This is a genomic window from Rummeliibacillus sp. POC4 (genome assembly GCF_003576525.1).
In the GTDB taxonomy this organism is placed as follows: domain Bacteria; phylum Bacillota; class Bacilli; order Bacillales_A; family Planococcaceae; genus Rummeliibacillus.
The window spans coordinates 1-57671 of sequence record NZ_QWUA01000021.1 but is presented as its reverse complement, the minus strand read 5'-3'; the positions used below and the strand labels follow the sequence as shown (position 1 = coordinate 57671).

Below are 57671 nucleotides of genomic sequence, written 5' to 3'. Positions count from 1 at the left end.
TATGCCACTTGTGATGAAATTATGTGACAGAATTACCGTATTAAACTTCGGGGAAAAATTAGCAGAAGGTACACCACTTGAAATTCAAAACAATGAAGCAGTTATTGAAGCCTATCTTGGGAAAGAGGAGGAAGATGACATTGCTTAAAGTATCCAATATTGAAACATTTTATGGGCAAATCCAAGCGTTAAAAGGGATAAGTTTAAATGTTGAAGAAGGTAAAATTGTCACTCTTCTCGGTGCAAATGGTGCAGGAAAATCAACAACGATGAAAACCATTGTAGGACTTCTTAAACCTAAAAAAGGCTCGGTTGATTTTTTAGGAGAGAACGTAACCGGATTACGTCCTGATCAATTACTTCGAAAAGGTGTGGCTTTAGTTCCTGAAGGTCGTGCTATTTTATCTAGTATGTCTGTAATTGAAAATCTAGATATGGGTGCCTATCATCGAAAGGACAAAAATATTGAGAGAGATATAGAAGAAGTAATGGAACGTTTTCCTATACTGAAAGAGCGACAATCACAGTTAGCAGGTACATTATCGGGTGGACAACAGCAAATGTTAGCCATTGCTCGTGCTTTGTTATCTAAGCCTAAGCTTTTATTGTTAGATGAACCATCAATGGGGCTTGCACCACTGATTGTAGCGGACATCTTTAAAATCATTCGAGAAATAAAGGATGCTGGAACAACTGTCCTTCTTGTAGAACAAAATGCGAAACAAGCATTGAAAATTGCTGATTATGGTTATGTTATGGAAACCGGTAAGATTATTATAGAAGGAAAAGCATCAAATTTATTGGAAGACCCAAGGATTGTAGAAGCATACCTAGGAAGAAAATCGACTTCTACATCTGCTTAACTTGAAAAAAGGAAAAAATTGCTCTTCATATTAAAATGTGAAGAGCAATTTTTTATAGTGTAATAGAAAAATTCCTTCCTTACTTGAAGTTTGTTGGATTAGTTTTTAATATCTATTAATTTACCAGGATTCATAATATTCTTTGGATCTAGGGCTAGCTTAATAGTTTTCATCACATCCAGGGATGTACCGTGTTCTTTTTCTTGATATTGCATTTTGCCTATACCAACACCATGCTCTCCAGTACACGTTCCGTTCCGTTGTAAACCGAATTCAACTAATGCGGCATTAAATTGCTTTGCTCTTTCGACTTCTTCAGCATTGTTCATATCAATCATTACTAAAGCATGGAAGTTTCCATCTCCGACATGACCTACCACGCCACCTGGCAAACCTGCTTTTTCTAATTCAGTACGTGCGAAAAGAACAGCATCTGCTAAGTCAGTAATTGAAACGCATACATCTGTACTCATTAACTTTTTCCCTTTGTAGCCATGGATAAATGCATAGGCTAAGTTATGGCGAGCATCCCATAACTTGTTGCGAGCGGCGGTATCAGTTTCAAATTCAATTTCTAAACAGCCATGATCATTCATAATTTCCTTTGTAAACTCAACGTCTTGTGCAAGTCCTGCCTCATTCCCATGAAACTCTAAAAAGAGTGTTGGTTTAAGTGGGTAATTTGTTTCACTATAGTGATTTACTTGCTCAATAGATTGTTCATCAACAAGTTCTACACGTGCAATTGGAATTCCAGCTTGTAAAATAGAGGTAACAGCATCAACAGCAGATTTAACAGTTGGAAATACAGCACGAGCAGCTGTTTCAAATTCAGGAATTCCGTAAACTTGTAATGTTAGCTCTGTAAAACAGCCAAGCGTTCCTTCAGAACCTACAAAAAGTCCATTTAAATGGTAGCCTGAAGATGATTTAGCAGCAAGGTTGCCAGTATGAATAATACGACCATCAGCAAGAACAACTTCTAAATCACGTACTTGGTCACGCATAACTCCGTAACGAACGGCAGTAGTACCACTTGCATTTGTCGCTGCCATGCCGCCTAATGATGCATCGGCACCAGGATCTACCGAGAAGAAAAGACCATATTTTTTTAGTTCTTTGTTTAACTGAGTTCTTGTTACACCAGGTTGAACACGTACTAGTAAGTCCTCCGGGCGAACTTCGATTATTTGATCCATTAAAGAAAAATCGATTGTAATACTTTTCTTTACGGGAACAATATGTCCTTCTAAGCTTGAACCTCTTCCAAATGGAATGACAGCGATTTCAAAATCATTTGCAACTTTTAGAATGTCACTGACTTCCTTTGTAGAAGAAGGGTAAACAACTACATCTGGTAACTGACCTTCGTGATAAGATTCATCTTTACTATGTAATTCTCGAATGGTTTCATTTATCGAAACTTGTTCATCTTTTAAAAAGCTTTTTAATGTAGACACGACTGTTTCTGTAGTAATCATATTTGAATCGCCTCTTTCTTTGAAAAATCTGTATTTTCTAATAATTATATAGTAGATAGATCGAAACTTCCATATTGGTTTTTCAAAGCTTGAATAAATAGCGAAACATAAAAAATACATGTAGTCTCAAAGGGACTACATGTATTTTCTAAGCCAAAGCTTTTGATAGCTCGTTCATAAAACTGTCTTGTTCTTTCTTGTCAGCTTGTTGCCACCAAGTTTCAAAGAATACACCTAGTCCAGGAAGTAAATGTTCTTCACCGCGACTAATCGCGTCTTCCACAATATCTTTTAACTGATCTGGACTATTTCCTGTAACATTTTGTTTGATGGCATCGCGAATTTTGAAATTCATTTAGCATCCCTCCTAAAGATATTTTTACCCACAGCTCGATTGTTATACATACATTTGGTACACTTAAAAAGAATAATTTTGTGATAAACAATTACATACAAGGGGGAAATGTTTTTATGAAAGCAGTTGTTTTTGAAAAAGGTCAATTGTTAGTGAAAGATGTTCCAACACCAAAGCTAAAATCTGGTGAAGTATTAGTAGCGATTAAAGCAGCAGGTTTAAATCGACGGGATCTATACACACCTGGCCGTTTAGGAAATAACAGTGAAGCATTAATCCTTGGTTCAGATGCAGCAGGTGTAGTCGAGGCAATTGGTGAAGGTGTAACAGATTGGAAAATAGGTGATGAGGTAATTATTAACCCATCATTACGTTGGTATGAGCAATCTGATTTTCCGCCTGAAGGCTTTGAGATTTTAAGTTTACCAGATAACGGAACATTTGCAGAGAAGATTGCAATTTCTGCAGAACAACTAGAAAAAAAGCCATCTCATCTAACGCTTGAAGAAGCTGCAGTAATTGGTATTTCACCATTAACAGGCTATCGGGCATTATTTACAAAAGGACAAATTCAAGCAGGGCAAACTGTCTTTATCCCTGGAGCAGGTAGCGGCGTTGCAACATTCCTTATTCAAATGGCCAAAAACGTAGGTGCACGAGTAATCGTTTCATCACGCTCAGAAGAAAAGCGACAAGCTGCATTGAAAATCGGTGCAGATCTTGCAGTTGATACAAATGGTGATTGGTTAAAAGAGCTTGAAAATGAAACAATCGATTTAGTCATTGAAAGTGTTGGCCGTGCAACGTTCAACCGTTCTTTGTCGGTTTTGAAAAAGGGTGGTAAAATAGTGGTATTTGGTGCAACAACTGAGGATGTAGTAGACTTTGACTTACGTCAATTTTTCTATGGTCAATATACATTGCTAGGTACGACAATGGGAAGTCGTGAAGAATTTAGAGCTTGCATCGATCACTTGGAAAAGTATGATACGCACCCAATTTTAGATCGTAGTTTTTCAATGGATGAAGCACAAAATGCACTAGATTATTTAAAGGAAAATCGTCAATTTGGCAAAATTGTCTTAACGATTTCATAATATAAAGGCGGTAAAGAATACATGAAAAGAATCGAATCTCCACAAAATTCCCTTGTGAAGTATTGGAAAAAACTAGCGACTACTCGTAAAGAACGTGATCGCTCTGGCGAATTTCTAATAGAAGGTTTCCACTTAGTGGAAGAAGCTATAAAAAATAAAAGCGAAATACTAAATATAATTGTGCGTGAAGATGTAGATATACCATCAAACTGGAATATCGATAATATCTATGTTGTAGAAGTTACTGCTCAAGTTGCAAATGAATTTGCAGAAACTGAACATTCACAAGGTATTTTCGCTCAAGTTAAACAACCTACAGTATCAAAAGAGGAGCAAACTAAGTGGAAGAAACTTTTACTAGTTGATGCCGTTCAAGACCCAGGTAATATTGGTACAATGATTCGAACTGCCGATGCTGCTGGAATTGATGCTGTTATTTTAGGAAAAGGCTGTGCTGATCCTTATAATCCAAAAACAGTACGATCAACACAAGGTTCCATTTTCCATATACCTGTAGTACGAGGGGATTTAAGTGAATGGATTGATTCATTAAAAGAAAAAGCCATTCCTGTTTACGGTACTGCATTAGAAAATGCAGTGCTTTATCATCAAGTGAAAAAAGAAGGTAAGTTTGCACTCATAATGGGAAATGAAGGCAGTGGCATTGATTCAGATATTTTAGCGAAAACAGATGCCAATGTAATTATTCCTATAATGGGTGAAGCTGAATCATTAAACGTTGCTGTTGCAACAGGAATTGTACTTTATTATTTCTCAACGGATGAATTCTAAACTTGAAGTAAAGACTTGAATTGCGTATAATGATTTAGAGTAAATAATAAATAAAATGCAATGAGCGGGAAAAGTACATTGTTTGACCTTTTTAGGGAGTGCATGTCATAGACTGAAAGCGTGCATATTGTGTTGATGGATGGAAGTTCACCCCGTTAGCAGCCACCGGGACCAGTATAATTACTGTAAAGGATGGCCGGTGAAACGCCGTTAAGTAATGAGTGATTGTAAGTTTTTTCTTGCAATAACTAGGGTGGTAACGCGAATATAACCTCGTCCCTTTTTAGGGGGCGAGGATTTTTTTATTTTTTCTATGTATTTTGTAGAAACTAATATAGCAAAACGCCCTATCTTAATGGTTTCACCTACTATTTGTTTCAATCTTGGAAGGAGGAATTTACAAATGGCAATGATCGAGCAACTAACTCAACTAAAAGAAGAAGTTATAGAAAAAATCACGGCAACAGAGAATATTAAACAATTAAATGAAGTCCGTGTTGCTTATTTAGGTAAAAAAGGTCCAATTACAGATCTATTAAAAGGTATGGGGAAACTTCCTGTAGAGGAACGTCCTAAAATGGGTGCTTTAGTTAATGAAGTTCGCGCAGAAGTTCAACATATTCACGATGTACGCAAAGCTACATTAGAAGAACAAGCAATCCAAGAACAATTAGAAAAAGAAGCAATTGATGTGACACTTCCAGGTCGTCCTGTAAAAGTAGCAAATGCACATCCGTTAACTCGTGTAATTGAAGAAATTGAAGATTTATTCATCTCTATGGGGTATGAAGTTGCTGAAGGTCCTGAAGTTGAAAAAGACTACTATAACTTTGAAGCATTAAACTTACCAAAAGGTCACCCTGCACGTGATATGCAAGATACTTTCTATATTTCAGAAGAAATCCTAATGCGTACACATACATCTCCAGTACAAGCACGTACAATGGAGAAAAAACAAGGTGCCTCATTTAAAATTATTTGTCCAGGGAAAGTATTCCGTCGTGACAATGATGACGCAACTCACTCACACCAATTCACTCAAATCGAAGGTTTAGTAGTTGGTGAGAACATTCGTATGAGTGACTTAAAGGGCACATTAGACATCTTCGCTAAGAAAATGTTCGGTGAAGACCGTGAAATCCGTTTACGTCCAAGCTTCTTCCCATTCACAGAACCTTCAGTTGAAATGGATATTTCTTGCTTTAAATGTGGTGGTGAAGGCTGTAACGTATGTAAACATACAGGCTGGATTGAAATTCTTGGTGCTGGTATGGTCCACCCAAATGTACTTTCAATGGCTGGCTATGATCCTAAAAAAGTTTCTGGATTCGCATTTGGAATGGGACCGGAACGTATTGCAATGTTGAAATATGGGGTGGATGATATCCGTCATTTCTATACAAATGATGTAAGATTCTTATCACAATTCCATCGCACAGAAGAGTAGGGAGGGGAAGGCATGTTAGTATCTTTAAAATGGTTATCACAATATGTCGATTTACAAGGTTTAGAAGCTGAAGATTTAGCAGAAAAGATTACCCGTTCAGGGATTGAAGTTGAAGGTGTACATCACCTATCAAAAGGTATTAAAAAAATTATGGTTGGTCAAATCAAGGAAATTAAAAAACATCCTGATTCTGATCATTTAAATATTTGCCAAGTAGATTTCGGTGAAGATGAGCTTTCACAAATTGTATGTGGTGCTCCAAATGTTGCAGAAGGTCAAAAAATTGTTGCTGTTCGTCCGAATGGATATGTAGGCGGCAAAAAAATTAAAAAAGGGAAACTTCGCGGTGAAGTATCTAATGGTATGATTTGTTCCTTACAAGAATTAGGTATTGAAGGTAAAGTTGTTCCGAAAAAATATGCAGATGGCATTTATGTTTTACCTGAAGAAACTCCAGTAGGAATGGATGCAATCAAAGCTTTAGGTTTAGATGATGTCATTTTAGAATTAGGTTTAACACCAAACCGTTCAGATGCCATGAGTATGTTAGGGGTTGCATATGAAGTTGCAGCTATTCTTTCAGAAGAGATTAAACTCCCAGAAACAGCTCATGAGGAATCAGCCCAAAAAGCTGAAGAAGTTTTAAAAGTTCGTGTAGAAGCAAAAGATGTCAACCCAATGTACACTGCTAAAGTCGTGAAAAACGTCAAAATCGGTGAATCACCATTATGGTTACAACAACGTTTAATGGCTGCTGGTGTACGCCCATTAAATAATGTCGTTGATATTACAAACTACATTTTAATGGAATATGGTCAACCACTTCATGCATTTGACTATGATGCACTAGGTACTGGTGAAATCGTTGTTCGCTTAGCAAAAGAAGGAGAACCGATTAAAACATTAGATGGTCAAGATCGAGTGCTAAATGCAAAAAATCTTGTCATTACAAATGGTAAAGAACCTGTAGCAGTAGCAGGTGTTATGGGTGGCTATGACTCAGAAGTAACAGATAAAACAACAACTGTAGTAATTGAATCTGCATACTTCGATGGTCTAACTGTTCGATATACTGCAAAAGATCTTGGTTTACGTAGTGAAGCAAGTGCCCGTTATGAAAAAGGCGTTGATCCAAACCGCGTCATTCCTGCTGCAGAACGTGCTGCTCAGTTATTAGCAGAAATTGCAGGTGGAGAAGTATTATCAGGTGCTGTTGTTTTTGATGAATTAGATAAAACACCTGCCAAAGTTGTTGTTTCACCTGATTTTGTCAATTCACGTTTAGGTATGAAAATTTCTCTTAACGAAATGGTAACTATCTTAACTCGTTTAAAATTTGACGTTGAAACTGCTAATGGTCTTCTTTATATCGATGCACCAACACGTCGTCAAGACATCAAAATTGAAGAAGATATCGTAGAAGAAATTGCTCGATTATATGGTTATGATGAAATCCCTGCAACAGTACCAGTTGGTGAATCTAAAGCTGGTGGCCTTAATGCATACCAAGCAAAACGTCGTCTTATTCATCACCAATTACAAGGATCAGGTTTGTATCAAGCATTGACTTATTCACTTACTTCAGATGAGCTTTCACAAAAATACGCATTAGAAACAGCTCCAACAACTCGCCTTTTAATGCCAATGAGTGAAGAACGCAGTACATTGCGTCAAAGTATTTTGCCTCATCTAATTGAAAGTGTTACTTATAATGTATCTCGTCAACAAGATTCTGTAGCTCTTTACGAAATTGGTTCCGTATTTTTAGGAGAAACAGAAGAAGGTCTTCCACGAGAAGAATCACATCTTGCGGCTGTTATGACAGGTAATTGGTTGAATAACGCTTGGCAAGGTGAACATAAAAAAGTCGACTTCTTTGTACTCAAAGGAATTTTAGAATCTTTATTTGCTAAATTAGACTTAACAACTCGTATCACTTACGAAACGGCAGTTGTCGATGGTTTACATCCAGGACGCACAGCTAACATCCTTTTAGATGGCAAGAGAATTGGTTTCTTAGGTCAATTGCACCCAGCGGAACAAAAAGCAAACGGCCTTAAAGAAACGTATGTGATGGAACTAAACTTAGAAGAAATTATTGCAGCATCTATTGAACCATTAGTATATGTTCCAGTTCCACGTTTCCCATCTATTTCACGTGATATTGCATTAATCGTTGATCGTACTACAAAAGCAGCAGATTTAGAAGCAACAATCCGTAATGCTGGTGGTAAATTACTTAAAGAAGTCAATGTATTTGACCTTTATGAAGGAGAAAAAATGGAACTAGGCAAAAAATCAGTTGCCTTCACATTAACTTACTTCACACCAGAACGAACACTTACTGATGAAGAAGTTGTAGCTGCACATGATAAAGTTGTAGCCGCTCTTACTGAATCTGGAGCAGAATTACGTTAATATGTAATAATCCTTATTTTAAAAAGGTGATAACTTTTAGTTATCGCCTTTTTATTTTGAAAAAATGGTTTATGTAATATTTTTCACATAAATTACTTGAATATATAATATGATATACAAAGCAATTCTATTAATGTAAATAAATAGTAAAATATTATTGATAATTAATATCAGTATGCTATAATGGATAAAAATGTTGTCAGACCTTAATGTTATATATTGATATACTTATAATATATAAAAATTTCAGAATATTGTAATAAAAAGATAGACAAAATTCTATTTTATGTTATTTTAGTAAAAATAATATATTTAGAAAAACGAAATATGTCGATTGTTCTCTACATAATGTTTATTGGTTCAACTTTAATATTTTTAATATTCAAATTATTAAGGGAGGGCATATATTTGAAAACCTCAGAAGAAGTACTAGCAAACAATTTGAAATCCTCAAATGAAATACTCAAAATCAATCATTTGCGCACTAGTTTCAGAATAAAGGACAGTTACTACGATGCTGTAGATGATGTTTCACTATCACTAAAGGAAAATGAAGTTCTAGCTATTGTTGGAGAATCTGGCTGTGGTAAAAGTACATTAGCAACTTCCATTGTAGGTTTGCATAATCCATTAAATACAAAGGTAACTGGAGAAATCCTATATAACGGAAGTAATATTGTGAAGCTTAAAGAGGATGATTTAAATAAGATTCGTGGAAATGATATAGGGTTTATCTTCCAGGATCCACTTTCCGCATTGAATCCTTTAATGAGAATAGGGGATCAAATTGAAGAGTCCTTGTTTTTTCATACAAAGCTGGATGAACAACAACGAAAGAAAAGAGTGCTTGAGCTTTTAGATCAAGTAGGAATTATCAATCCAAAACGCGTAGCGAGACAGTTTTCACACCAATTATCAGGTGGCATGAGACAACGTGTCATGATTGCAATCGCGATTGCATGTAAGCCTAAAATAATGATTGCAGACGAGCCTACTACTGCACTTGATGTAACAATTCAAGCCCAAATCCTAGACTTATTATTAGATTTACAAGCAGAAACAAACGCAGGAATTATTCTAATTACTCACGATTTGGGAGTTGTAGCTGAAGTAGCAGATCGAGTAGCAGTGATGTATGCAGGACAAATTATTGAGATTGCATCCGTACAGGAATTATTTAATAATCCAAAGCATCCATATACTCGTTCATTGTTAAATTCTATTCCTCAAGTAGAAAGAGAAAGTGAAAAACTAGAAGTAATACAGGGAATCGTGCCAACATTGACAAAGCTATCCAAACACGGCTGCCGTTTCTCACCTCGAATTCCGTGGATTGATGAAAGTAAACATGAAAAAGAACCGCAGCTTCATGAAATTTCTCCAGGGCACTTTGTCAGATGTACCTGTTGGAAGAACTTTCATTTCGATGGGGAGAAAGGAGGAAGCCATCTATGAGTAGCTTTATGGAAGTAAAAGATTTATGTGTGCACTATCCAATTCGCGGTGGCTTTTTTAATACAGTGATTGATCATGTATATGCAGTAGATGGCGTATCTATGGAATTTGAAAAAGGAAAGACATATGGATTAGTTGGAGAGTCAGGTTCAGGTAAATCGACAACTGGTAAAGCAATTATTGGACTAGAGAAAATTACTTCTGGAAAAATAATTTATGAAGGTGAAGACGTAACGCACCAACGCCGTAAGCGTGATAGTGCTTATAACAGAGATATTCAAATGATCTTCCAGGATTCACAGTCAAGTATGAATCCGAGAAAACGTGTGCTTGATATTATTGCAGAGCCTATTCGTAATTTTATGAATATGACAGTTCAAGAGGAACGTAAACGTATTATTGAACTACTAGAAATTGTCGGAATGTCAGAAGAAGCAATGTACAAGTATCCTCATCAGTTTTCAGGTGGTCAACGTCAACGTCTTGGTATTGCGAGGGCAGTTGCTTGTAATCCTAAAATGATAATAGCAGATGAACCAGTGTCAGCTCTGGATCTTTCTGTACAAGCCCAAGTATTGAACTTTATGAAGGATATTCAAAACGAATATGGTTTGAGCTACTTATTTATTTCTCATGACTTAGGGGTTGTCCGTCATATGTGTGATCATATTTCTATCATGTATAAAGGGCGCTTTGTTGAAACTGGAAGTAAAAATGAGATATTTAAAGATCCACGGCATATTTATACCAAGCGTTTATTGTCCGCAATTCCGAATATTGCACCCGAATCACGCTTGGAAAGAAAACATAAGCGACGACAAGTAGAAGTTGACTATAAAAAAGAACAACATAAATACTACGATGAAGATGGTAAGGTATATCCGCTTAGTAGTGTTTCCTCTAATCATTCTGTTGCAATAGGGAGCATTGAGAAAGGAGGTTACGAAAGTGTGGAAAACAATAGCTAGACGCTTTTTAATCATGATACCGCAACTATTTGTTTTAAGTATTTTTATATTCATCTTAGCTCAATTTATGCCAGGTGATCCTTTTTCGGGATTGATAACACCACAAACCGATCCAAATCGTATTGAGGAATTACGAGAATTGGCAGGATTAAATGATCCGGTATACGTTCAATATTGGAATTGGATTGTTAATATGTTCCAAGGCGATTTTGGTGATAGTTATACGTTTAAAGTGAGCGTAGCTTCTCTTATTGGTGATAGAGGATTAAATACACTTTGGTTATCTTTATTAAGTGTTTTCTTAGTGTATCTTATTGCAATTCCATTAGGTGTTATAGCAGGACGTTATCAAAACTCATTAAAAGATAAAACAATCGTATTGTATAGCTTTATTAGCTATGCGATTCCAACATTTGTATTAGGTTTGATTTTCGTCTATGTTTTCGGCTACAAATTACAGTGGTTTCCTACTTCAGGAACAAAAGATGTAGAAGAAAAGGCGGGAACACTTGGTTATTATTGGAGCATTATATACCATCTTCTACTACCTGCAATTACATATGCTGTACTTGGTACAACAGCTATTATTCAATATCTACGATCAGAAATTATAGATGCACAATTACAGGATTATGTAAAAACTGCAAGAAGTAAGGGAATTCCGATGAAAAAAGTATATTCACGCCACATTTTTCGAAATTCGCTATTGCCAATCGCTGCATTCCTAGGTTTTACCATTACTGGATTACTAGGTGGATCGTTTTTTATAGAGACCATTTTTGGATATCCAGGTATGGGGAAATTATTTATCGACTCGATAATGGCCCGTGACTATAGCGTTATTACAACACTTATTATGCTATATGGATTCTTAACATTATTAGGTAGTTTGTTATCGGATATTATTTTAAGCATTGTTGATCCACGTATTCGAATCGAATAAACTACAAAAATATTAGAAAAAGAGGGGTGAATCTAATATGGAAAAAGTGTTAGAAAAGAGTCCAGATAGAGAAGTGGAAGCATCAAGTTTGCCCGTCACGGGATGGCGTGTTATCTGGCGTGAATTTAAAAAAGATAAATTAGCTATGTTTTCACTTCTTATATTGTTTGTAATTATATTTGGCTCTATTATTTGGGCACCTTTTATCAATCAAGAGGAACTGATGAAAATTAGTTTACTAGATGAATTTGCAAGACCAGGTGAAAATGGTTTTATATTAGGTGCTGATCAAGGTGGTAGTGATGTATTAGGCCAATTGGTCATTGGGGCAAGGAATTCTCTGATTATCGCAATTGCGATTACGATCATTACTGGAATTCTTGGAATAGGTGTAGGAATTTTAGCAGGCTATTATGGTGGCATAGTCGATAATATTCTAATGCGCTTAGTTGATTTTGTCATGACTTTACCAACTATGATGATTGTCATCGTTTTTGTGACAATCATTCCAAAATATAATGTTACATCTTTCGTCTTAATATTGAGTGCATTTATGTGGGTTGGAACAGCAAGGCTAGTACGAAGTAAGACATTATCTGAGTCAAAACGAGATTATGTTAATGCTTCTAAAACTATGGGGACAAGCGATTTTGCCATTATGTTGAAGGGCATTGTGCCAAATTTAAGTTCTATCTTAATTGTAGAAATGACATTAAACTTTGCAGGAAATGTAGGGATTGAAACAGGTCTTTCATTCTTAGGTTTTGGTTTACCTGAATCTACGCCAAGTTTAGGCACACTTGTCAGTTCTGCATTTAACCAAACAGTCTTAGCTGAAAAGTGGTGGGTATGGTTACCAGCATCTATGCTAATTTTAGTATTGATGTTAGGAATAAATTATGTTGGGCAGGCATTACGTCGTTCAGCAGATGCAAAACAAAGAATAGGATAAAAAAGAGGAGGAGATTGGATGAAGAAAAAGAAATGGCTTTTACTATCTTTAGTATGTGTATTAATGTTGGCACTAGCTGCATGTGGAGGATCAGATTCTAAAGATAAAAGCAAAGGAGAAGATACTAAAAAGGAAAAGGTAGATACAAGTAAATTACCTTTTGAGGCAAAAAATGATGGTGATTCGATTGAAGGAGGAACATTAAAAGTCGGCTTAGTGACAGATTCACCATTCCAAGGGATTTTTAACTGGGAGTTATATGAAGATGGAAATGATAAGGATATTCTGGATTACGCCTCAAATTCAATTTTTGATACAAAAGAAGACTTTTTAATTGCTGATACAGGTCTAGGACAACTTAAAGTAGATGAGGATGCAAACAAAGCAACTGTAACAATTAAAAAAGATGTTAAATGGTCAGATGGTAAGCCATTTACAATTGATGACGTTATTTACCCTTACTATATTATCGCTGATAAGGATTATACTGGAGTTCGTTATGATGCAGACTTCCAAAATATCGTTGGGGCTAAAGAATATCATGATGGCAAAGCAAAAGAGATTTCTGGTATCAAAAAAGTGGATGATTATACAATGGAAATTTCATTCAAAAAAGTTTCACCAGCAATCTACTCTGGCGGTGATGGCCTTTGGGGTTATGCTGCACCAAAACACCAATTAAAAGATATCAAAATCAAAGATTTAATTAAATCAGATGCAGTTCGTAAAAATCCAGTAACAGTGGGTGCATTTGTTATCGATAATATTGTAAAAGGTGAATCTGTAAAATTTAAAGCCAATCCAAATTATTTCAAAGGAAAACCTAAACTTGATAGTGTTGTAGTAGAAGTTGTACCATCATCATCTTCTGCAGCTGCTATTAAAGCAGGTAAATATGATGTTGTGAAGAATTACCCAGCAAATGATTATTCTGCTATTAAAGATGCGTCAAATACTACAATCTTAGGTCGTCCAGAGTTAGCTTATTCTTATGTAGGCTTTAAACTAGGTAAATACGATACTAAAGAAGGCGTAAGTGTGATGAATGATACTGCGAAGATGAATAACGTGAATCTACGCAAAGCGGTTGCATATGCAATGGATATTGAACAAGTATCAGATGTATATTATGAAGGATTACGTACACGTGCTAATTCTTTAATTCCACCAGTATTCTCTAGCTTCTATGATGATTCATTAGAGGGCTACAAATATGATCCGAAACAAGCGAAAAAATTATTAGAAGAAGCAGGTTACAAAGATACTAATAATGATGGTTATGTAGAAGATCCAGATGGTAAAGAGTTCTCTATCAAACTAGCAGCGATGTCGGGTTCTGATAAAGATGAAAAAATTATTCAATTCTATATTCAAAATTGGAAAGATGTTGGCCTAAAAGTGGAACTATCAACTGGCCGTCTGATAGAATTCAACAGTTTCTATGATAAAGTACAAGCGGATGATAAAGATATCGATATGTTCATGGCTGCATGGGGTACAGGTACTAATCCATCACCTGTAGGATTATACGGAAAAGAAGCTCAATTTAACTTCAGCCGTTTCGTTTCGGATGATCTAACAAAATTATTATCAGATATAGATTCTAAGGAAGCAATGGATTCAGAATATCGTGGTAAAGCATTCAGAGCATGGCAAGAATACATGAGTGAACAAGCTACTACGATTCCAATGTACTTCCGTACTGAAATCATTCCAGTTAACAAACGTGTGAAAAACTACAATATAGATTATTTAAATGAAACTGAATTACAAGACCTTGAATTAGTAGCTGACGAACCAGTGAAATAATTTAACAGTTATTTACCTTTAAGAAAAAAGTGCTAGTGGATTTTATTTCCATTAGCACTTTTTCGTTGTTACTTTAAGTCATTGAATTATCATGATTTAGTTATATTCTTGCAATATGATTACGATATACTCAGTAAAAGTTGAAGTTATTTGAGTATCGTTATGTCTTCTGAATTTAGGTTTACTTTATCTAAAACGTTTTTTAGATGCAATACGCGAAGCTTTTTGGGTATTTGCAAAATGCCATTTTGTGACACTGTAAAGGGTATCTTCCCCTTGAGCTAATAATATTTTTGCTGCAACTTCATCTACTTGATGGCCGGCACCTTTTGGCAATGAGATACCGATTTTTTTGCTTAGTTTGTCCATTTCGTGTAAGAAAGCACAGCGAGCTAGAATGGATGCAGCAGCGACAGCAACATGGATTTGTTCAGCTTTTGTTGCAAATAACACATTTTCTGATACGATTTCTTTTTCATTTTTTATATAATTATAGTAGGTATTTCTTTCAGCAAATTGATCGATAAGTACGTGAGCTGGTCTTTCTGGCTCAATTTCATTGAGAACTTTTCGAAGTGCTTGGTTATGAAGTAAGGCTTTCATCTTTCCTTGGGAAAATCCCTTTTTTTGAACTTCATTATACTTTTCGTTAGGGAGTGTTAATACACAATTAGGAAGTGTCGCTTTTAAATCTGGTGCTATTTTGAGCATGTATTCATCGGATAGCATTTTTGAATCTTTAACACCTAATTCTTTTACCAATTCAATTTTGTCTTGTGGTACATAGACAGCTGCTACAGTTATTGGACCAAAATAATCTCCGGTTCCAGTTTCGTCAGAACCCAATACAGATAAAGAGGACAAGTTTTTAGGCAACGAATCACCTTTAGATGACGTCATAGAAGGTGTGTCTTCAGCTTGTGACTTCCAATGATTGGCTTCACGTTCACAACCGCTACCTTGGAACATGACTTTACCAGATGAATAGGCAGTAATGGCGCAATCTGGTAGTTTTGCAGCAAAAATAACGCCAGGAGCCTTTCGTTCGATAATATTTTGAGAATAATAGTTCATAACTTCTTTTTGTACCTTTGTAGTTAACTTAATGACAATATTAGACATATTTAATATTCCTTTCTTCTCAAATTATTCACAACTTAGACACTTCATGCTATCATAAGAAATAGGACTTTGAAGGAGGTTACGGCTTTGTCAGAGCAACAAAAAAATAAAGTTTCAGTTGAAATCTATGGTCAAACATATAATATAGTTGGAATAGAGTCTCCAGGACATATGCGATTTGTAGCAGCAAGTGTTGATGAACAAATGCGTATGATTAAGCGAGCAAACCCAAGCCTCGACAGTGCCAAATTAGCCGTCCTTACTGCCTGTAATGCAGTAAATGATTACTTGAAATTAAAAAAACAAGTAGAATTACTAGAATCACAATTGAAAAAATTAAAGGATGAAGTGAATGGTTGATTTAATCATAATTATATTATTACTTGTTGGATTAGTAAGCGGTGCTAGAAGGGGGTTAATCGTACAACTAATCCAAATGGCTGGCTTTTTGATCTCTATTATTGTAGCTTATTTATATTATAAGCCATTAGCGGAAAAATTAGTGTTATGGATTCCATATCCTTCCGTTGATGAAAATACTACATTAAAATTTGCAGTAGAGCAATTAGATTTAAGCCAGACTTTTTATCAGTTGCTAGCATTTGCATTGATCTTCTTTGTTGTGAAATTTGCTATACAAATTTTCGCATCATTATTTGATTTTTTAAGACATATCCCAATTCTAGGTGGCTTAAATCGGATATTAGGTGGACTTTTTGGAGTTATTGAAGCTTACTTACTTATTTTTATCGTACTTTATGTATTAGCTTTGTTACCATTAGCTAGTATTCAAAAATACGTAGATAGCTCATTTTTAACGACATTAATACTAGATTATACACCTATAATTTCTAAAACATTCCAAAATCTATGGTTTGTTTATATGAAGTAAATGATAGACTTCTCTCTATAGAGAGAAGTCTTTTGTCGATTAGGAGGTAAATGATGAATAAAAAAATAATTATTAACACGCTTGAGAAAATAGCACTCTATTTAGAACTTCAAGGCGTTAACCCATTTAAAATATCTGCATTCAGAAAAGCTGCTGCAGCATTAGAAGCGGACACACGAAGTATAGATGAGATTGAAGATATTACAGCTATAAAGGGTATCGGTAAAGGAACAGCAGCTGTTATTCATGATTTGTTAGAAAATGGACAATCTGAAGTGCTGCTACAATTGGAAAATGAAGTTCCAAAAGGCTTGCCACCATTGTTAAAATTGCCAGGTTTAGGTGGGAAAAAGATAGCAAAACTTTATCAAGAACTTGGAGTGGACTCAGCAGAAAGTTTAAAAGAAGCTTGTGAAGATGGAAAAGTTTCAGCACTATCTGGATTTGGTAAAAAAACAGAAGAAAAGATACTAAAAGAGCTAGAATCTTTTGGCAAAAGAGCAGAGTTTCATCCTGTATGGTTATTAGAAGAAGTTGTCTCTGGAATTGAGGAGATCCTAGAACAGATACCGGAGATTCAACAATCTTCTGTAGCTGGTAGTTTTAGACGTGTAAAAGAACAAAGTAAGGATGTTGACTTTATCATTGCAACAAGTAAGCCGGAAGTAGTGAAGGAAGCATTATTGTCTAAATTGGCTGTAAAAGAAATCATTGCGGCTGGAGACACGAAAGTATCTGTCACGTTACAAACAGAAGATGTGAATGTTGACTTTCGCTTAGTATCACAGGCTGAATATGCAACAGCGCTTCATCACTTTACTGGTTCAAAGGAACATAATGTTCGAATGCGACAAATCGCTAAAGAGCGTGGCGAGAAAATCAGTGAATATGGTGTAGAACAGCAAGATGGATCTATTTTAACTTTTAATACTGAAAAGGATTTCTTTGCACATTTTGATTTGCCTTTTATCCCTCCAACTGTACGGGCAGGTACTCACGAATTTGAACGTCTTGATGATATACCAAATCTAGTGCAACTTAGTGATATTAAATCTGATTTGCATATGCATACGACTTGGTCAGATGGTGCGAATGCAGTTCGTGAGATGGGGGAAGCTTTAATAGCAAAAGGTTATCAATATGCAGTCATAACAGATCATTCCCAATATCTAAAAGTAGCGAATGGTCTTACACCAGAGCGATTAATCGAGCAACGAAAAGAAATTTGGTCCTTCAATGAAAAACATCCAGATTTCCGATTATTAGCGGGAACTGAAATGGATATATTACCAGATGGTTCGCTTGATTTTGAAGATGATGTAATGGCTGAATTGGATTTTGTGATTGCATCAATTCATTCTAGCTTTTCACAACCCCAAGAGAAAATCATGGAGCGATTGCATAATGCGATGAAAAATCCTCATGTCGATATGATTGCACATCCAACGGGGCGTGTGATTGGTCAACGTGATGGGTATAATCCTGATATACCTCAACTTATTGCATGGGCGAAAGAATATGGTAAAATTTTAGAGTTAAATGCAAATCCGTATCGACTGGATCTTTGTGTAGAGCATTTAGAAATGGCTGCAAATGCGGGTGTTCCTATTGCGATTAATACAGATGCTCATGCAATCGAGCAATTACGTTATATGGAAATTGGGACAAAATACGCTCAAAAAGCTTGGTTGAAAAAAGAAAATATCGTAAACACATGGTCATTCAATGATTTTGTGAATTTTTTAGAGAAAAAATAGGAGGTGTTTTAAGTGATTGCAGAACGCGCACTAAAAACACTAGAGTTTGATAAGGTACGTGCCCAAGTGGCAACTTATTGTACATGTTCTATCGGTACATCAGCAATTGAAAAATTAGTACCTGAAACAGATTTAGCAACAGTGAAGAAATTATTAGATGAAATGGATGAAGGGTTATCTATTTTACGCGTAAAAGGATCTGTGCCGATGGGAGGAATATTCGATATTCGCCCTCATGCAAAACGTGCACAAATTGGTGGTATGTTGAGTCCTCAAGAATTGATGGAAATCTCAAGTACCATTCGTGCGAGTCGCATCTTCCGTGAATTTATCGAAGTTATTGAAGATGAAGATGTGATTCAAATTCCGCATTTTATACAAAAGAAAAATGATATTCCTGTGCTCACTGGATTACAACATGAGATTAATTCTTGTATTGATGAAAATGCAGCAGTCATGGATTCTGCAAGTTCTGAATTACGCTCAATTCGTCAACAATTACGTGCGCAAGAAGGCCGTGTACGTGAAAAGTTGGCAAGTTTAACTCGAGGTAGCAACGCTTCTAAAATGCTTTCTGACTCAATCATTACTATTCGTAACGATCGTTTTGTAATTCCTGTAAAGCAAGAATACCGAGGACACTATGGCGGTATCGTACATGACCAATCTGCATCAGGACAAACACTTTATATTGAGCCTGATGCTGTAGTTCAAGCTAATAATGAAATTCACCGTCTAAAGGCAAAAGAAAAAGTAGAAATTCAAAAAATATTGCTTCATCTTTCGGCTTTGGTTCAAGAGGTTGCACACTCGTTATTCGAACTAGTTCAGTTATTAGGTGAAATTGATGTTATATTGGCCAAAGCAAAATATGGACAGGCCAACAAATGTACAATGCCTATTATGAATGATGAAGGTTATCTTAAATTAGGAAAAGCACGTCATCCTTTATTGCCAATAGACGAAGCAGTAGCCAATGATATCGAGTTTGGTCGTGATATTACAGCAATTGTTATTACTGGTCCAAATACTGGTGGTAAAACAGTTACTTTAAAAACAGTAGGCTTATGTACTTTAATGGCGCAGGCTGGAATTCCTGTACCTGCATTAGATGGATCGGAGTTATCTGTATTTACAGAAGTATTTGCTGATATTGGTGACGAACAATCCATCGAACAAAGTTTATCTACATTCTCTAGTCATATGGTGAATATTGTAGATATCCTTCAAAAGTTTGATGAGCGTTCATTAATCTTATTCGATGAATTAGGCGCAGGTACTGACCCTCAAGAAGGTGCAGCGCTTGCAATATCTATCTTAGACGAAGTTCATGGACGAGGTGCTCGTGTTATGGCAACAACACACTATCCCGAACTTAAGGCATATGGCTATAATCGTGAAGGTGTTATTAATGCCAGTGTTGAATTTGATATTGAAACACTTAGCCCAACTTACCGTTTACTAATTGGTGTCCCAGGACGCAGTAATGCTTTTGAAATTTCAACTCGACTAGGATTACCAGAGCATATTATTAATAGTGCCAAATCTTTCACAGGTACAGATCGACATGAAGTCGAATCGATGATTGCTTCTCTTGAAGAAAGTCGTCGTCGTTCCGAAGCTGATGCAGAACGCTCTCATCAATTATTAGAAGAGGCCGAAAAATTACAAGCAGAACTTGATAAAAAGCTAAAAGAATATGAAGAAAACAAAGAAGAGCTTGCTAAAAAAGCAAAAGAAAAAGCTCGCAAAATTGTTGAGGATGCAAAACGAGAAGCAGAAGAAGTAATCGATGAACTTCATAAAATGCGTTTAAATGCAAACAAAGTTGTTAAAGAACATGAAATCATTGAAGCACGTAAAAAACTAGAAGAAGCTGCTCCTGAAGAAAATCGCATTTTGAAAAAACAACGCCAAGCAAATGCTCGTGCTATCAACTTGCAAAAGGGCGATGAAGTTAAAGTACTAAGCTACGGTCAAAAAGGAACATTACTAGAAAAAGTTTCAGATAAAGAATGGATTGTTCAAATTGGTATTTTGAAGATGAAGCTCGAAGAATCTGATTTAGAATATGTGAAACCTGAAAAAGTGAAAGATACAGTATCAGTTGCCAATGTTCGAAATCGTGATTCTTATGTGAAATTGGAATTAGATTTACGAGGAGAACGCTATGAAGATGCAATGATCCGTACTGAAAAATATTTAGATGATGCATTATTGTCTAACTATAATCGTGTATCCATTATTCATGGTAAGGGTACAGGTGCTCTTCGACAAGGAATCCAAGCATTACTAAAACGACATAAACGAGTGAAATCATACCGTTACGGTGAAGCTGGGGAAGGCGGATATGGTGTTACCGTTGTGGAATTGAAATAATAGAGAATTATGGAAGTGGGGGATTTTATGTTGCTAAGTAGCTTTTGGCATCATCCAATTGTTGAGACAGCAGGCTATTTCAGTATTGTTGTACTATGCCTCGTTGTATCAATGGTAATATTTGAGCTAGTTACAAAATATAAAAACTGGCAAGAAATAAAGAACGGCAATATCGCTGTGGCCTTAGCAACTGGCGGTAAAATCTTAGGGGTGTGTAATATATTCCGTTATTCGATCGAGAGACACAATTCATTGATAGAAATGATTGGTTGGGGATTGTTTGGATTTATCTTACTGATCTTCGCTTATATTCTTTTTGAATTTTTGACACCAACATTTAATATTGATGAGGAAATTGAACAGGATAATAAATCTGTTGGTTTTATTTCCTTTACAATTTCAGTTGGTTTATCATTTGTGATAGGTGCAAGTATTTCTTAGCAGTTTAGGAGAGTTCAAATGGAAACTTTAGCAAAAGTTTTAATGGTGGTATGTGGCCTTTTCATTATTACAGGAATTGTCTATTTAATGATGAACTAAAAGCCAGTTAGACGATGTAATTATAGATTAATATATAAAAAGCTAGGCTCAAATTAGATGCGAGCCTAGCTTTTTATTTTAAAGCTATTCTTTAAATGATAAAGATGATATGTTAATTAAATTCTCTATTAATCAATTAATTTCTAGAAAAAACGTAAAATTAGTGAATATTAATTGAAAGCGCTCCCTATTTTCCTTATAATTAAAATTAGCAATATTCTAAAATTTTGCATGGTAAAGGAGGCGTATCAATTGACCGAAAAAATTTGGTTAAAGAACTATCCTCCAAATATTCCTACAACAATGGAATACGAGGAAATTCCATTACAGGAATATTTGACGAGGGCTGTAGAAAAAACTCCTACGAAAATTGCGATTCACTTTCTTGGTAAAGAATTAACTTATCAAGAGTTATATGAATCCTCATTAAAGTTTGCAAATTATTTAGTGAAAATTGGCATCGAAAAAGGGGATCGCGTAGCAATTATGCTGCCAAACTGTCCGCAAAGTGTTATAGCTTATTACGGTATCTTATATGCTGGGGGTACTGTGGTTCAGACAAACCCACTTTATACTGAAAGGGAGGTAGAATATCAACTTAAAGATTCAGGTGCTAAGGCAATTGTTACATTAGATATACTTTATCCTCGTATTATGAAAGTGCAAAAGAATACAGATTTAGAAAATATAATTGTAACGGGCATAAAAGATTATTTACCATTCCCGAAAAATCTGTTGTATCCTTTTGTTCAAAAAAAGGAATATGGTTTTAAAGTGACAGTTGAGCATAGTGGCATGAATCATCTTTTTACTGAAATTATGAAGATTGGCCAAGTGAAAAAGGTTGAAGTTTCAACCAACAATGAAGATGATATTGCGTTACTTCAGTATACTGGAGGTACAACAGGTTTTCCGAAAGGCGTTATGTTGACGCATAAAAACCTAGTGGCCAACGTACAAATGTGCAGTGTCTGGATGTCTGAATGTACACCTGGTGAAGAAGTAATTATGGGGGTATTACCATTTTTCCATGTGTATGGTATGACAACTGTTTTACTACTATCAGTAATGCGTAAAGATAAAATGGTGTTAATGCCTAAATTTAATGCAACAGATACGTTAAAAGCCATTCAAAAACAAAAAGCTACTCTGTTCCCTGGTGCACCAACATTATATATTGGCCTCCTGAATCATCCAGATATTGATAAATATGATCTCTCATCTATTAAAGCATGTATAAGTGGATCAGCTTCATTACCTGTTGAAGTACAAGAAAAATTCGAAAAAGTTACTGGAGGAAAATTGGTAGAAGGATACGGATTAACAGAATCTTCACCGGTAACACATGCCAATTTCTTATGGTATGGAGAACGTGTAAAAGGTTCTATAGGTGTTCCATGGCCAGATACAGATGCGGCTATTTTTAAGACAGATACATTAGAACAGTTGCCTGTAGGTGAAGTGGGTGAAATTGCAGTAAAAGGCCCACAAGTGATGAAAGGATACTGGAATCGTCCTGAGGATACAGAGATGACTTTACGTAATGGCTGGTTACTAACAGGTGATTTAGGCTATATGGATGAAAACGGGTATTTCTTCGTGGTTGATCGGAAAAAGGATATCATAATTGCTGGTGGCTTTAATATATATCCACGTGAAATAGAAGAAGTTTTATATGAGCATGATGCGGTACAAGAATGTGTTGTTGCAGGTGTACCAGATCCATATCGCGGTGAAACAGTAAAAGCATATATTGTATTAAAAGAAGGTTATCAAGTAACCGAAGATGAGTTCAATGAATATTGTCGTGCAAATTTAGCGGCATATAAAGTCCCAAGAATATATGAGTTTCGTTCAGAACTTCCTAAAACAGCTGTAGGAAAGATTTTACGTAGATCTTTAGTGGAAGAAGAAAAAGCAAAACAAGAACAGTTAAACTAAAAATTGTACGATGCTTGACATCCTCCGGCTGAAAATATATTATAAAAATATGAATGAATGGTCATTCATATTTTTAAAAAACCGGTGGTGATCAGATTGAAAAAAAACAAGCCTAAATACAAACAGATTATTGACGCTGCTGTCATCGCAATAGCGGAAAATGGTTATCACCAGGCACAAGTTTCCAAGATTGCGAAACAAGCAGGTGTAGCTGATGGAACAATTTATCTATATTTCAAAAACAAAGAGGATATTTTGATATCTGTTTTTCAAGAGAAAATGTCAGTTTTTGTTGATAACTTGCGGGAAATTATTAATGATAGTAATTCAGCTTCTGAAATGCTCTATCGAATGATTGAAGGACATTTTAAGGTGCTATCGAATGATCATCATTTAGCAGTTGTTACTCAATTAGAACTTCGTCAATCCAATAAAGAACTTCGTTTGAAAATTAATAGTATTTTAAAAGGATATTTAAAATTGCTTGACGAAATATTACAAAAGGGTATTGAAGATGGAGAGTTTCAAGAGAATATTGATATTCGTTTAACAAGACAAGTGATTTTTGGAACGATAGATGAAGTATCTACAACTTGGGTAATGAAAGAGCAAAAATATGATTTAGTTGAAATGGCACCACGCGTTCATCAGATTTTACAAAAAGGGATTCAAAAGGGGTAATAAAAGGTGGCAAAGTGTCACAACTTTGCCACATACATATTTTTTCACAAAGGAGGAAATAGGGAATGGAATATCTAAATTATAGAGTGGATGAAGGTGTTGCTATTGTGACGATTAATCGTCCACCTGCAAACGCTTTATCTAGCGGACTAGTTGAGGAAGTAAATCGTCTTTTAGATACAGTTGAAAATGATCCAGATATACGAGTAGTTTTGTTACATGGGGAAGGTAGGTTCTTTTCAGCTGGAGCAGATATAAAAGAATTTACTGAATTTTCAACAGTTGATGCTTTTTCAACATTATCAACTAGAGGACAAGATGTCTTCGAAAAACTGGAAGCCTTTCCTAAACCAATCATAGCAGCAATTCATGGTGCGGCTTTAGGTGGAGGGCTTGAACTTGCAATGAGCTGTCATTTTAGATACGTAAGTGAGACAGCGAAATTAGGTTTACCTGAATTACAGCTAGGTCTAGTACCAGGGTTTGGTGGCACACAGCGCTTACCACGTTATGTTGGTGCAGCAAAAGCGGCAGAAATGATGTTCACTAGTGATCCTATATCTGGTATTGAGGCTGTAAAATGGGGGCTTGCGAATCGAGCGGTACCCGAAGAGTCCTTATTAGAAGAAGCACTTAAAACTGCTAAGAAAATTGCAAAGAAAAGTCCAATTGCTTTAAAAACAGCAATCGAACTACTGCAATTTACAAAACCCGCATCTTTCTATGAAGGGATCTCTGCTGAAGCTGAAGGATTTGGAAAAGTTTTTGCAACAGAAGATGCGAAAGAAGGAATCCAAGCATTTATCGAAAAAAGAGAGCCTGTTTTTAAAGGTCAATAAAAGTATTGGGAGGTTAGTTATATGAATATTTATGTATTAGTAAAACGAACTTTTGACACTGAAGAGAAAATCGTATTAAACGGTGGCGTTATTCAAGAAGACGGTGCAGAATTTATCATCAATCCTTACGATGAATATGCAATTGAGGAAGCCATTCAAATCCGTGATGCACAAGGTGGAGAAGTGACAGTTGTTACAATTGGCGGAGAAGACGCTGAAAAACAACTTCGCACAGCCTTAGCAATGGGTGCCGATAAAGCAGTACTAATCAATGCAGAAGAAGATGTAGAAGATTTAGATCAATTCTCTGTAGCATATATTTTAGCCGAATACTTAAAAGACAAAGAAGCAGACCTGATTATAGCTGGTAATGTTGCAATAGATGGTGGATCTGGTCAAGTAGGTCCACGTGTTGCTGAATTATTAGATATCAATTATGTTACTACAATTACAGACTTAGATATCGATGGTGATACTGTTAAACTTGTGCGAGATGTAGAAGGTGATTCAGAAGTGATTGAATCTTCGTTACCATTATTAGTAACAGCACAACAAGGTTTAAACGAACCTCGTTATCCGTCTTTACCTGGAATCATGAAAGCTAAGAAAAAACCATTAGAAGAACTAGAATTAGATGATTTAGACATTGATGAAGATGACGTTGAAGCAAAAACAGAAACAGTAGAAATCTTCTTACCAGCTCAAAAAGAAGCTGGTCGCGTGCTTCAAGGTGAATTGCAAGACCAAGTAAAAGAACTTGTTCAATTACTACATTCAGAAGCAAAAGTTATATAAGCTGATTTAATATTGCTGAGGAGGAAATCGTATGTCAAAAAAAGTACTAGTTTTAAGTGAAGTACGTGAAGGAACTTTAAGAAATGTTTCGTTTGAAGCAATTGCATCTGCAAAAACAATTGCTGATGGCGGTGAAGTAGTTGGCGTTCTAATTGGAGATGCAGTAGAAACTTTAAGTGCAGAACTGATTCAATATGGTGCTGATCGTATTGTGACTGTGGAACATCCTCATTTAAAACAATACACATCTGATGGCTTTAGCCAAGCATTTGTTGCAGTAGCAGATGCAGAAAAGCCAGATGCTATTGTGTTTGGTCATACAGCACTTGGTAAAGACTTGTCACCGAAGATTGCAAGTAAATTACAAAGTGGATTAATCTCAGATGTGACAGCAATTGAGGGTGAAGGTGATGATGCTTTATTTATCCGTCCAATTTACTCAGGTAAAGCATTTGAAAAAGTAAAGGTAAAGGATGGCTTAGTATTTATCACAATTCGTCCAAATAACATTGCGCCACTTGAAAAAGACGAGTCTCGTTCAGGTGAAGTTTCTAGTATATCAGTAGATATTACAAATTTACGTACTGTTATTAAAGAAGTAGTACGTAAAACTACAGATGGAGTAGATTTATCTGAAGCAAAAGTAGTGGTATCTGGTGGCCGAGGTGTTAAAAGTGCTGAAGGCTTTGCTCCATTACAAGAATTAGCAAAAGTTTTAGGCGGCGCTGTAGGTGCTTCACGTGGTGCATGTGATGCAGATTATTGCGATTATTCATTGCAAATTGGTCAAACTGGAAAAGTCGTAACTCCAGATTTATATATTGCTTGCGGAATCTCTGGAGCAATCCAACATTTAGCAGGTATGTCTAATTCAAAAATCATCGTAGCGATTAACAAAGACCCTGAAGCTAATATTTTCAAAGTAGCAGATTACGGGATAGTTGGAGACTTATTTGAAGTCGTACCAATGTTGATCGAAGAATTCAAAAGTGTTGCTGTAAAATAATGATTCGAAAAGCTCTGTGAACTTTTGCAGAGCTTTAATTTTTATTAAAACAAAATATTATGTTAAAATAGTGCAATAGTGAGCAGAACAGTCGCCTCATAATTTCTTTTATGCTACACTACCGATACATATAGTATTAAGGAGGAAATATAAAAATGGCAATTGTACATTCAACAGACGCAACATTTTCAAATGATATTGCAAATGGATTAGTATTAGTAGACTTCTGGGCAACTTGGTGTGGACCATGTAAAATGATCGCTCCAGTACTAGAAGAACTTGATCAGGAATTAGCTGGTAAAGTGAACATTGTAAAAGTAGATGTTGACCAAAACCAAGAAACTGCTAGCCAATTTGGTATTATGTCAATCCCAACACTATTATTGTTCAAAGATGGCGAACAAGTTGATAAAACTGTTGGTTTCCAACCAAAAGAAGCATTAGCTGAATTCATCCAAAAACACGCGTAAGTTTTTTTGGGTTATAAACGAAACCGGGTTCCTACTAGGTACCCGGTTTTTTTTAGAGGTGATTTGATGAATGATTTAATCAAACAAAAGCTATCTATCTTACCTGACCAACCAGGATGCTATTTAATGAAAGATCGACAAGGTACTATCATTTACGTGGGAAAGGCAAAAGTACTTAAAAATAGAGTACGTTCATACTTTACTGGAACGCATAATGGTAAAACACAACGACTTGTTAGTGAAATTGAAGATTTCGAATACATTGTAACTTCCTCAAATAAAGAAGCCTTTTTGCTCGAACTAAATTTGATAAAATTACATGATCCAAAATACAACATCATGTTAAAGGATGATAAAACATATCCTTATATCAAAATCACAAACGAAAAACACCCACGATTATTGACAGTTCGGAAAGTTAAAAAAGACAAAGGCAAATACTTTGGACCATATCCAAATGTCTATGCAGCAAATGAAACTAAAAAATTGCTTGATCGCTTATATCCTTTACGAAAATGCCAAACCCTTCCTAATCGTGTTTGCTTGTATTACCATATCGGTCAATGCCTAGCCCCTTGTATAAAAGATATAGAAAAAAAGGTATACGATGATATGGTTCAGGAGATTGTGAATTTCTTAAATGGTGGCCACGCAAAGGTTAAAGAAGAATTACAGAAAAAAATGTTAGCTGCTTCTGAACAGCTAGATTTTGAGCGTGCAAAAGAATATCGAGATCAAATAGCTCATATCGAGTCTGTAATGGAAAGACAAAAAATTACGACAACTGATTTTACCAATAGAGATGTATTTGGCTATGCGGTAGATAAGGGATGGATGTGTGTCCAAGTATTTTTTGTAAGACAAGGAAAACTTATTGAACGAGATGTATCTTTATTTCCTTCATATGGTGAACCGGAAGATGAGTTTCTAACTTTTGTAGGCCAATTTTATGAAAAGGCGGAACATATTAAACCGAAAGAAATTCTTATTCCCAAAGAAATTGAAGGAGATATGTTGCAACAAGTCTTAGATATCAACGTGTTACAACCACAAAGAGGAAATAAGAAGGAATTGCTTGATCTAGCATCAAAAAATGCTCAAATAGCAATTTCAGAAAAATTCCAACTAATCGAGAGACAAGAACAAAGAACAGTGGGTGCTTGTGAACAACTAGGTGATGCGATGAATATTGCTACTCCACTACGAATTGAAGCGTTTGATAACTCGCATATTTTCGGGGCTGATACTGTTTCAGCCATGGTTGTCTTTATAGATGGTAAACCTAGTAAAAAAGAATACCGTAAATTTAAAATCCAAAATGCAAATGCACATGATGATTATGGTGCAATGAGAGAAGTTATTCGTCGGCGTTATTCGAGAGTTTTAAAAGAAGGTTTACCACTTCCAGACTTACTGGTGACTGATGGAGGGAAAGGTCAGATGGAAGTGGCCAGAGAAATTTTGGAAGATGAGCTAGGGCTAGATATACCAATAGCTGGATTGGCAAAAGATGATAAGCATCAAACGTCTCAATTGCTTTATGGAAATCCGCCTGAGATTATTCCATTAAAACGAACTAGTGAAGCGTTTTATCTATTACAGCGTGTCCAAGATGAAGTGCATAGATTTGCAATTACATTCCATAGACAATTACATGAAAAAAATGCTATTACATCTATTTTAGATGAGATTCCAGGAGTAGGCCCAAAAAGGAAACAACAATTACTAAAACATTTTGGATCGATTAATAAGATTAAAAAAGCAACTTTTGATGAATTGCAAAAAGCTGGTGTACCTAAAAAACTAGCTCAGACAATAATTGACTTTTTTTCGGAAAAACGATTGCAAGGGAAGTAAATGATATGGTATCTTAGTGTCACCAATTAAAAATCACTGATTTAGTGATGATAGAGGCGCGGATTTCAATAGTACCCGACCGGAGGATGATTAGATTCTTTGAAAGTCGGTGAAAGGGGAAGCCGCCGAAGTTGCAAGTTTGCTAATTCCAACTTGCTGCTGGTTCTACATTGAAGAAATGTAGAATTGTCAGAGTCGAAAATAGATTCTGGAGGGCTATCTCACATGAATGTTCTTTTGAACGTGCATGCTAAGAGCAGCCTATTCACTTTATGTGAAGAGCTGCTCTTTTTTCATTAGAAGTCATTGTGAAAGTCGCCCACACATTCTGATGTAGGGGGAGCGTTTTGATGAGTACTTTAGTAGTGAAATTTGGCGGAACTTCCGTTGCAACAACAGAAAGAATTATGCATGTTGCTAAGCGCATTCAGCGTGAGAAACAAAATGGATATGACATTGTCGTTGTCGTATCAGCAATGGGTAAAACAACGGATCAACTTGTGGATATGGCCCACGAAATTTCCGAATCACCTTCAAAGAGGGAAATGGATGTATTGTTGACCACTGGAGAACAAGTGACGATTTCATTGTTATCAATTGCATTACATAAGTTAGGAATCGAGGCAAAATCATTTACTGGCTGGCAAGCAGGTATTGTTACAGAACATGTACCAAGTAACGCGAGAATCGAGAACATAAAGCCAAAAGCAGTCAATGATGCGTTAAAAGCAGGGGAAGTGGCTGTCGTTGCTGGCTTCCAGGGGATAGATGACGAAGGAAATATTACTACGCTTGGACGTGGTGGTTCAGATACGACTGCAGTTGCTATTGCTTCAGCGTTAAATGCCGAACGTTGTGATATTTATACAGATGTTGATGGTGTTTATACGAGTGATCCACGATTTGTAAAAGGTGCTAGAAAGTTAAAGGAATTGTCTTATGACGAAATGCTTGAACTAGCGAACCTAGGAGCAGGTGTCTTACATCCACGATCTGTCGAAGTAGCAAAAAATCACAACATTCCTATGTCTGTTCGTTCGAGTTACGAGGATGTTGAAGGTACAATCTTGAAGGAGGAAATCGAAGTGGAAAAAGATTTAGTAGTACGTGGTGTTGCGTTTGAACCGGATATTATTCGTTTAACAGTATATTATAAAGAGGCCTATAATGGTTCGTTAGCTAATATTTTTACAACATTAGCAAAAAATCATGTCAATGTTGATATTATTGTTCAAACGATTATTCAAGGAACACAACCATCTGTATCATTTTCAGTAAAAAAAGAAAATTTACAAGATACATTACAAGTTCTATCTGAACATAAAGATATCCTTGGATATGATCATATAGATTACGAAGGCGAACTAGCAAAAGTTTCAATTGTAGGATCAGGTATGGTATCAAATCCAGGTGTAGCAGCTTCCATGTTCGACCGTTTATATCGTGAAGGTATACCAGTAAAAATGGTAAGTACTTCTGAAATAAAAGTATCAGTTGTAGTACCACAAGAAGATATGTTAAAAGCTGCGAATGCACTACATGAGGAATTTGGTCTTTCATTAAAAGAAAAGGTTGCACAATAATAAAAAAGAAATGTATAGATAAGTTAAAAGGACTTCACAAAAATAGTTTTAGTGGAGTCCTTTTGCATAAAAAGACTCTCTCACTAATATTCAATGAGAGAGTAATATTTTTTTGAATACCCGACGTATACTTAGATTATTATGTAATATAAGATTTTAAAGACATGCTAATCTTCTAAGTGGTATTAATCTATTATTCTTCTATTTTATCTTTTAAGTCCCATTTAATATGGAATTTGACTTGACCTTGCTTAACTTTTTTCTCTTCATAGCATTCCGTTAAAAAGCCACTACATTTTTGTTGGTTTTGAGCTAAAAAACCCGCTTCTAGACGAAAACAACGTTGGTCAAATTTAAGAATCTCTGGATCACCAGTTAAAGTACAAAATGCTTCACTTGCGGAAACCTTATCGATAGTCAAATCTCCCCAACCAGCTTCATGGAAGAAAGGGATTGCTTCTTCTAATTCATAGAGTGGAAATTTCCGGGCTAATTCTTTTCCGCTCCAATATAGAATATCTTCTTCATTTTTGCCCAAAATAGAAGATAGTACGTGATCACGGATTAATTCATATCCAAATTGTGTTATTTCATGCTTTTGTTGAGTAGACATTGAAGGTCCTTCTTTCATATTTTTTTGCCTATATTATTTCTAAAAAAGAAATATCAAATGCCAAGTAGGAAATCTCTACTTATTTAAGAATAATCTAGACAAGAACTACTTATATAAAAAGTTCATGATTCCTTGACGCTATTGTGGTATGAGAGTACAATAAACTTGTCATAATATTGTACCATTATGAAACAAGCAGTCAATAGATGTCCGGTTACAAAAACGTGGCAAAAAATTGACATCTTGTTTCCAAGTACTAAGGGGGGTAACAGTCTTGTCGAAAGATCGAGAGTTTTATTGGCGTCGTCTGCATTCTCTTCTTGGAATTATTCCAGTAGGGCTATTTTTGACGCAACACTTGTTAATCAATTTCTCAGCAACAAACGGAGAAGCATCATTTAACAAAGCAAGTGAATTTATGGGGAATCTACCATTTTTATGGTTCCTTGAGTGGTTCGTAATTTACATTCCTTTAATGTTCCATGCATTCTATGGTGTGTTTATTGCATTTACAGCATCACCAAATAACAAACGTTTTGGTACTTTCCGTAACTGGATGTTCCTATTACAACGTATTACTGGTGTATTCTTAGTAATTTTCATTGCTTGGCATATTTTCCAAACAAGAATCCAAAAAGCACTTGGTACAGAAGCTGACTTTAACATGATGGTTGATATTTTATCTAACCCAATCATGGTTGTATTCTATGCATTAGGTATTATCTCAGCTACTTTCCATTTAGCTAATGGTATTTGGTCATTCTTAGTAAGTTGGGGTATTACACAATCTCCAAAATCTCAAAGAGTTGCAACTTTCATCACAATGATTTTCTTTGTAGTGTTATCTGTAATCGGCGTTGGCGCTCTACTTGCATTTTTGTAATAGTCTAGTGAAGACTTGTAAGCGCTTGATTACTATTTGAACGAGGAGTGAGAAAAAAACATGGCTAAAAGTAAATTGATAGTCGTTGGTGGTGGACTAGCTGGCTTAATGGCTACTATGAAAGCTGCCGAAATGGGCACAGAAGTTGAATTATTCTCATTAGTTCCGGTAAAACGCTCACACTCTGTATGTGCGCAAGGCGGAATTAATGGTGCCGTAAATACAAAAGGTGAAGGGGACTCTCCTTGGATCCACTTTGATGATACTGTATATGGTGGGGACTTCTTAGCAAACCAACCACCAGTTAAAGCAATGTGTGATGCAGCACCATCTATTATTCATATGTTTGACCGTATGGGCGTTATGTTCAACCGTACCCCAGAAGGTTTATTAGATTTCCGTCGTTTCGGTGGTACACAACATCACCGTACAGCATTTGCTGGTGCGACTACTGGTCAACAACTTCTTTATGCACTTGATGAACAAGTTCGTAAATGGGAAGTTGAAGGATTAGTTAAGAAATATGAAGGCTGGGAATTCTTAGGTGTAATTCTTGATGATGAAGGCGTATGTAAAGGTATTAAAGCTCAAAACCTTACATCTTCTGAAATTAAAGCATTCCGTGCTGACGCTGTAATCATGGCTAGTGGTGGTCCTGGTATCATCTTCGGTAAATCAACTAACTCAATGATTAATACTGGTTCTGCAGCATCTATCGTTTATCAACAAGGTGCAAAATATGCAAATGGTGAAATGATTCAAATTCACCCAACTGCAATCCCTGGTGATGACAAATTACGTTTAATGTCAGAATCAGCTCGTGGTGAAGGTGGCCGTATTTGGACTTATAAAGACGGTAAACCTTGGTACTTCTTAGAAGAAAAATATCCTGCATACGGTAACTTAGTTCCACGTGATATCGCAACACGTGAAATCTTCGACGTATGTATCAACCAAAAACTTGGTATTAACGGCGAAAACGTTGTTTATCTAGATCTTTCTCATAAAGATCCACATGAACTTGACGTTAAACTTGGTGGTATCATTGAAATCTACCAAAAATTCGTTGGTGATGATCCACACAAAGTTCCAATGAAAATCTTCCCAGCAGTTCACTACTCTATGGGTGGTCTATGGGTTGACTTTGATCAACATACTTCAATTCCTGGCTTATTCGCTGCAGGTGAATGTGATTACTCTCAACACGGTGGTAACCGTCTTGGTGCTAACTCATTACTTTCAGCTATTTACGGTGGTAGCGTTGCAGGTCCGAATGCTGTTAACTACATTCATGGACTTGATAAACACGTTGATGATCTTCCATCATCTATGTACGATAAAGCTGTTAAAGAAGAACAAGCTAAATGGGATGAAGTATTACGTTTAGATGGTACTGAAAATGCATACTTACTTCACAAAGAACTTGGTGAAGTAATGACTAAAAACGTTACTGTTGTTCGTTACAACGATGGTTTAAAAGAAACTCTTGTAAAATTACAAGAATTAAAAGAACGTTGGAACAACATTAATATTAATGATACATCTAAATGGTCAAACCAAGGTGTTCAATTCACTCGCCAATTAAGAAATATGATTGCTTTAGCAAATGTTATTACTAAAGGTGCTTTACTTCGTGATGAATCTCGTGGAGCTCACTATAAACCTGAATTCCCAGAACGTAACGATGAAAAATTCCTTAAAACAACAATTGCTGAGTTTACACCTTCATTTGATCCAAAAATTAGCTACGAAGACGTTGATATATCTCTTATCAAACCTCGTAAACGTGACTATACGAAAGGAGCTCACTAATTATGGGAAACGAAGCGCAAAAATATGTTGAGGTTGAAGTTCAACGTCAAGATGATGCTAACTCTAACCCCTATTGGGAAAAATTCAGAGTTCCGTATCGTCCAAATATGAACGTAATCTCTGTTCTTATGGGAATTCGTGAAAACCCTGTAACAGTTGAAGGAAAACAAACTACTCCTGTTGCATGGGACATGAACTGTTTAGAAGAAGTATGTGGGGCATGTTCAATGGTAATTAATGGTCGCCCACGTCAATCATGTTCAGCATTGGTTGATAAATTGGAACAACCATTGAAATTACAACCTATGAGTACTTTCCCTGTAATTCGTGACTTACAAATCGATCGTAGCCGCATGTTTGACTCTTTGAAACAAGTTAAAGCTTGGGTTCCAATCGATGGTTCTTACGATTTAGGTGAAGGTCCTCGTATGCCAGAACGTAAACGTGAATGGGCATATGAATTATCTAAATGTATGACTTGTGGTGTATGTTTAGAATCATGTCCAAATGTTAACAGTCATTCAGACTTTATGGGACCAGCTCCACTTTCACAAGTACGTTTATTCAACGCACATCCAACAGGCGCAATGACTAAAGATGTACGTTTAAACGCTATTATGACACCAGGTGGTCTTGAAGGCTGTGGTAACGCACAAAACTGTGTATTAGCTTGTCCAAAAGGTATTCCTTTGACAACTTCTATCGCAGCATTAAACCGTGCTACAACTGTTCAAATGTTCAAGAACTTCTTTGGTTCTGACCATATGGTTGACTAGTAAAAAGATAGATAACGAGAAACTCCGTACTTACTTGGTACGGAGTTTTTTATTTATTAAATTGTGTTTAAAAATATCTAAATTCACATTTCGATCATCTAATACTGACTCAACAAATTCCCAACCACGATTTAGATAATATTCAGCAGCATTTTCAGTTTTAAGATACACCTCTCTAAAACCTAATGAGACTAAGTGTTTTAATAAGGCATCAATAAGGCTTATTCCGATTTTTCTTTCTCTGTAGTTCGGGTCCACGTAAAGGGAAGCTAACCAAGGCTTAAAATGTGTGCATTTCTTGAAATCATTTTCAAATATTGATACTGTGCCAACACATTGATGATCTAATATAGCTATGAATGTTATTGGGAATTTCGATGAATAAGTATCTGAAAAAAAGTCTACAACATCATCAAAAGACATTTTGCTACTCGAAGGTAATACAAATTCTTTATAGACCATCTGCGAAACAGCTTTAACAAACTCCTTGTTTTCACTTAAAAGTGTTATTTCTATTTCCAAACAAATCCCCCTAGCATGTATAAATTTGTAATTATATCTATTCAATGGATGTTTCTATATTCCTTCATTAAAAGATGTACAATAAATAATCCTGTAATAAGTTGTGAAAAACAGAAGTAGTAGTTATGTGGAATTATTTAAATGTTCTGATATAATAAAATGAATAATCATTCATTTTACAACAAGGGGGATTTTTGAAATGATAAAAAGTTATATTGAAGATTTAGAAGAGTGGCAAAAGGATTTTACTTTTTTCACGCCTATTAAAGTTAGGTTTTCTGAAACTGATTTGTATGGGCATATGAATAATACAGTACCTATTGTATATTTTGAACAAGCAAGAATTGAGTTTCTAAATAATTTAGGAATTATGGAAGAATGGCTAGATAGGGAAATAAATAACATAATTGTGATTGCAGACATACAATGTGATTATGTAAAACAGGTATATTTTGATGAACAATTAAAGGTATATGTTAAGATTGCCAAGATAGGTACATCTTCATTAGATCTACATTATCTAGGTGTAGATGATTTTGACCATATATGTTTTACAGGTAGAGGGACAGTCGTTCAGATGAACCAAGAAACTGGAAAATCAGTACCTTGGGAAGAACGACAATTATCCAAACTAAACAACCAAAAGAAAAGTAATATTATTCTATAAAAAAACTTCGGGCAAATGCCGTCACCGCTATTCAATTCCTATCATACTTTACAGTGTGAGGGGATTGGAGGGGCGCACGTAAATGAGTCGTTTTCATCATTCAATTTTGACGAAAAGAGAACACGAAATATTTCTTTTATTAATGAAGGATTATACGACAAAAGAAATTGCTAAAGAGCTAGGTATAAGTGAAAAAACAGTTCGAAACCATATTTCTAATACTATTCAGAAACTGGGCGTATCTAGTCGCGCACAAGCAATGCTTGAGTTAATCCGTTTAGGGGAGTTTACTTTAGAGTAAAAAGTACACTTGCCATTTTGAAAAAAACACTTCACAATAGGAATAAGTAATCCTTTTGAGGAGTGGAGTAGCTACATGTCAAACCAAGAGCAACAGAATAACACACATGATATTGAACAAATTGCATTGTTAGAAAAAGAGTTACGTCATATTGCAGCTCTTATAAAACAAAAAGGTAGAGAAATTTTAAGTGATTACACAATAACACCACCACAGTTCATCGCTCTACAATGGCTTCATGAGCTAGGAGACATGACAATTGGAGATCTTTCGAATAAAATGTATTTAGCGTTCAGTACGACAACCGATTTAGTTGATCGTATGGAAAGAAACGAACTAGTACAACGAATTCGGGATAATCAGGATCGTCGTGTCGTTCGTATCCATTTGCTTAAAGAAGGAGAACGTATTATTGAAGAAGTAATTGAACAACGTCAAAATTATTTGGCAGATATCGTCAAAGATTTTAAATGCGAAGAAGTTCAATCTCTTTCAATATTATTAAGCAAACTATACAAAGAAATGAACCAGGATAGAGGCGGTTAATGTGAATGCTCCCATTGGAGTAATTGATTCAGGAGTTGGTGGGCTAACCGTTGTAAAGGAAATGCTTCGCTATTTACCAAATGAATCGATAACCTATTTAGGCGACACTGCTCGTTGCCCATATGGTCCCCGTTCCAAGGAACAGGTGATTCAATTTACTTGGCAAATAGTCGATCAGCTTGAAAAAATGAATATTAAAATGCTTGTGATTGCTTGTAACACAATTACAGCAGTCGCATTAGAAGGACTACAAAAACGTTGTAAATTCCCTGTAATCGGTGTGATTAATGCAGGTGCTCAAGCAGCTGTCAAAGCAACAAAATCACATGATATTGCAGTTATTGCAACTCAAGGAACAGTTAAAAGCGGTGCATATGAAAATGCACTTTATTCATTATATTCCTCTAGTAACGTAACATCTTTAGCGTGTCCAAGATTAGTACCACTTGTTGAAAGTGGAGAATACCAAGGCGAATTTGCCAAAAGCTTGGTAGCGGAAACACTAGCGCCATTAAAAAATGAAAAGTTTGATACGATGATTTTAGGATGTACACATTATCCAATTATTCAAAGTCTAATTGAAGAAGTAGTAGGCGACCAAGTTCATGTTGTTTCATCTGCAGAGGAAACAGCAAAACATGTAAAGGAAATTTTACAGTTCCAGCATATTGCTAGAACAGACAAAAAATCTCCAGAGTATCTTTTTTATACAACAGGCTCAGTTCCTATCTTCAAAACAATTGCAAGTAATTGGTTACCCTTAAAAGAAGTCCATGTCAAACGAATAAAACTATAGTATGAAGCTCGAAAAGTTTTCTTTTCGGGCTTTCTTTTTGAGTTATTATACATAGGACGAGTAGTTTTGCTCGGCTCGTCATTGATTCTTAGTTATAAAATGTTATGTTTTAAGCTACTGGAGTTAAAGAAAGCGAAATGATAAAATAAATTGGAATATTAGGAGGAATTTTTATGAAACAAGTTGTTATTGCTACAAAGAATAAAGGAAAGGCTAAAGATTTTGAAGCTATTTTTGCACCGCTTGGCTATGAAGTCTTGACATTATTTGATGTAGCACCAGATATGGAAATTGAAGAAACAGGAACAACATTTGAAGAAAACGCAATTTTAAAGGCAGATACCGTTGCAAAACATCTCAATACATTTGTAATTGCAGATGATAGTGGACTTCAAATAGATGCCTTAAATGGAGAACCAGGCGTATATTCTGCAAGATATGCAGGAGATCATGATGATGAAGCGAATATTAAGAAAGTATTAGAAAATTTAGAGGGAGTACCTGAAGAAAAGCGTACAGCACGATTTTGCTGTTGCTTAGCTATTACCGGCCCAGAACATAAAACAAAAACTGTATTTGGTACGTCCGAAGGTATTATCTTAACTGAAAAACGTGGCAATAATGGCTTTGGTTATGATCCAATTTTCTATGTACCTTCAATGGAACGAACAATGGCTCAAATGACTGCTGAAGAAAAAGGGTCTATTTCACACCGTGGAAATGCAATTCGTAAATTAGCAGAAGAATTACCATCTTGGTTTAAATAGGAGAGGGTAGCGATGAAACTATTAGTCATGAGTGATACACATAGTGATGCAGCAGTAATTACCAATGTAATCGCGCAAAACCCCGATGTAGACGCTATTTTCCACTGTGGAGATAGCGAGTTATCATGCTCGGCGCCAGAACTCCAAGGTGTTTTAAAAGTTAGAGGCAATTGCGATCAAGATATTGAATTTCCAACTGAAATGATAAAAGAAATAGATGGTAAACAAATCTACATGACGCATGGCCATTTATATCATATAAAATCAAGTCTAACTGCGTTATCTTATCGAGCAAGAGAAGTAGAAGCAGATGTAGTCTTATTTGGACATTCTCACGTGCTAGGCGTTGAACTTGTTGATAATATACTTTATGTCAATCCGGGAAGCCTTTTACTACCAAGAGGCCGCAAAGAAAAAAGTTATGCAATCATTGAAAATATCAAAAATGGTTGGCATATAATTTTCTATACAGAAGAAAAAAAGGAAATTGAAGAAAAAACTTTATTATATTGATAAAATAGTGTTGACAATTTTGTCAGGGATGCTATAATAGGAAATGTCTTAAGGATAACATATCAAAAAGACATCCTGTCTCAGTAGCTCAGCTGGATAGAGCAACGGCCTTCTAAGCCGTCGGTCGGGGGTTCGAATCCCTCCTGGGACATAATTTATATAACGTAAAAGGTTGATAAATAAGCATTCTTGCTTATAAGTATATTTTCAAGTATCGGTCACATGACTGATTTGGAATAACTCTTATAAGTGGGGGTGCTTTTTTCGTGACTAAAAAAAAGGGCATATTTGATGTAAATATAAATTTAGATGTAAATACCTTATCTATGCCGAATCAACAAAAAAATAAACGAAAAAAAGATAATGGTATTACCATCGAAAATGCCTTGCAAATTATTTTAAGACAAATGGAGATTAGTGGTGCTAGACCTAGAACTCTCTATGATTACGAGTACACTATTGGAAAATTTCAAACAGTTACAAAAGCAGTTTATTTATTGGATATTACGAACAATTTAATTTATCAATGGTTGGAATCAATGAATGTTGCTAATCAAACAAAACTGACAAGGTTAAAATGCTTTAAGGCTTTTTTAGGACGTTGTTTGGATAATGGATGGTTAGAAACTAAATTTTGGAGAAATATCAATGTTAAAGTAGACCAAAAAATCAAAGAAGGGGCAACAGATGATGATGTGAATATGTTATTGTCTGTGCTTGATTTCAATAATTTTTTAGATTTAAGGAATGGTACTGCTGTCTTATTGATGTATAAAACTGGAATTAGAATAGCAACCCTTTCAAAACTTGAAGAACGACACGTTGATTTAGAAAATAAATTGTTGAATTTAGATGGACAACTTATGAAGAACCATAAAGGATTAAAATTACCGATTGACGATCAGTTGGTTTATTTACTCTATATTCTTATGGAACAGAACCAAAAAATTAGAAATGAGTATCATGAATTTAACGAGTACGTTTTTATCACTAATAAAGGTGAGTTTGTAAGTAAAGGTATTACTTCAAATGCTATTCAGAAACAGTTAAATAATTATTCGAGGAAATATGGAATAAAAAATATATCACCACACGCTTTACGTAGAGGTTTCGCTACCAACCTTTTGAGGAAGGGAGCAAATATTAATCTAATCTCTAAAGCACTTGGTCATTCTGATTTAGGGGTAACAACTCAATACTTATCAATAAATATAGAAGAAACTGCTCAAGAGTTAAGGGATTATCTATAGGAGGTTTTATCATGAAATCATATGTACCATATACGATTTGTTGTTTTTCTAGTGTTAGCGACTGTCAAATGATTTTAGATGAATTAAAAGATGATTTACAAGAAGTATCACTATCAAATGAACAATTACAAGCAATTGTAGAAGTATTAAACAATAAAAAAGGTGAGGTTACATCTCGTTACAGAAAATAAGCAAATAAAAAGAGGGTTAAGTGATTGCAGTCACTTTCCCTCCACAACTGAATATAACTAACACTATCGCCCAACAAGCATAAGTGTATTTAATATTATATTAAAGCCTTTTTTCAAAAATGACAAGTAAAAGGTTTATTTAAGTACGATTATTTTTAGTGTTTAGTTAGTCGTGGAGAGCCGAATAATACGACTATAATCTAACCTTGATAGGTTATGACTTAGCCGATGCAATAATTAAGTCTAGCGTACAGATAATAGTTTCCTTGTTTGCTATTGTACGTGAATGTGGCTGACACACATAATTGGTCAGGTGGGAAGGTTTGATTACTCAAGGGTAATACAAATACACCATAGATATTCATGTTATTGAGTTCCGCAATAGTCGGATAAATATTAACTTGTACAAGTATGATCGCTTATATAAGCATGAATTGAACTATCGGGGGCAAAAGTAGGTAGTAGGTGTATTGTTCGAGAGAACGCAACTAAACAAGGCAAAATACTCAACGTGAGTGTGAGGATTAATGGATAGTTGTTGTCTGTTTAGTAGATTCATATATTTTGAGTTTGCTAAATAAGGCAACAACTTTACAAAAGCCTAAGCGTTTCATGCTCGGATTAATGCAAAATGAGAAAGAAAAGTCAAATTAGAAATAACCACTTTCAGAAAACTCTCGTATCCCTTGTGGGAGTAGGGGGTTCAGAGTTGACTGCAAATCATATATATGGAAGGAGTAAATAATTCTCGTAAAGCAACGAAGCATATCATGGAAATCAGAAGGTGAAGTGGTGCGAGGAGTGTGGTGTGAAATTAATACAAGTCACTAATTATAAAAACAGATATTGTAGTGACTGTGCTAAAAGAATAAATATAGAAAAAACTATGAAGAATAGAAAAAATAAATTTGTTTGATTTGCTAATGTTCCATAAATGCAGTCGTATCAACGGTTTCAAGATTCGATTACAAATGATATATATGGAAGAAGAATATCATTTAGGAAAATAGAAATGCCTTATAAACATAGTAATACCAACGGTTACAAAAGTTGATTGCATTTCATATATATGGAAGGAGTATGAAACTAGTATTTTATCTCACTATTAAAAACTCATAAAACGTTATTATATCAATGATTGTAGAATAACTTTAACATACTAAAGTGCCTAAAAGTATGGATTTTATTGAGGTTTCAGGGGGATTTCTTAATAACCGTTAAAGGAATATAAATTCAAAAATTCAGATGTAAGAAAAGTTTGATTTACAAAACGATATATCCCTTGATACATAAGGCTTTCCAAAAACAATTTAGTGTGTTAAAGTGCCAAAAAGTACTATGAATACTGATGTATTGAAGGAATTTCTTAATAGTACTCTTTAGGAACACTAAACAAAAAATTAAGAACAGTGAAAATGTTAAGCATCTATAATGATATTTATCAGATTGGATACACAACGACATAGAATAAAAATTAAGAACAGTTAACGGTATTTATCAGATTGGATAACAAATGAGATTACTGACTAATAAAAAATATTATCTACTCAATAAAAATTAAGACTAAAGTTGGTATTTATCAGAATGGATACAGAATAAATGTAAACAGTTGATGGTATTTATCAGAATGGATATAAAAAACGACAAAGAACGGATATTTATCAGAATGGATAACGATTGAAATGTAACGCAATAGAACTTATTTATCAGAATGGATACACAGTGATGATTCGCATTATATTATTAATATTTTTAATAGTGTAATGGGGTTCACCACCCTAACTAATTCGTATAGTGTCATACGAGAATCTTTATTAATGGTTGGAGTGTTTGTTGCCATATTCACTCCTTCCTCTTTTCTTTTAATTTTATTAGTTAGTTTAATTGTCACTCAAATGAGTGGCTTTTTATTTATATTTTTTAAGGAGTGTGATTTAATTGGCTGAAATTACAGCAGAAGCATATGCAGATTTACGTAATTACATTAAGTCAAATTGGCAGTACATAGAATTACAAGATGATCAAAGTAATAAAATTGTAAGATTATCTAATTCAGATAGTCGAGTTACTTCAACTATTGAAGGGGATAATGTAAAAATTACAGTGGTGGTAAAAGGTAGTGATTCTGATATTACTGCACCTGTTAATTTTGCTAAGAGTGCTATCTATAATGTTGCTACAGATGGTAGTCCTTTTAGTGTTGAATCATTTACACCATTTACAATGCAATCTGAATCAGATGAGTTGACAGTAGTACACACTATTCAAATTCCTAAAAAAGTTGTGTAGGTGATTAAATGGCTATTTTAATTAGCACACCACAAGAATTAGATAACATTCGTAATAATCTTAAAGCAGATTATGAATTAGCAAATGATATTGATATGAGTGATTTTGGTAACTGGACACCAATCGGATATTATGATCGAAAAACTTGGGTAGGGGGTTTTGAGGGTAATTTTGACGGTAAAGGTCATATTATTAAGAACCTTACGGTTAATAAACCATCTACAAACTCGCTTTACATTGGTTTGTTTGGTCAAAAATTTTATGGAACTATCCAAAATGTTGGTTTAGAAAACGTGTCAATTTCAGGAGGAGAATATGTAGCAGGTTCATTAGTAGGTTACTGTTATAGTGGAACAATTAAGAATTGTTATGTTAAAGGTGGTTCTATAACAAGTCCTTATGAAGTTGGTGGGTTAATTGGTAAGGCGGATACAACTATGATAGAAGATTGTTATTCTAGTTGTGATGTAAATGTTACTAGTGACTCATATGGTGGTGGTTTTATTGGAACTGCTGATAGCAATTCTACTTTTACAAATTGTTACTCGACTGGTAAAGTAACCTTTACTCAAACTTCTAACTGGAATGGATACGCAGGTTTTGCAGGTTTTGTTCGTAATGCTGATAATGTGATTTTTAATAACTGCTATTGGGATATTAATACGAGTAATCAATCTAATACTGCAAAAGTTGGAAATCCACTTACATCAAATGTTATAGGAATTACAGGTAAAACGACAGCGGAAATGAAAACTAAATCAACTTATTATAATTGGGATTTTACTGATACATGGTTGATTAATAACGATTATCCATTACTTAAAGTATTCGGTGTACCTGTAGTAGTAAATAAAGAAACTGTAAATGTAGATTCTTACATTTCAACTATTCAATCTAACTTGAATAACAGTAAAAAATCAACAGTACAGTTAAATAGTTGCTTATATCCATTTATTAATACGTTAAATGTCCGTAGAAGTGTTTTAAGAAGTGTAGAGGGTTATCTATCAAGTTTGCATACAAACGCTACAGAAAGCCACAGGATTATTTTAAACGCTATACGTCAAGTTGATAGTTATATTCAACCTATCTATAGTAAAGTTGCTACATTTTATCCTATTGATGATATTCCTGTTTTTGGAAAAGTGTTAGCAATAGAAAATAACTCTACAACTTCAAACTCAGTCAATATGTCAGAGTTAAGTTATATTATTAATCCTTCAATAGTGGAGGTGATTTAGATGTATCAAGGAGATACTATCAGATTAAAAGTACATTTTAAAAATTTTAATGGTCAATCAATTGATCCTAGTGATATTAAATTGACTATTTATAAATCTGATAAAACTAAAATTGAACAGTTTATTTTAGATGACAGCAACAAGGAAAATGTTGGTGTCTATTTTTATGACTTTGTTCCAATTGGATTGAGTGAATTTGTGTATGAGTTTAGTGGCTTATATAACAATAAACCAATCTTAGCAAGAGATAAGGTACAAATTAAATTTATTTAAAGGGTGATGAAATTGGTAGGGACAATTTGTCTAACAGTAGTCGCAGTCGTATTTATTATCGTGGTAGGGAGAGATTAAAATGGAAGAAATTAATCAAGTAAATGAAGAAGTAGAAACTACTGAACAAGTTGAAACAGAAGCACATCAAACGGTATCTAAAGCCGATTATGACGCTTTAAAAGCACAGTTAGAGGAATTGCAAGGTAAGATTCCTAAAGAGCCTACAGACGCTGAAATTAATCTTAAAAAGCGTGAGAAAGAGTTATTTGATAAAGAAGTAAATTTAACTCTTAAAGAGAATGGATTTGGTCAATTTACACCGCTGATTAAAGTGCAAAATACAGATGAACTAGATAACGCTATTAAGTTGCTTCAAGAGATTTACAAGCAAAATAAGGTTAATAGTTCATATATTCCGAGTGGTTCTACTTCTACTACTCAATATGAAGAAGCACAAGCAAAGAAAGACGCACAAGGTATGATTAGTGCAAAGTTAAGTAAATTATTTGGAAAATAAAGTTGGTTGTTTAAGGGTGTCTATTTTATAGATACCTTTTTCAATATAAAAAATTATAAAAATAGAATGGAGATTGATATTTATGTTTACATCACAAAACTTTACAGCAACAGAACAAATTTCTTTGAGCAATGAATTAGCATTACTAGGGGTACAAGCAACACCATTTACATCTTTATTACTTTCAAAAGGTGTAGAAAAAGCATTATCAACAGTTTATACATGGAAAGAAAAGACTTTAGATAATACAGCGGATATTTCAGCAGTCGAAGGTGGAGATACAACTGTATTCCAACAATCTGCAAAACGTGAAATTACAAATATTCTTGAAATTTTCAAAAAGGCAGTTTCAATTTCAGGTACATCCGAAGCAATGCAATCAACAAAATTCAGCGAAGAAGTGGCTGACCGATTACTTGAACTCAAGACAAATTTGGAATCAAAATTAATCAATGGTTTAAAAGCGGATGGCTCTACAGGTGATTTCATTCGTCATATGTCAGGTATCATTGAATTTGCAGATGATGATAATGCAGTTGAAGTTACTGGTACTGTAACAGAAGGTGATATTAAAACTGCTATGCGTAATTTGTGGAATCAAGATTTATCAGAAGGTCAAGTATATGCGTTTGTTAATGCAGATTTAAAAGAACAAGTAGACGCTATCTACAAAGATCGTTATTCATATCAACATACAACTACTTCATTTGGTTTACTTGTTGATGAAATTGCAACAAACTACGGTAACGTTAAATTTGTACTTTCTAAACACGTTCCAGCAGATAAAATTGTATTCTTCAATGATTCTTATGTAAATGCAGTTGCATTACGTGAAGCACACTTTGAACCACTTGCTAAAACTGGTGATTCTACTAAAGGTCAAATTGTCGGTGAATACTCACTTAAAGTTGGCTCACCAAAAGCAGTTGCAGTATTAACTGTAACAAAATAATTTAATACATAACTAATTGGGGGTTGCGATAAAAATCGCAGTCCTCTTTTTATTTTAATAAGGATATTTACAAGGAGATAAAAATGAATGAAATCGAATTTACAGAAAAAGAAAAGTTAATCATGTTACGCAAACGCAAACGTATTTCACAGGGACAAGTGGCTTGTCATTTAGGTGTCACTCAAGCATATGTCTCAATATTTGAAACTGGAAAGTACGAGTTTAACGACAAATTATATACACACTATAAAAATTACATTGAAAATTATTAAATCTAATATATAGAAACGAGAGGTGTAAAACGTGAGAGGTTATACAAAATTCGATATAACCACTTCCTTCTTGTGACTTCGGTTTATTAATTGAGGATAATTAATAAAATTTTACCGAGGATATACAAGGAGGAAGCATTTCTCATTTAGTTTGGGAATGTGGTTTTTAGGATATTTATGAGATAAGAAGGATTAGTGGGAGGATTTTACTCTTGCTAACTAATGAAACAAGTTGAAATTGAATTACCATTTGGTGGTTATTATAAGAAAACTAATGAAATTAAGAAATTTATCGACAAATTCCCTGAATGGGTAAAGGTTGTAGATGATACATATTATTTAATTCTTACAGATGATATTGATAGTTTATTTGCCTGTGCATTATTAAAGTATAAATTCAACTGTAAAATTGGATATTTTTATGACTTTAATTCAATACATCAAGTTAGAGGTGTAAGAACTACAAAAGATAAAATTATTGCTTGTGATATGGCAGTTGAAAATGGATTCAAGGCATACGACAATCATGTTGTCAAAATACATAAGAATGATGAAGTAAATCCACAATCTGCAAATATGAATATTGCATATGACATTCATCAAGGTAACTATTATCAAAAATATGCAGGTTCTACCGCTTTAATGGTTGCAGTTATGTATGAAATATTCGACTTTAATACTTTAACAGATGAACAATTAATGACATTAGCGTGTATTGATAGTTGGTATCTTGCTTATTATGGTGGATATGACGCTTTTCATGAACACGCTTTATTCATGGATTTACAAGTATTTAAAGATTTATTTGCACGTAAAACTATACGAGAATTTGAAAGTTTTAAAAGAATACACTTATTCAATGAAAAAATATCAATAAGTAAGAAAAGTGGTAAATTATTTACGTTTTTGGACACTGATTTTTTAAAATCTCAATTTCCAATGCTTGATTTTTCTATTGATGATTTACAGTTTGATATTGAAAAAGTAAAGAAATTTAGCAAGTCAAATAAGAAACAAATACAAGCACCTAAGTCAAAACATGAAATAGATAATGTATTTTCATTTGCATTGACTTCAAAAAATGGCTACAAGGCAACTATTAAATAGAATACATAACAATAGGGGGTGGACGAAATAACGCCCCCTTTTAACTATTAAATAAGAAAGAGGTAATTAAGAATGGATAGAACACAATTTTTCTTTTGCTATAACAAAGAATTATTTACATTTTTACATGATGTTAAATGTATAGACTATATCACTATTGCAAAGAATCAAAATACAGATAAAACGTTTAGTATGTTTTACAAAAATGATGATTTACAAAAAGCATTAGACGAATATAAACAATTACATTGATATTATCATGATATTTGCGAATTGTTTAAAATAACTTGATGATATTTTGATTTTTTGCCGACACATTGAAACGTTGATATATAAGTATTTTAAAAATATTTGATGATATTTTACTAAATGGGTATTGATATTTTACAAAAATCGTGATATTTTACTAAATGGGTACACTTTACATTACAATTCTGATGATATTTTCGTCAAATATCGGATATACCACGACACAACTAAAAAATGCTTGAATCCGTTGGGAGAGTAAGGCTCATTAGACTTTTGGTAAAATATGGACGATGATATTTTGGGGTAATGGGTACACTTTTATATACAATTCTGATGATATTTTGAGAATATAAGGGATATAATTAACTAAGTTAATAGAATATATAATTTAATAAGTTTATAATTCCCATTTTAAAAAGTTTTAAAAGTGGAGTTAGAAATAAATCAACTATACTCTACTCAACTATAATTTAATCTATATAATCTTGGAGGTAATCAATTATGAAATTTAATTATGCAGTCAACTCAATCAAAATCAACTCAGCATGGTTCGATCAATCGGATAGAAAGCAAAATGTATATGAGAAAATTACATATAAAGGTTTAAATCTATACTTTCAATTATACAAGTTTAGAATATATAATCAAGAAAATGAACATACATTTATTACTTCTATCTCAATGTTGAGAAAGGTTACTAAATATAAAACTGATGAAATATTTGAGTTGTTGAAGAAGATGAAAAACGCTAAAATTATTAAACTTGAAAATGTATCACGTTGGGAATATTTAATAGATGAAAATGGTAATATTAAGGATAAGGATATACTTATTATTACTGCTATTGATACTTTCCCAATTGAAGATTTTAAAAAAGATGATGATAAGTATTATATTTATGTTCCGCTGTCATTGTTCCAATTGTATGAGGATAAAGGGTTAAATGAAAAATACTATGCCTTGTACTGTTTGATTACTAAATGGTCACAAAATTCAGAGCATAAAAGTTGGATGTCAATTGCTAAAATTGCTAAATTTTTAGGCTTTGATAAAGACTATGTTAATCAAATGATATACAACTTGAATAGATATTACTTTATGTCATCTTATAGAAAAAGAAATGGTAAAGGTGGCTTTAATTTTGAACATTTCATTTTAAATAGTTGGAAAACTGATGAAATTGAGAAATTCTTGAGAATTCACAAAGATAACATGGATAAACTAATTAGTCGAATTAATAAGAAGAAAAAGAATAAGAAGAAAATTGATGTCGAAAGTGAATTAGATATTGAAGAAGAACCAAAGCGACAAAAAGAAGAAGCACCTTTAGTATTTGGATATAAAGGTACTAAGCCTAAAGAAGATGTAATTGAAAAAGAAGAAACAACTAGTGATGATGAAATACTTGAGAAACATAATGTTACAGATAGAGATTGGGAAGAAATATTTGGTTAATCAATATTAAAAATTAGAACTATTTTCGTGGCTGAATTTTCAGTTATGAGATAGTTCTTTTTATTTACTAAATTTAATCTAAGGAGATTGATACGTATGCAAATTAAGAATCTATTTAAAACTAAACAACGAGTAATTAAAGAATCATGTCATGATATTAAGTCTATTGTAGATGATTCAATTAAGACTATTGATAATATGCAAGATTGTGTCGCAGAAATGAAATTGAATATACAGGAATTAATCAGATTGAATGATGAAAATATTAAATTGCTTAATGAAGCAACAATAAAACTTGATAAGAAATTAGGTGATAAATAATGGAATTAAACGAAGCACTAAAGCAAATTAAATTTGAGTATGCCCTCTATTTTAAGTATAAGTTTCCTGACTTAAGATTTGATCAATCAGAGCCAGTTAAAACAGAAAAAGAATTTTTGAAAAGTGTACAGCGGAAAAGTATGAATAGTTTCAAAAGGTGGGAACGTACTCAAGAATATAAAGCACTCGTCACATTGTATTTGAGTACGAAAGCGATTAAAGACTATGAAGAAATTTATCAAATAGTATCTGAACAAGCGAAAAAAGGTGAGGAAAAATCTATAAAATTATTTATCGCATTACAAAAGGATATACAATCTCAATCAAAATTGGCTACAAGTTACTTTAATCAAGTTGATGAGGTTGAAGATGATGATTTAGAACTGGAGGTGTAAAATTGTGCCACCACTTTCTAAGAAACAAAAATTAGATAAGATAACAAAAGACTTTAAATTGTTTAGTAAGAACTTTATCAAGATTATTAACAATGACAATGAGAGTGTACCTTTTGTATTGAATCCTGAGCAATCACAATTCATTGATGATATGGAAAAATACAATATTATTTGTAAAGGGCGACAAATTGGATTTACAACTTTAAGTTTAGGATTCATGTTGTGGTCTGCTATGACTAAATCTGATACGAGTTATCTCATGATGACACATAACGGGAAAGTAACACAGTCATTACTACGTAAATTAAAAAAGATGTACAATTCATTACCTCATGATAAGTATGATATATTCCCTAAAACTACAATTGATAACAGAGATGAAATGTCATTTGTAAATGGTAGTAGGATAGTTGTAGCAACAGCGGAAGGTACAGATAGTATATCGGGTAATACATTTCAACTTATTCACCTTTCTGAGATGGCAAAGTATCCAGCAAATGTACAAGAAGAAATTATTGCAACTGCTATTCCAGCATTAGCAAAGAATCCTGATAGTTCGATCATTATTGAGAGTACTGCAATGGGGTTTAACTATTATCAAGAATTATTTATGGAAGCATATAGGACAACTGATAGTGTGTGGAAATCTTTCTTCTATTCATGGTTAGCAAAAGCATATGAGAAACAATTCAAGCATAGTTTTGATGAAGCCGAGGAATGGTTTAAAGTTAATAATAAGGGTAAAAGAATGAGTTATGACGATTTAGAACAAGATGAAATAGAGTTAAAAGAGAAATATAACTGTACATATAGACAATTGATGTATAGACGATATTATATAACATTGAATAGTTTAGAGAAATGGAATCGTGAGTTTCCTATTACCCCTGAGGTAGCGTTTAGTACATCTAATAAGAGTGTATTTGATACAGATAAAATACTTACACGTTTTAATAATGCAAAAAAACCTATACATATTAAGCAAGTTAAAGAGAAATTACCACAAACATTACATAAATATTTGCATAAGTCATTGTTTATCTATAACTTTCCAAAGCCTAAAATGCGACATTATGGAGGTATTGATGTTGCTTCAGGGGTAGGAGGGGATAATAGTACAATTAGTATCTTTAATGCAGAAGGTGAACAATGTGCTTGTTTTTACTCAAATAAAGTACCTGTCTATGAATTTGCTCAAGTAGTGAACGATTTAGGTAGGTACTTTAATTATGCCTTTTTAGCAGTAGAAAGGAATAGTTATGGATTACCTTTATTAGAATCCTTGAGGAAGAAACATGGCTATGAAAACTTATTGAAACAAAAGATATTCAATGAGAGAGGTAAGAAAATTAGACAATTAGGATTTATGACTACAAATGTGTCGAAGCCAATTTTAATCAATGATATGAAAGAACATTTTGAATGTAATTTAATTCTAATTCACTCGCTTGAAACATTAGATGAAATGAAAATATTCCAAGAAGATAACGGTAAGATGGGTAATAAGAAAGGTTCGACCAACCATGACGATTTAGTCATTTCAACTGCAATGGCAATTCAGGCAATGAAACAGAATAAATATTATGTAGCAATTTAAAAGGTTACGGTAATTTATCGAAAGCCTATTTTATTGAAGTCGGTGTAAGCGACCACTACATTTTATCGGTCAGGTCAGTACCAAAACGGTATCGAGTTGTGAGTTGTTATCATCAACCCAGTTCAATTACCTAAGTTGGTTAATTGATGACAGTACACTTTTGTTCTGTACTGTCCTATTTTATAGTGGTAGTTTAAAACGACTACAATCTCACTCGGGAAAATTGCTGTATCGAAAATTCGATAATGAAAGAAGGTGAGTAAGTGGAAAAATTAGCATGGATATGGACATTAACATTAACAGGATTAACGTGGTTAATTGGTGATTGGAATGTGAGTTTATCTATATTAGTTGTATTTATGACATTAGATTTTATTACAGGGATTATTAAAGGCTTTATGACTAATACAGTATCAAGTAATACAGGATTCAAAGGTGTAATGAAGAAGTGTATGTACTTTGTAGCGTTGATCGTTGCTAATATGCTTGATTTATTAATAGGTGGAGTACCTGTATTCAGAACTATTGTTGCTTAGTATTTAATAGCAGTAGAGGGTATTAGTTTGATTGAGAATTTAGAAGCAATGAATGTTCCATTACCACAACAAATTAAAGATAAATTTACTTCAATTAAAGATGAAAATAAATAGAGGTGAAATGAATTGGAATTAAATGATTACATAAATGTAAAGTATGATGGTGAATCAGATTGGTTTGTTCAAGTTGTAAATGAACCTTCTAATCAAATGAATAAGCAAGATATACATAGCAAGAAAGAATATTTAGATGGTTCTCACGCTATCTTGAATAGTCCTAGTTATAATTACAATGGTAAGTTATATAGTCCTCGCAAGATTGTTGTATCATATGCTAAAACGTTACTTAACTTTCAAAAGTCATTCTTATTGAGTAAGCCAGTAGTCTATACAGGTAAAGAGAGAGTAGTTAAAGCAATCAATGAGATTAATCGCAAAGGTAAGATGGATAGAATTAATGTTAAAATCCTACACAACTTATTGAGTTATGGTGAAGCATACGAGTATCTATATATACAAGATGGAAAGATTAAGTCACGTATCATTGATACAGAAGAAGGTTATCCACTATACGATCATAATAATGAGTTGATGGCATTTGTTCAATCTTATGTGAATGATGGTATCTCATACTACATTGTATATACTCCTGATAAGGTATATGAGTATTCTAATGAGGGTGGGGAGTTACATCTTATTGGTGAATATACTAATCTTAGTGGATTACCTATCATCTATAAGACAGATAATGAACTATCACATATTAAAGGCAAGTCAGAGTTAGATGATTGGATATTTATATTAGATGAGATTGAGAATGTATTATCTAAGTTCACTGATACTGTATATAAGAATATGAATCCTATTCCTGTTGTATCAGGTCAAGAATTAAAAGGTAATGGCATAGCAACTAATATTGTTGGTCAAGGTGTACAGTTAGATGATGGCTCAGAGTTTAAGTTTGCAAGTATTCAATTAGATGTTGAAGCGTTCAATGCTTTATATGATAAATTAATCCAAACTTTATTTGATATTAGTAGTACACCTAATGTGGCAATGAACAAAGCAGAAATAGCAAATGTATCAGAAACAAGTATTAGAATTTTATATTCGTTAGCAAATGTGAAGGCTAAAATTAATGAGAACTATTTAAGAGATGGATTAGAAGAACGATTGAATAAGTATCGTGTATTGTTATCATATTTAGGTAAAAACTTTACAGATAACGAGTTTGAAACGTTAGATATTCAATTCTCATATGATGTACCAAGTAATGATACAGAAGTGATTAATAACCTTAAAACTTTATATGAAATGAAATCTATGAGTTTAGAAAGCGTATTAGAGAAGTCACCATATATAAATGACAGTGTACAGGAATTAGAAAGAATACATAAAAGTACAGCGGAGAATAATGATAATGTAGTTGTAGATGGAAATAATACAGTGGGAAATAATGAATAGTATTATGGGGAATAATTAAGCGTGAATGTTGATATGATGGGGAATAGTGTGAATAGTATAATGCTATCTTGCACGTTCATGTTATAGCCTTAATTTTGAGCATAATAACGCATTAGCAATTTTTCATCTAATTTTTAATCCAATTTTGATTAATTTTTATACCAGTTATTACCATATAATTCACAGTAGGTATATAGTCCTTGTAATATATAAATTATTCGTCAATTTATAAATATACTTCTATATACAATTGTAATTTTGATCATTTTAATAGTGAAAGTTATAGTGGAAGTTGTATAAATGTAGTAATATCAAGGGTTCATAGCGTATATTTTTAATTTTGTTTACATAATAAAGTTTACGGGCAGTAGTTGATATATCAACGTTTGTGAGGGGTAGTGTATAGAATAATGAATATATGCAATTTATACAGTATATTTTATGTATAATATGCAATGAAATTTCGCTTTTATTTGCTTTTTATTGAATAATATAGGTGGTATAACGTAGTAAATATAGGCTATATATAATAATAATCAATCACTCAAATTGTAATTTATTACCACAAGCAAGTCCTCTTACACACACACGAAAAAAATTTGATTATCGGCATTATAACTATTAGTTACAGCACATTAGTGGTGTGTTTTTTATTGCAATTAAATAGAAAGGGAATGATTAAATGTTAAATATTGAACGTGTAAAAATGGAAGTAAAGGGGATTACTCTTACAGATGATGAATGGGAAGTGTATCTATCTGAAAATGGATTAATCCCTAATGAAGTATATCAACCTAATGTGCCTTTAAATAAGAAAAAAGTATACATGACTGCATTATCTGTACTTGAATCTGTAGCAAATAATCCTAGTATGATGAAAGACTATGTTATTGATGATATGACGGTATCACAATTCCATGAAAATTTAATGGCTCGTATTGATCAGTTACAAAATAAAATTGATAATTTGCAAGTTGAGGATACCAATACAACTAGTGATTCAAGTTTCTTTATGCTATTTGCTGACTGAACGAATTGTTATATCAGATTGAAGTACCGAATCAGTACCGCAGGTCAAAATATAATGAGGGGTGATTAGATGAACGATATAGAATTTTTAATTGATACAATGGGGGATACTGTTTTAATTAATGATGTTGAACATAAAGCCTTAATAACTCATTCTAATGTAACTAGCCATGAAGAACGTTATATACATACAATTGAAGAAATTAAACAAGGTGATTCAATCACATATGACAATGAAAAGTATTTAATTGTAACTGAAAGTGTAACAAAACGTGCAAATAAATATAAGGCTTTAATACGACACTGTAACTATTCAATTGAAATTCCAGGGGCAACAGAAGAAGTTATGATGACAGATGATGACGGAAATCCAATATATGACCGTTATGGAGATGAGATTTTTATTACAGTTGAAACTGATCCAATTTCAATTTATACGATTGTAGATAATAAATCATTTGCCATTAGTGGCAATCAATTATTAGTTGCAGATAATCAAATAATAGTAACTGTACAAGATAATCAAACTAATCGTGACAAATTACAAGTGAATAGCACGTTTACTGTAATGGATAGTGAATGGAAAGTAAAAAATGTAGATAAGACACAAAAAGGATTATTAATTATTACATGTGAAATAAATACTTAAAAATGGTGGACAAACTAATATACCTTCCCTTATAATTGAAAATAACTAAATCGGTCATTAACCGATACTTGTACTTTTGAAAATAACTATAACCTTTACAGTATTACATTTAAAAGTCTAGGAGGTCGGGGGTTCGAATCCCTCCTGGGACATAATAAGGTTCTATAGAATGAATTGAACAAACTAAAAAGCGTTTCAAATCCTTTAATAATAAGGGTTTGAGGCGCTTTTGTTTTTTCAGTAAAAAGGATAAAAATGAAAGGTTATTACACATTTACTACACAACAATGTTGTAGAAAATGGTCTGCAGCCGTCGCTAATGGTATTCGATTTTGCACTGAGAGCTGCAATTCGCGTGTGAAGCAATCTTTAAAGTAAATCAGTTTTTTGTTCACTTCGTTCTTCACCTAATATATTTGCTATTTTAGCAATTAGGTGGTGCCAATTTAAGTTGTTCCTTGCAAAGTTTTGAATTTCCATACATGTTGTTTTAAACAATTCTTCCTGTTCTGATACCTCTTTAAGTGACTCACTAAAAAAAGGCCAATTGTAGATAGGATGGATTCTACCCCACTTTTGATTTTTCGTCATATCGATTGCACCATCTATATCAGTTAACATAAGATAACAACCATTTTTTGCGGCCTCAGCTAATACGTGTGCATGGCATTCTACTTTAGAGGTAAGACAGAAAATTTTAGCTTGTCTATATTCTTCTTCCAATTGACGTTTGTCAAATATGGGGCCTAAAATTTTCACTTGATTTGAGTAGGGACTTGCAGCAACAAAATTCATTAACTGTTCTTTAAATTGTTCCGACATAGCCCCAACTAAGCGAAGCTCCCAATCTGGAAGTTGTGCATTCAAAAAAGCATATACCGCCATCATTACTTGTTTATCTGGTGCATCTAATCTACCGACAGTTAAAATTATATTTTTTTTCTCACCATAAGACACCGCTTCTGTTGGAAAAAAATCATAATAACCATTTGGAATATGATGAATTTTCCTTTGAAATTTTTCCTCAAGTATTTTCACGATAGGGGAACATTCTGCTGATACAAAATCACAATGCTCAAATAGACGAATTAGATAATCAGGGGTGTTTACCACTAGACGATTTAACCAATAGCGGTTCATATCTAGTTTTAAATATGTTTTTCCATTTGGATGACTCGTTTTGTATGTGTCAAGTAACTGTAAATAAGAAGGATAAGCACCAAAAGCAAAGACAATATCGATTTCGTTCCCATGGTCATGTAAATATTGATTCATGTTTAGTTCATAATTATCTTGAAAGGAAATAAATTCAAAATTTATATTTGGAAAAGTTTCCTTTAGCTTTTCTTGATTTATTTCCGTCGTAATAAGAACATCATAGCCCAAATATTCCCCTAACAAGATAGGAATTAGGCAAATATCTTTAAAAATATATTGATCACCCAATGTGTGCCCATCCATACTTAGTAACGCAATTTTTTTCACCATTTTCTCCTCCTTAGTAGTATTTGTCTCCTTACAATATGAAAGGTTTCATGCACGAGTTACTTCTATTCATACGCCCTTTTTGTTATATCTCCTAAGCAAACTGATTTCTTCTACATATATATACTACGGGAGGGATATACAATGATTTCTATTAGTCTATGTATGATTGTAAAAAATGAAGAAGAAGTAATCGGACGATGTCTTGAATCTGTAAAAGACCTCGTAGATGAAATTAATATTGTTGATACAGGTTCAACAGATAAAACAAAAGAAATTGTTAGTGAATTTACCGACAGGATTTTCGATTTTGAGTGGATTCATAATTTTGCAGCAGCTAGAAATTTCTCTTTCCAGCAAGCTACAAAGGATTATATTCTCTGGATGGATGCTGATGATGTGTTCCTAGAACAAGATCAAGAAAAGCTTAAACAGTTAAAAAAAATGCTTTCTCCAGAAGTAGATGCTGTGTCAATGATTTATAACTTAGGATTTGATGATGATGGGAATGTTTCTGCACTTTTAAGAAGAAATCGATTAGCTAAAAGATCTAAAAACTTTCAGTGGGTTGGAGAAGTTCATGAATTCCTCGCTGTTCACGGAAATATATTTCAAAGTGACATAGCGGTTAGTCATCTTCCATTAAGCCATGATGAAAATCGAAACATCGAAATTTATAGGAAAATGTTAGACACCGGTAAAGAATTTACTCCAAGAGATATGTATTATTACGCTAATGAATTGGCAGATCATGGTGAATATCTTGAAGCAATTAAAAAATATGAAGAATTTTTAGAAACAAAACAAGGATGGATTGAAGACAATATTCGGGCTTGTTTTCGAATTGGTGATTGCTATTTAGAATTAAATGAGAAGGATAAAGCAATCAATGCAGCCTTAAGAACATTTTCCTATGACCTTCCTAGACCAGAAGCTTGTTGTCGAATTGGTTTCTATTATATGGAACAGAACAAAAATAACGAAGCAATATATTGGTATAAACACGCTCTTCTACACAGTGATAGTGTAGAATCTAGTCTAAGCTTACAAACTCCAGCTTTTTCAACTTGGCTTCCACATTTACAACTTTGCGTTCTTTACGATCGTTTAAAAGATTATAAAACTGCTTTTATGCATAATGAAATGGCAGGTAAGTATATACCTAACTCTGAAAAAGTCCTTTATAACAAAAAGTACTTTGAAAAAATACTTTTTAAATAGATTTATGTCCTTGTCACCTTTTAGTAAGCTGAATAGCTTAATACGAGGGAGGTGAGAAAAATATGAGTCCAAAAAAACATCATAGTCATAAACATTGTAGTAAGTGTCATCGTTCTCATTGTGATTGTGAACATCATCACAAACATGGCGATGATCATTGTAGAAGTTGTTATCCATCACCTTGTCACTGTGGAAAATGTCCAATACCTGGACCTCCTGGACCCCCAGGAAGACCTGGGCGACCTGGTCCTCCTGGTCGACCTGGCCCGACTGGATCGACTGGTGCAACTGGGTCTCCTGGAGTAACCGGCCCGACTGGACCTGGTACCGGTAACACAGGAGCAACAGGAGCAACAGGAGCAACCGGAGCAACCGGATCAACAGGCTCAACAGGAGCAACAGGAACAACAGGAGCAACGGGAGCAACCGGGCCAACTGGAGCAACCGGAGCAACAGGAACAACGGGAGCAACCGGAGTAACAGGAGCAACCGGAGTAACAGGAGCAACGGGAGCAACCGGAATAACAGGATCAACGGAGC

The 57671-nt window shown here is 34.1% G+C and carries 58 protein-coding genes, 1 tRNA gene, 1 pseudogene, 1 riboswitch and 1 other annotated feature (1 of these 62 running past the window's edge); of the genes and pseudogenes, 54 read left to right on the top strand and 6 right to left on the bottom strand.

The features are described 5' to 3' along the window. A protein-coding gene (locus D1606_RS08535; protein ID WP_119415585.1) for an ABC transporter ATP-binding protein crosses the window boundary here: on the top strand, nucleotides 1-148 show its 3' end. Its footprint begins 626 nt before the window's first position; 148 of the gene's 774 nt are visible here — the last part of the coding sequence; its start codon lies off the left edge, out of view; it ends in the stop codon at nucleotides 146-148. Then, on the top strand, nucleotides 141-863 hold the full coding sequence (locus D1606_RS08530; RefSeq protein ID WP_119415584.1) for an ABC transporter ATP-binding protein: 723 nt from the start codon (nucleotides 141-143) through the stop codon (nucleotides 861-863). The genes D1606_RS08535 and D1606_RS08530 overlap by 8 nt, the downstream gene beginning before the upstream one ends. A 98-nt stretch (nucleotides 864-961) precedes the next feature. Here the strand turns inward: D1606_RS08530 and D1606_RS08525 are convergent, their stop codons facing one another. After that, a complete protein-coding gene (locus tag D1606_RS08525; protein ID WP_119415583.1) occupies nucleotides 962-2344 on the bottom strand; it encodes an FAD-binding oxidoreductase in 1383 nt (460 codons plus the stop codon). A 148-nt stretch (nucleotides 2345-2492) separates the two neighbouring features. Further along, the gene (sspI, locus tag D1606_RS08520) at nucleotides 2493-2699 is read right to left on the bottom strand and encodes a small acid-soluble spore protein SspI (protein WP_119415582.1); all 207 of its coding nucleotides are present in this window, start codon (nucleotides 2697-2699) and stop codon (nucleotides 2493-2495) included. A 116-nt stretch (nucleotides 2700-2815) separates the two neighbouring features. Between sspI and D1606_RS08515 the strand changes: the two genes are divergently transcribed. The 9 genes from D1606_RS08515 (at nucleotide 2816) to D1606_RS08475 (ending at nucleotide 14580) form a co-directional block, all read left to right on the top strand. Beyond that, nucleotides 2816-3796: a zinc-binding dehydrogenase gene (locus tag D1606_RS08515; protein ID WP_119415581.1), complete on the top strand. Its 981-nt coding sequence runs from the start codon at nucleotides 2816-2818 to the stop codon at nucleotides 3794-3796. A 21-nt stretch (nucleotides 3797-3817) separates the two neighbouring features. Next, nucleotides 3818-4588, top strand: a complete 771-nt coding sequence (locus tag D1606_RS08510; protein ID WP_119415580.1) for a TrmH family RNA methyltransferase — start codon at nucleotides 3818-3820, stop codon at nucleotides 4586-4588. 51 nt (nucleotides 4589-4639) lie between these two features. After that, nucleotides 4640-4872 (top strand) — a binding site (T-box leader). A gap of 125 nt (nucleotides 4873-4997) precedes the next feature. After that, nucleotides 4998-6035 (top strand): phenylalanine--tRNA ligase subunit alpha, encoded by a 1038-nt coding sequence (pheS, locus tag D1606_RS08505; protein ID WP_119415593.1) that lies wholly within the window; start codon nucleotides 4998-5000, stop codon nucleotides 6033-6035. A gap of 12 nt (nucleotides 6036-6047) precedes the next feature. Continuing rightward, nucleotides 6048-8453 (top strand): phenylalanine--tRNA ligase subunit beta, encoded by a 2406-nt coding sequence (pheT, locus tag D1606_RS08500; RefSeq protein WP_119415579.1) that lies wholly within the window; start codon nucleotides 6048-6050, stop codon nucleotides 8451-8453. Nucleotides 8454-8861: 408 nt separating this feature from the next. After that, the gene (locus D1606_RS08495) at nucleotides 8862-9908 is read left to right on the top strand and encodes an ABC transporter ATP-binding protein (protein WP_369973779.1); all 1047 of its coding nucleotides are present in this window, start codon (nucleotides 8862-8864) and stop codon (nucleotides 9906-9908) included. Further along, nucleotides 9905-10876 (top strand): ABC transporter ATP-binding protein, encoded by a 972-nt coding sequence (locus D1606_RS08490; protein WP_119415578.1) that lies wholly within the window; start codon nucleotides 9905-9907, stop codon nucleotides 10874-10876. Before D1606_RS08495 ends, D1606_RS08490 begins: the two co-directional genes overlap by 4 nt. Continuing rightward, nucleotides 10857-11819, top strand: a complete 963-nt coding sequence (gene opp4B / locus D1606_RS08485; protein WP_119415577.1) for an oligopeptide ABC transporter permease — start codon at nucleotides 10857-10859, stop codon at nucleotides 11817-11819. Before D1606_RS08490 ends, opp4B begins: the two co-directional genes overlap by 20 nt. A gap of 37 nt (nucleotides 11820-11856) precedes the next feature. After that, nucleotides 11857-12771: an ABC transporter permease gene (locus D1606_RS08480; RefSeq protein ID WP_119415576.1), complete on the top strand. Its 915-nt coding sequence runs from the start codon at nucleotides 11857-11859 to the stop codon at nucleotides 12769-12771. Nucleotides 12772-12789: 18 nt separating this feature from the next. After that, nucleotides 12790-14580, top strand: coding sequence for an oligopeptide ABC transporter substrate-binding protein (locus tag D1606_RS08475; RefSeq protein ID WP_119415575.1), 1791 nt, complete (start codon nucleotides 12790-12792; stop codon nucleotides 14578-14580). Nucleotides 14581-14766: 186 nt separating this feature from the next. On the opposite strand, the gene rnhC is transcribed toward D1606_RS08475, so the two are convergent. Beyond that, nucleotides 14767-15702: a ribonuclease HIII gene (gene rnhC, locus D1606_RS08470; RefSeq protein WP_119415574.1), complete on the bottom strand. Its 936-nt coding sequence runs from the start codon at nucleotides 15700-15702 to the stop codon at nucleotides 14767-14769. 87 nt (nucleotides 15703-15789) lie between these two features. Between rnhC and zapA the strand changes: the two genes are divergently transcribed. The 13 genes from zapA (at nucleotide 15790) to D1606_RS08405 (ending at nucleotide 30442) form a co-directional block, all read left to right on the top strand. After that, nucleotides 15790-16062, top strand: coding sequence for a cell division protein ZapA (gene zapA, locus D1606_RS08465; RefSeq protein WP_119415573.1), 273 nt, complete (start codon nucleotides 15790-15792; stop codon nucleotides 16060-16062). Further along, a complete protein-coding gene (locus D1606_RS08460) occupies nucleotides 16055-16594 on the top strand; it encodes a CvpA family protein (RefSeq protein ID WP_119415572.1) in 540 nt (179 codons plus the stop codon). Before zapA ends, D1606_RS08460 begins: the two co-directional genes overlap by 8 nt. A 53-nt stretch (nucleotides 16595-16647) precedes the next feature. Further along, complete coding sequence (gene polX, locus D1606_RS08455; RefSeq protein WP_199670700.1) at nucleotides 16648-18351, top strand: DNA polymerase/3'-5' exonuclease PolX; 1704 nt, start codon at nucleotides 16648-16650, stop codon at nucleotides 18349-18351. Between the two features lie 12 nt (nucleotides 18352-18363). Beyond that, nucleotides 18364-20730, top strand: coding sequence for an endonuclease MutS2 (locus D1606_RS08450; RefSeq protein WP_119415570.1), 2367 nt, complete (start codon nucleotides 18364-18366; stop codon nucleotides 20728-20730). Nucleotides 20731-20757: 27 nt separating this feature from the next. After that, nucleotides 20758-21171, top strand: a complete 414-nt coding sequence (locus D1606_RS08445; protein ID WP_119415569.1) for a DUF350 domain-containing protein — start codon at nucleotides 20758-20760, stop codon at nucleotides 21169-21171. A 351-nt stretch (nucleotides 21172-21522) separates the two neighbouring features. Beyond that, entirely contained in the window at nucleotides 21523-23211 is a 1689-nt protein-coding gene (locus D1606_RS08440; RefSeq protein WP_119415568.1) for an AMP-binding protein, read from the top strand. Nucleotides 23212-23307: 96 nt separating this feature from the next. Continuing rightward, nucleotides 23308-23892: a fatty acid metabolism transcriptional regulator FadR gene (locus D1606_RS08435; protein ID WP_119415567.1), complete on the top strand. Its 585-nt coding sequence runs from the start codon at nucleotides 23308-23310 to the stop codon at nucleotides 23890-23892. A gap of 65 nt (nucleotides 23893-23957) precedes the next feature. Next, entirely contained in the window at nucleotides 23958-24731 is a 774-nt protein-coding gene (locus D1606_RS08430) for an enoyl-CoA hydratase (protein ID WP_119415566.1), read from the top strand. Nucleotides 24732-24752: 21 nt separating this feature from the next. Beyond that, a complete protein-coding gene (locus D1606_RS08425; RefSeq protein ID WP_119415565.1) occupies nucleotides 24753-25526 on the top strand; it encodes an electron transfer flavoprotein subunit beta/FixA family protein in 774 nt (257 codons plus the stop codon). A gap of 31 nt (nucleotides 25527-25557) precedes the next feature. Next, nucleotides 25558-26532, top strand: coding sequence for an electron transfer flavoprotein subunit alpha/FixB family protein (locus tag D1606_RS08420; RefSeq protein ID WP_119415564.1), 975 nt, complete (start codon nucleotides 25558-25560; stop codon nucleotides 26530-26532). A gap of 155 nt (nucleotides 26533-26687) precedes the next feature. Further along, nucleotides 26688-27002 carry a thioredoxin gene (gene trxA / locus D1606_RS08415; protein ID WP_102691131.1) on the top strand — a complete coding sequence of 105 codons (315 nt, stop codon included), beginning with the start codon at nucleotides 26688-26690 and terminating at the stop codon, nucleotides 27000-27002. 66 nt (nucleotides 27003-27068) lie between these two features. After that, on the top strand, nucleotides 27069-28859 hold the full coding sequence (gene uvrC / locus D1606_RS08410) for an excinuclease ABC subunit UvrC (protein WP_119415563.1): 1791 nt from the start codon (nucleotides 27069-27071) through the stop codon (nucleotides 28857-28859). Between the two features lie 43 nt (nucleotides 28860-28902). Continuing rightward, nucleotides 28903-29086: riboswitch (Lysine riboswitch) on the top strand. Nucleotides 29087-29209: 123 nt separating this feature from the next. Continuing rightward, complete coding sequence (locus D1606_RS08405) at nucleotides 29210-30442, top strand: aspartate kinase (RefSeq protein WP_119415562.1); 1233 nt, start codon at nucleotides 29210-29212, stop codon at nucleotides 30440-30442. A gap of 193 nt (nucleotides 30443-30635) precedes the next feature. On the opposite strand, the gene D1606_RS08400 is transcribed toward D1606_RS08405, so the two are convergent. Then, the gene (locus D1606_RS08400; protein ID WP_119415561.1) at nucleotides 30636-31055 is read right to left on the bottom strand and encodes a DUF2507 domain-containing protein; all 420 of its coding nucleotides are present in this window, start codon (nucleotides 31053-31055) and stop codon (nucleotides 30636-30638) included. A 274-nt stretch (nucleotides 31056-31329) separates the two neighbouring features. On the opposite strand from D1606_RS08400, the gene D1606_RS08395 reads away from it, so the two are divergent. The 3 genes from D1606_RS08395 to sdhB are packed head-to-tail and all read left to right on the top strand — an operon-like array spanning nucleotide 31330 to nucleotide 34526. Beyond that, nucleotides 31330-31938, top strand: a complete 609-nt coding sequence (locus tag D1606_RS08395) for a succinate dehydrogenase cytochrome b558 subunit (RefSeq protein ID WP_119415560.1) — start codon at nucleotides 31330-31332, stop codon at nucleotides 31936-31938. A 60-nt stretch (nucleotides 31939-31998) separates the two neighbouring features. Beyond that, complete coding sequence (gene sdhA / locus D1606_RS08390) at nucleotides 31999-33750, top strand: succinate dehydrogenase flavoprotein subunit (protein WP_119415559.1); 1752 nt, start codon at nucleotides 31999-32001, stop codon at nucleotides 33748-33750. A gap of 2 nt (nucleotides 33751-33752) precedes the next feature. Continuing rightward, a complete protein-coding gene (gene sdhB, locus D1606_RS08385) occupies nucleotides 33753-34526 on the top strand; it encodes a succinate dehydrogenase iron-sulfur subunit (protein WP_119415558.1) in 774 nt (257 codons plus the stop codon). Between the two features lie 30 nt (nucleotides 34527-34556). Here sdhB and D1606_RS08380 read toward each other — a convergent pair whose 3' ends face one another. After that, on the bottom strand, nucleotides 34557-35048 hold the full coding sequence (locus D1606_RS08380) for a GNAT family N-acetyltransferase (RefSeq protein ID WP_233548055.1): 492 nt from the start codon (nucleotides 35046-35048) through the stop codon (nucleotides 34557-34559). Between the two features lie 199 nt (nucleotides 35049-35247). Here D1606_RS08380 and D1606_RS08375 point away from each other — a divergent pair, with 199 nt between their 5' ends. The 25 genes and pseudogenes from D1606_RS08375 (at nucleotide 35248) to D1606_RS08250 (ending at nucleotide 54425) form a co-directional block, all read left to right on the top strand. After that, nucleotides 35248-35715, top strand: coding sequence for an acyl-CoA thioesterase (locus tag D1606_RS08375; protein WP_119415557.1), 468 nt, complete (start codon nucleotides 35248-35250; stop codon nucleotides 35713-35715). A gap of 82 nt (nucleotides 35716-35797) precedes the next feature. Continuing rightward, on the top strand, nucleotides 35798-36016 hold the full coding sequence (locus tag D1606_RS08370) for a helix-turn-helix domain-containing protein (RefSeq protein ID WP_119415556.1): 219 nt from the start codon (nucleotides 35798-35800) through the stop codon (nucleotides 36014-36016). Between the two features lie 75 nt (nucleotides 36017-36091). Then, a complete protein-coding gene (locus tag D1606_RS08365; protein WP_119415555.1) occupies nucleotides 36092-36562 on the top strand; it encodes a MarR family winged helix-turn-helix transcriptional regulator in 471 nt (156 codons plus the stop codon). 1 nt (nucleotide 36563) lies between these two features. Then, nucleotides 36564-37358 (top strand): glutamate racemase, encoded by a 795-nt coding sequence (racE, locus tag D1606_RS08360; RefSeq protein ID WP_119415554.1) that lies wholly within the window; start codon nucleotides 36564-36566, stop codon nucleotides 37356-37358. Between the two features lie 173 nt (nucleotides 37359-37531). Beyond that, nucleotides 37532-38125, top strand: a complete 594-nt coding sequence (locus tag D1606_RS08355; RefSeq protein WP_119415553.1) for an XTP/dITP diphosphatase — start codon at nucleotides 37532-37534, stop codon at nucleotides 38123-38125. Between the two features lie 12 nt (nucleotides 38126-38137). Further along, complete coding sequence (locus D1606_RS08350; RefSeq protein ID WP_119415552.1) at nucleotides 38138-38638, top strand: metallophosphoesterase; 501 nt, start codon at nucleotides 38138-38140, stop codon at nucleotides 38636-38638. Between the two features lie 77 nt (nucleotides 38639-38715). Then, nucleotides 38716-38789 (top strand) — tRNA-Arg (locus D1606_RS08345). 115 nt (nucleotides 38790-38904) lie between these two features. After that, nucleotides 38905-39888, top strand: coding sequence for a tyrosine-type recombinase/integrase (locus D1606_RS08340; protein ID WP_233548054.1), 984 nt, complete (start codon nucleotides 38905-38907; stop codon nucleotides 39886-39888). An 11-nt stretch (nucleotides 39889-39899) separates the two neighbouring features. Continuing rightward, nucleotides 39900-40079, top strand: coding sequence for a hypothetical protein (locus D1606_RS08335; protein ID WP_119415551.1), 180 nt, complete (start codon nucleotides 39900-39902; stop codon nucleotides 40077-40079). Nucleotides 40080-42017: 1938 nt separating this feature from the next. After that, nucleotides 42018-42368, top strand: coding sequence for a hypothetical protein (locus tag D1606_RS08330; RefSeq protein ID WP_119415550.1), 351 nt, complete (start codon nucleotides 42018-42020; stop codon nucleotides 42366-42368). Between the two features lie 8 nt (nucleotides 42369-42376). Continuing rightward, a complete protein-coding gene (locus tag D1606_RS08325; RefSeq protein ID WP_119415549.1) occupies nucleotides 42377-43609 on the top strand; it encodes a GLUG motif-containing protein in 1233 nt (410 codons plus the stop codon). Next, nucleotides 43610-43882 (top strand): hypothetical protein, encoded by a 273-nt coding sequence (locus D1606_RS08320; protein ID WP_119415548.1) that lies wholly within the window; start codon nucleotides 43610-43612, stop codon nucleotides 43880-43882. 79 nt (nucleotides 43883-43961) lie between these two features. After that, a complete protein-coding gene (locus D1606_RS08315) occupies nucleotides 43962-44399 on the top strand; it encodes a hypothetical protein (protein WP_119415547.1) in 438 nt (145 codons plus the stop codon). A gap of 82 nt (nucleotides 44400-44481) precedes the next feature. Next, nucleotides 44482-45351 carry an SU10 major capsid protein gene (locus tag D1606_RS08310; protein ID WP_119415546.1) on the top strand — a complete coding sequence of 290 codons (870 nt, stop codon included), beginning with the start codon at nucleotides 44482-44484 and terminating at the stop codon, nucleotides 45349-45351. An 83-nt stretch (nucleotides 45352-45434) separates the two neighbouring features. Further along, a complete protein-coding gene (locus D1606_RS08305) occupies nucleotides 45435-45623 on the top strand; it encodes a helix-turn-helix domain-containing protein (protein WP_119415545.1) in 189 nt (62 codons plus the stop codon). Between the two features lie 222 nt (nucleotides 45624-45845). Continuing rightward, a complete protein-coding gene (locus tag D1606_RS08300) occupies nucleotides 45846-46730 on the top strand; it encodes a hypothetical protein (protein ID WP_119415544.1) in 885 nt (294 codons plus the stop codon). A 72-nt stretch (nucleotides 46731-46802) separates the two neighbouring features. Then, a complete protein-coding gene (locus D1606_RS08295) occupies nucleotides 46803-46982 on the top strand; it encodes a hypothetical protein (protein ID WP_119415543.1) in 180 nt (59 codons plus the stop codon). Between the two features lie 498 nt (nucleotides 46983-47480). Beyond that, nucleotides 47481-48434: a hypothetical protein gene (locus D1606_RS08290; protein ID WP_119415542.1), complete on the top strand. Its 954-nt coding sequence runs from the start codon at nucleotides 47481-47483 to the stop codon at nucleotides 48432-48434. Nucleotides 48435-48530: 96 nt separating this feature from the next. Continuing rightward, nucleotides 48531-48755: a hypothetical protein gene (locus D1606_RS08285; protein ID WP_119415541.1), complete on the top strand. Its 225-nt coding sequence runs from the start codon at nucleotides 48531-48533 to the stop codon at nucleotides 48753-48755. After that, the gene (locus D1606_RS08280; protein ID WP_119415540.1) at nucleotides 48755-49150 is read left to right on the top strand and encodes a hypothetical protein; all 396 of its coding nucleotides are present in this window, start codon (nucleotides 48755-48757) and stop codon (nucleotides 49148-49150) included. The genes D1606_RS08285 and D1606_RS08280 overlap by 1 nt, the downstream gene beginning before the upstream one ends. A 4-nt stretch (nucleotides 49151-49154) precedes the next feature. Next, nucleotides 49155-50747 carry a terminase large subunit gene (locus tag D1606_RS08275; RefSeq protein WP_369973777.1) on the top strand — a complete coding sequence of 531 codons (1593 nt, stop codon included), beginning with the start codon at nucleotides 49155-49157 and terminating at the stop codon, nucleotides 50745-50747. Between the two features lie 263 nt (nucleotides 50748-51010). Further along, nucleotides 51011-51397 (top strand): annotated as a pseudogene (locus D1606_RS19055) (phage holin family protein). A gap of 12 nt (nucleotides 51398-51409) precedes the next feature. Then, nucleotides 51410-52747: a phage portal protein gene (locus D1606_RS08260; RefSeq protein ID WP_233548053.1), complete on the top strand. Its 1338-nt coding sequence runs from the start codon at nucleotides 51410-51412 to the stop codon at nucleotides 52745-52747. A gap of 682 nt (nucleotides 52748-53429) precedes the next feature. Next, nucleotides 53430-53777, top strand: coding sequence for a hypothetical protein (locus D1606_RS08255; protein ID WP_119415536.1), 348 nt, complete (start codon nucleotides 53430-53432; stop codon nucleotides 53775-53777). A gap of 69 nt (nucleotides 53778-53846) precedes the next feature. Further along, a complete protein-coding gene (locus tag D1606_RS08250) occupies nucleotides 53847-54425 on the top strand; it encodes an Ig domain-containing protein (protein ID WP_119415535.1) in 579 nt (192 codons plus the stop codon). Nucleotides 54426-54794: 369 nt separating this feature from the next. Here D1606_RS08250 and D1606_RS08245 read toward each other — a convergent pair whose 3' ends face one another. Next, on the bottom strand, nucleotides 54795-55913 hold the full coding sequence (locus D1606_RS08245; protein WP_119415534.1) for a glycosyltransferase family 4 protein: 1119 nt from the start codon (nucleotides 55911-55913) through the stop codon (nucleotides 54795-54797). 141 nt (nucleotides 55914-56054) lie between these two features. Between D1606_RS08245 and D1606_RS08240 the strand changes: the two genes are divergently transcribed. Both D1606_RS08240 and D1606_RS18960 read left to right on the top strand, forming a co-directional pair. Further along, on the top strand, nucleotides 56055-57131 hold the full coding sequence (locus tag D1606_RS08240) for a tetratricopeptide repeat-containing glycosyltransferase family 2 protein (RefSeq protein WP_119415533.1): 1077 nt from the start codon (nucleotides 56055-56057) through the stop codon (nucleotides 57129-57131). Nucleotides 57132-57193: 62 nt separating this feature from the next. Beyond that, nucleotides 57194-57671 (top strand): hypothetical protein (locus D1606_RS18960; RefSeq protein WP_199670697.1); only part of this gene is annotated, 478 nt, incomplete at its 3' end.

Bases quoted from the DNA above. Each gene is read 5' to 3' on its own strand.
- D1606_RS08525 (WP_119415583.1), bottom strand. From the start codon at position 2,344: ATGATTACTACAGAAACAGTCGTGTCTACATTAAAAAGCTTTTTAAAA.
- sspI (WP_119415582.1), bottom strand. From the start codon at position 2,699: ATGAATTTCAAAATTCGCGATGCCATCAAACAAAATGTTACAGGAAAT.
- D1606_RS08515 (WP_119415581.1), top strand. From the start codon at position 2,816: ATGAAAGCAGTTGTTTTTGAAAAAGGTCAATTGTTAGTGAAAGATGTT.
- D1606_RS08510 (WP_119415580.1), top strand. From the start codon at position 3,818: ATGAAAAGAATCGAATCTCCACAAAATTCCCTTGTGAAGTATTGGAAA.
- pheS (WP_119415593.1), top strand. From the start codon at position 4,998: ATGATCGAGCAACTAACTCAACTAAAAGAAGAAGTTATAGAAAAAATC.
- pheT (WP_119415579.1), top strand. From the start codon at position 6,048: ATGTTAGTATCTTTAAAATGGTTATCACAATATGTCGATTTACAAGGT.
- D1606_RS08490 (WP_119415578.1), top strand. From the start codon at position 9,905: ATGAGTAGCTTTATGGAAGTAAAAGATTTATGTGTGCACTATCCAATT.
- D1606_RS08480 (WP_119415576.1), top strand. From the start codon at position 11,857: ATGGAAAAAGTGTTAGAAAAGAGTCCAGATAGAGAAGTGGAAGCATCA.
- D1606_RS08475 (WP_119415575.1), top strand. From the start codon at position 12,790: ATGAAGAAAAAGAAATGGCTTTTACTATCTTTAGTATGTGTATTAATG.
- rnhC (WP_119415574.1), bottom strand. From the start codon at position 15,702: ATGTCTAATATTGTCATTAAGTTAACTACAAAGGTACAAAAAGAAGTT.
- D1606_RS08460 (WP_119415572.1), top strand. From the start codon at position 16,055: ATGGTTGATTTAATCATAATTATATTATTACTTGTTGGATTAGTAAGC.
- polX (WP_199670700.1), top strand. From the start codon at position 16,648: ATGAATAAAAAAATAATTATTAACACGCTTGAGAAAATAGCACTCTAT.
- D1606_RS08445 (WP_119415569.1), top strand. From the start codon at position 20,758: ATGTTGCTAAGTAGCTTTTGGCATCATCCAATTGTTGAGACAGCAGGC.
- D1606_RS08430 (WP_119415566.1), top strand. From the start codon at position 23,958: ATGGAATATCTAAATTATAGAGTGGATGAAGGTGTTGCTATTGTGACG.
- D1606_RS08425 (WP_119415565.1), top strand. From the start codon at position 24,753: ATGAATATTTATGTATTAGTAAAACGAACTTTTGACACTGAAGAGAAA.
- D1606_RS08420 (WP_119415564.1), top strand. From the start codon at position 25,558: ATGTCAAAAAAAGTACTAGTTTTAAGTGAAGTACGTGAAGGAACTTTA.
- trxA (WP_102691131.1), top strand. From the start codon at position 26,688: ATGGCAATTGTACATTCAACAGACGCAACATTTTCAAATGATATTGCA.
- uvrC (WP_119415563.1), top strand. From the start codon at position 27,069: ATGAATGATTTAATCAAACAAAAGCTATCTATCTTACCTGACCAACCA.
- D1606_RS08405 (WP_119415562.1), top strand. From the start codon at position 29,210: ATGAGTACTTTAGTAGTGAAATTTGGCGGAACTTCCGTTGCAACAACA.
- D1606_RS08400 (WP_119415561.1), bottom strand. From the start codon at position 31,055: ATGTCTACTCAACAAAAGCATGAAATAACACAATTTGGATATGAATTA.
- sdhA (WP_119415559.1), top strand. From the start codon at position 31,999: ATGGCTAAAAGTAAATTGATAGTCGTTGGTGGTGGACTAGCTGGCTTA.
- sdhB (WP_119415558.1), top strand. From the start codon at position 33,753: ATGGGAAACGAAGCGCAAAAATATGTTGAGGTTGAAGTTCAACGTCAA.
- D1606_RS08375 (WP_119415557.1), top strand. From the start codon at position 35,248: ATGATAAAAAGTTATATTGAAGATTTAGAAGAGTGGCAAAAGGATTTT.
- D1606_RS08370 (WP_119415556.1), top strand. From the start codon at position 35,798: ATGAGTCGTTTTCATCATTCAATTTTGACGAAAAGAGAACACGAAATA.
- D1606_RS08365 (WP_119415555.1), top strand. From the start codon at position 36,092: ATGTCAAACCAAGAGCAACAGAATAACACACATGATATTGAACAAATT.
- D1606_RS08355 (WP_119415553.1), top strand. From the start codon at position 37,532: ATGAAACAAGTTGTTATTGCTACAAAGAATAAAGGAAAGGCTAAAGAT.
- D1606_RS08350 (WP_119415552.1), top strand. From the start codon at position 38,138: ATGAAACTATTAGTCATGAGTGATACACATAGTGATGCAGCAGTAATT.
- D1606_RS08335 (WP_119415551.1), top strand. From the start codon at position 39,900: ATGAAATCATATGTACCATATACGATTTGTTGTTTTTCTAGTGTTAGC.
- D1606_RS08325 (WP_119415549.1), top strand. From the start codon at position 42,377: ATGGCTATTTTAATTAGCACACCACAAGAATTAGATAACATTCGTAAT.
- D1606_RS08320 (WP_119415548.1), top strand. From the start codon at position 43,610: ATGTATCAAGGAGATACTATCAGATTAAAAGTACATTTTAAAAATTTT.
- D1606_RS08315 (WP_119415547.1), top strand. From the start codon at position 43,962: ATGGAAGAAATTAATCAAGTAAATGAAGAAGTAGAAACTACTGAACAA.
- D1606_RS08310 (WP_119415546.1), top strand. From the start codon at position 44,482: ATGTTTACATCACAAAACTTTACAGCAACAGAACAAATTTCTTTGAGC.
- D1606_RS08305 (WP_119415545.1), top strand. From the start codon at position 45,435: ATGAATGAAATCGAATTTACAGAAAAAGAAAAGTTAATCATGTTACGC.
- D1606_RS08300 (WP_119415544.1), top strand. From the start codon at position 45,846: ATGAAACAAGTTGAAATTGAATTACCATTTGGTGGTTATTATAAGAAA.
- D1606_RS08295 (WP_119415543.1), top strand. From the start codon at position 46,803: ATGGATAGAACACAATTTTTCTTTTGCTATAACAAAGAATTATTTACA.
- D1606_RS08290 (WP_119415542.1), top strand. From the start codon at position 47,481: ATGAAATTTAATTATGCAGTCAACTCAATCAAAATCAACTCAGCATGG.
- D1606_RS08285 (WP_119415541.1), top strand. From the start codon at position 48,531: ATGCAAATTAAGAATCTATTTAAAACTAAACAACGAGTAATTAAAGAA.
- D1606_RS08280 (WP_119415540.1), top strand. From the start codon at position 48,755: ATGGAATTAAACGAAGCACTAAAGCAAATTAAATTTGAGTATGCCCTC.
- D1606_RS08255 (WP_119415536.1), top strand. From the start codon at position 53,430: ATGTTAAATATTGAACGTGTAAAAATGGAAGTAAAGGGGATTACTCTT.
- D1606_RS08250 (WP_119415535.1), top strand. From the start codon at position 53,847: ATGAACGATATAGAATTTTTAATTGATACAATGGGGGATACTGTTTTA.
- D1606_RS08245 (WP_119415534.1), bottom strand. From the start codon at position 55,913: ATGGTGAAAAAAATTGCGTTACTAAGTATGGATGGGCACACATTGGGT.
- D1606_RS08240 (WP_119415533.1), top strand. From the start codon at position 56,055: ATGATTTCTATTAGTCTATGTATGATTGTAAAAAATGAAGAAGAAGTA.